Origin of the sequence: Streptomyces sp. NPDC005761, from assembly GCF_040630635.1 — a bacterium.
Taxonomy (GTDB): Bacteria; Actinomycetota; Actinomycetes; order Streptomycetales; family Streptomycetaceae; genus Streptomyces.
This window is the reverse complement of sequence record NZ_JBEXXX010000052.1, coordinates 1-56,417: the sequence shown is the minus strand read 5'-3', so window position 1 is coordinate 56,417 and position 56,417 is coordinate 1. Positions and strand designations below refer to the sequence as shown.

Sequence of the window (56,417 nt, the reverse complement as noted above, 5' to 3'; positions counted from 1 at the left end):
CGGAACCTCGGTGAAGGCCCACCGCGTCTTCACCGAGGTTCCGTTACCGCCCGGCGCAGGGCTGCGATGAGCTCCCGGTTGCTCACCCCTTTGAGTACGTACTCGCAGACGCCGGCGCTCATCATCTGCTCGACGGAACCCTTGTCGTCGTACGCGGAGAACGCCACGATTCGGCTGCCGGGTGAGCGCCGTGCGATGGCCCTGGCAACGGAGGGGCCTCCGCCGGGGAAGCGGACGTCCAGGATCACGAGGTCCGGTTGATGGCGGTGCGCGAGCCGAAGGGCCTGCTCGTCGCTGCGCGCGGTGCCGACGACATCAAGGTCGGGCTGCGCCTGAACGACCTCGCTCAGCGACTCCAGGAGCATGACGTTGTCATCGCAGAGGATCACGCTGAACGGTGAACCGGGGGAACCGTCCGGCGTCGCCGCGGTCACGGCGCATCGTCCTCCGACGTCGAGACCGGAACCGGCAGCGGATTCGGCACCCAGAACTCGACTGTCGTGCCCGTTCCGGGGCGGCTGTGCATGGACCACCACCCCCCTGCCGTCTCGGCTCTCTCCCTCATCTCGATGACCCCGAAGTGTTCGCGGGTGCCGTCCTGGGACATGGGCGCGCCTGTTCCGTCGTCCTTGACTCGCGTGAGGACTCCTCTGTCCGCCGATTCGATGGAGACGTCGACTCTGCTCGCATGCGCGTGTTTGCGCACGTTCAGCAGTGTCTCCTGAACGATTCGGAAGATGGTGATGGCCATCTCGGGCGGAGGTTCTCGGTCCAGCCGGTGTTCGAACGAGTAGGGCATACCCCAGGAGGAGCCCACGACGTCATCCAAGTGGCTGGAGAGTCCGTCGACCAGGCCATGCCGGTCGATCCCGGGTGGATGCAGCCGGAAGGTCAGGCTCCGGAGGCGGCCGATCGCCTCGCTGACCGATGTGTCGAGACGCCGCAGTTCCGCGGCGTACGCCTCCGGTACTCGGTCCGCCAGCAATTCCAGCCTCATCCCGACAGCGACCATCGCCTGGATGGAGTCGTCGTGGACGTCCCATGCGATCCGGCGGCGTTCGGTCTCCTGCGCCTGGACCAGGTGATCGAACAGCCGTCGACGCTCGGTGAGGGCATGCTGCGCCGCCCGCCGTTCGGACATGTCCCGGGTTACCTTTCCGAATCCCTGCAGCACGCCCTCTTCGTCCCACAGGGCGGTAATGACCACGTTGGCCCAGAACCGGGAGCCGTCCTTGCGTACGCGCCAGCCCTCGTCCTCCAGTCTGCCCTCGGCCACGGCGGTCTCCAGCTCCCACTGCGGCTTGCCCGATGACTGGTCCTCAGGCGGGTAGAAGACCGAGAAGTGCTGGCCGACGATGTCCTCCGCCCTGTACCCCTTGATACGCTCCGCCCCCGCGTTCCAGCTGATGATGTAGCCCTGCGGGTCGAGCATGAAGATGCCGTAGTCCAGCACCCCCTGGACCAGCAGCGTGAAGGCCGCATCCGACAGTGGAGCCGCTGCCTTGCGCGCCCGAGTCTGTTGCGGCTGCTGCGTCACGTGAGGAGTCCTTCCCGTCGCGCGATCGTCACGGCTTCCAGCTGGGAACGCGCACCCAGTTTCTCCAGCACCCGTTGGACGTGGTTGCGCCCTGTGTTGAGGGCAACCCCCAGTTGATCGCTGATCTCCGCGGTGGTGCGCCCCTCTCCCAGGAGATGAAGAGCTTCACGTTCCCGGGGAGTGAGGTTGGCACCGAGCCCCGGCGCCCTGCCGGTCAGCTGGTCCAGAACGTCGCCCAGCAGATCCTGGCTGAACACCACCTCGCCGGCCGCCACCCGATGTACCGCTTCTTCCAGTTCGCGCAGACCACGGGCCTTCAAAATGAGGCCTGCTCCGCCCGCCTCCGCGACGCGCGCGGCCACCGATGCGCTGCCTTCACCCGCCAGGACCAGGACGCGGGCGTCAGGCGCGAGCGCCAGCAGCTCGGCAATGGCGGTGACCCCGTCCCCGTCCGGCAGGCGCCGGTCCATCAGTACGACATCCGGCTGGTGTCGCTGTGCGTCGACCAGTGCCGATGCCACCGACCCCGCACGCGCCACGATCTTCAGCTCGGGCGAGCGCTCCAGCGCGAGACATATCGCCTCGGCCACCATGTCGTGGTCCTCTACCAGCAGGATCCTGACCGGTCGGGTGTACGGGGAAGGTGAAGGCATCAAGGCATCCTTGCAGGTGGCGGATCGCATGATCATGCCAGTCTCCGGGGTGGCAACCCGGCGGGGGCCGCCGATGGGGCGCCACGGTGTGTTCCTGCCGTGCCCGAAGCCCATTGAGCGGATCCCGGGTTCGTGTCCCTCTCCACGAACATGCCCTCGGCCCCGATGAGGCGGAGGAGCCGCGCCAACTGAACTCCGACTCCTTCCACCACGAAATCCACGCCGGTCCCAAGAACGGCTGCCCGCGCCCTGAGCAAAGCGGTCAGACCGGCACAGTCGCAGAAGGCGACATCGGTCAGATCGAGGCAGAGACTGGTCGCTTCCTTCGCCAGACAGGCTCTTACCGCCTCCCGGACGGCGGGGCCGGTCTGGAGGTCGAGTTCACCGGCGAGAATCACTCGCGCGACGCCCGCATGAACCACGACGCGCGAGGTGAAGGGGTAAGTGGTCACGGCGTCCCGCACCCCTCCCCGCTCAAACCCGGCACGCACCTGCGCACCTCGGTCCCACGAACCCTGCCTTCGGAGGGGTCCCTTGTCGTCAGCTGCCGCATCACTACCCCATAGCGTGAGGACATCAGGTCAGCTCTAGTGAATCTACACTAGTTGCCGAAGTCAACACTCTCCGGCAAGGCTGTCTGCGGTGCACGGCAGGGGTAACGCGGACAGTGGACGGGCCGCCCGTGGGCCTGTTGCCGGTGACCCCCATCCGGCCTGCCCCGAGGTTGCCGGCGTACGCCTGTGAAATGTCCCCACCGCCATCGGATCCACGCCCGCACCCCCAGCGTGAACTCGGGATACCTCGGTTCGGTCCGGGCGCGAGCAGGACCCCTCAACGGAGCGTCCACCAGCGGAAACTGCACCCTCGGAACCCTTCCGGGTCCGCGCGGTGTCGTAGTTCGCACGGCGAGCGACCTCGCGCCGCCCGGGAAGGGGTTGGCCGTACGTTACGGAAGCGGAGTTGCGGGCACAGAGGTGCGGAGGGCTTGCGACGCAGGTGCGTCGAGAGGGGGTGTTGTGCCGTGGTGTTCCCTTACGACGGCTGACCCGGCGGGCAGGTCACGGCCGTGGCCATGGGCGGGTCGGAGCAGCGGCCCCTGAACACGGTCTGCGTCGCGTCCTTTTCGTACAGGGGGCAGCCGCGGCAGTCCTCCGGCGCCCGCCGCGGCGCTGCTACTCCCCCGCGGGACGGAACGTAGGACAGGGCGCCGGACCCGGTCCCTACTCATCAGGCCCACCGGCTGCCGGCCAACGGGGCGGTCTCTTCGCCCTCTCCGCGGACGACGCCGCGCAGGAAGGCCTTCAGCGCGTCAGAGGCCGAGTGCCGCGGCCGCCAGCCGAGTTGCTCGCGCGCCCGCGCGCAGTCCATGACCGGCAGCCGCAGGACGGCGTCGAACAGATGCGGCGATGCCGGGACAGCCCGCGCGTGCCAGGCGGTGGCCAGCGCACCCCGAACCAGCGGTACGGGTGCGCGCACCACCCGCGCATCGAGGAGGGCGCCGAGCGCACGGGCATCGGTCACGGTGTCGGCGGCCAGGTTGAAGGGGCCGCGCACATCGGTGAGCACGGCGAGCCGGTACGCCTCGGCCGCGTCGTCCGTGTGCAGCACCTGAAACCTCATCCCCTCCAGGTCAGGCACGAAGGGCAGCAGGTCGGGGCGGAGCAGCACGCCGGGAAGGTACTTCCCGCCGAAGATGCGCTTCTGCTCGGGGGCCGCCGTCTCCTTGAACAGGAAGCCGGGCCTCATCCGTACCACCCGAATCTGGGGGTGCCGCAGCTCGAAGGTGTCGAGGACCCGCTCCAGATAGGCCTTCTCCCGGCAGTATGCGGCATCCGGCCACCCATGCGTCGGCCACCGCTCGTCGACCCCCGGCTCCCGCTTGGGGCCGGGCGAGTAGGCACCCACGGAGGAGGCGTGGACCAGAGCCGGAACGCCCGCCGTGCGTACCGCGTCGAAGACCCGCAAAGATCCCTCGACGTTGCTGCGCCAGGTGACGACGGGGTCGTGGGTGGGCTGGAAGCGCCAGGCGAGATGGACGACGGCGTCCGCACCCGCCAGCAGGGGAGCGAGCGCCCGCACGCTGTCCGGACGGGACAGGTCGACCTTGCCCCACTCCACGCCGGGCAGGGTGAGGTCGGGCAGCCGCCGTGCCAGACCCAGGACCGACCTCACGTCGGGGTCCTGCGACAGAGCCCGGACGAGGCTCGTTCCGACGTTCCCGGTCGCGCCCGTCACCACCACGCGCAGACCTTGTGATGCGTTCACCGTGACTCCTTCCGTACGACGCCCCCTGTGTCCCGGGGGCGCCGGCTGGGCTGCGTGCTCAGGGCCGCTGGAGCAGCTCGACGTTGCCAGCGGACTTCGCCCGCCCATGTCTCCTACGCCGTCGGCACGTCACCAGGGGCAGGTGGTGCGTGGCGTGACCCAGCAGGAGGAAGGCTCGGCAGCCAGGTCGGGAGCGGTCTCGGCGCTGACATCGCGCCTGCCACGCAAGATCGGTGCACGCATGAGTCACCCCGTCACTGTCCTCGACGGCCGCGCCCTGGGTTCCACGCCCCCTGCGCCGCGGCACCTCCGCCTCCGCCCGGCCGACCCGACCGACGGCTTCCCGCCGACGCCTTCTCCGCCTCAGACCCGCGTCCTCGACCGGCGCCGGCCGATGTGAGTCGGGCCACCGCGGCCCGCCCGCTCAGGGTGCCGAGGACGTCGGCATGCCTGCTATGTCTCCCATGTTCCTCCCCTCACTCGTGGTCGTCCTGCGCGGCGTCGCTTCGGCCGACATCCGGACCGACTCCGCCGCCGGCGGCTCCACCCGGACCCGGTACGGCGACCGGCACCGACCGCGGAGTGCGTCCACCCGCCCACACAGCTGAGCGGCCACCTGCGTCGGTGGGCGGTCCCGGGCTCAGGGTGTGCCGCGCGCCGGGCGTTCGGGGCGCGGCGTTGCCGACAGGGGCGGGGAGAGGAGGGGCTCGAGCAGCTGAGCGAGCTGCTGGCGCCGCTCCGGATCGAGGCGGTCGGTGGCCGGTGCGAGGGCTTCCATGCCTTCCTCGTACATCCGCTGGGTGAGTTCGCGTCCGGCATCCGTGATCAGGACGACAACGGCGCGCTTGTCCTCGGGGCTCGTCCCGCGCGTCAGCAGCCCGCGCCGCTCGGCGCGGGAGATGAGGCCGGACATCGTCGACTTGTCGAGTCCCAGGAAGGCCGCGAGGTCGCTCATCCGCAGGCGTCGGTCCCGCAGGATGCCGAGCACGCGCAGCTGGGTCAGGGACAGGTCGTGTTCGGCGCCGATGCGTGTGAGCACGCCCATGACCTGGAAGGCACTGCGGACCAGACCGTCGACCAGGGCGTCCGTGGAGTCGTCGGGAACCATGCGTGCCACCCTACTTGACATTGTTTGCATTACCAACAACTCTATTAGTGATTGGTAATACAAACCACTCTCGAGGAGCACCTCATGCATGCTGCGGTCATCACGGCGTACGACGCACCGCCCGTCTACGGCGAGCACCCCGAACCTGTGGCCCAGGGCGAGCACGAGATCGTCGTGGACGTCCTCGCGGCCGGCCTGCACCACCTGACCCGGGCCAAGGCGGACGGCACCCACTACTCCGCCACCGGCGTCTTCCCGCTGGTGCCCGGGGCCGACGGAGTCGTACGGGACTCTTCGGGCCGCCTGCGCTACGCAGCGCTGGACGACACGAACCTCGGCACCTTCGCCGAACGCACCGTGATCGACACCCGCCGAAGCGTCGCGCTTCCCGACGACGTGGATCCCGTCCGGATCGCGGCGGCGATCAACCCGGGCATGTCCTCCTGGGTCGCTCTGCGCCGCCGCATCACCTTCCGTGAGGGTCAGCGCGTTCTCATCCTCGGGGCCACCGGAAGCGCCGGACGCATGGCTGTTCAGATCGCCAAGCGGTTCGGCGCCGCCCAGGTCTTCGCCGTCGGCCGCGACGCCACACGACTCAAGGCGCTGTCCGACCTCGGCGCGGACCGGGCGCTCACCTTCGACGAAGTCGCCGCCGCAGCCGACGTCGACGTCGTCCTCGACTTCGTGTGGGGCACTCCCGCCGCCGACGCCATGCTTCCGATACTTACCGCCCGCGCCGACCGCTCCGCGCCGCTGACCTGGATTCAGATCGGTTCCATGGCAGGTGCATCCGCCCTCATCCCCTCCACGGCGCTGCGGTCGGCCCGGCTCGAGATCGTGGGCAGCGGCATCGGCTCGGTCTCTCCCCGTGACTTCATCTCCGAACTGCCGGAGCTGGTGAATGCGGTGGCCGAGGGCGCCGTCGACGTACAGGCGCGTGCCGTGCCGCTGTCGCAGATAGCGCGGACATGGTCCGAGAAGACCAGCGAGCGCCTGGTCTTCGTGCCCTGATCCCTCGGCCGCCCTCCAGCCCTACCTGTTCGGCTGCCTGCCGCCCATCGCGCGGCGGGCAGCCAGGCGAAACCCGGGAGGCGAAACTCGGCCACGTCCTGGCAGAGCACCCCGACGACCTCACCGCAGCGCTGACCGCAGGGGAAGCCCGTCTGCGCCCGTTCATCACCACTCATCAGCGCATGGCACAGTTGAAAAGCCAGTGGTTCGTGCCAACCCACCGTGCCGTTGCCGGAGTTCGTACGATGGTCCTGCATCTGGCAGTCAACGCCCGGCGCACCGTCGCCGAATCGCGCGTCCTCCGAGCCGCCGCCCAGGCAACGAACAGCGGGTGAGTTGTGGTCGGGCAGCCCACGCGAAACCCCACTCCACCGCTCCCCTCCCGCCTGCCGCCCGCCTCGCCGCCCGCGCCGGACTCGCGCCGGCGGTCCGCAGCTACCTACGCTGAGCCCTGTCCGTACCATCTGGGAGAAGCATGACAAGCAGGTTCACCGAGTTGACCGTTGACTGCCACGATCCGGAGAGGCTTGCGACCTTCTGGTGCGAGGTCCTGGACTTCAAGGTCATCGACCGGAGCTAGGACCAGGTGGAGATCGGTTCCTGGGTCCCGACCGTCGAAGATGTCCGGGCCCGCCAGATGCCGCCCACCCTGGTCTTCATCCGTGTGCCCGAGGGCAAGGCCGGCAAGAACCGGCTTCATCTCGATGTCAGCCCGATCGACGGCAGCACCGAGGACGAGGTGACCAGACTGCTCGGCCTCGGCGCCACCAGGACGGACGTGGGTCAAGGCCCAGGCCGGAACTGGGTGGTCATGGCCGACCCGGAGGGCAATGAATTCGACGTCCTGCGCTCCCTGGCACCGCAGCGCTAAGGGCTGTCCGGTCGATCTTGGGCTGTGGAACGATGTTGCCTATGACTGATGTCCGAAGGGGCCGTGCCGCGTAGAACACCAGCTTCACTTCGGCCGCGTCAACGCAGCTGGGGACGACCCTGGGTGCGCTATCGCGATGTCCCGAGACTGTCGGGAGCCGCGAACGCGGCCGTCCGCGCCCTCGAACGGGAACGTTTGACCCCGGGCATCGTGTCGGTGGCGCTGAGCGTCTGGTCTGTCCGCGTCCACGGCACCAAGCGCCGTTGGAGTCGTGGAGAGGCCGAGTTCACCTGTCCCTGCTGTGGTGAAGGCTGGGCTCGGGACAAGCTTCAAGAAGCTCTGCTGATGCTGCCAGCGAGTGCCGCTGCTCAGCTCCGGGTACAGGTCGAGAGCCTGGATGAGGTGTTGCTCAGGCGAACGCATCACGAGCCCATGACAGATCCGGAGTTGTCGTGGTGGCATCGCAGGTGCTGACCGTGTCCATGCCGTCCACTGGTTCGTTGGCTCTTGTAGGACCGGCCGGGGGGATCTGACAGAGGCTGAACGGCGACGTCCGGAGCCGCTGCTGCCTGCGGATAACAACCGCTGCGGACGGTGGCGTGATCACCGCCAGGTGGCCAACGGGATTCTGCACAGGGTGCGGACCGGAGTGCAGTGGCGTGACCTGACGGAACGATACGGGCCGTGGAAAACCGTCTACGAGGGCCATCGGCGCTGGTCCGCCGACGGGACCTGGGAGCGGCTGCTCCAGCAGGTGCAGGCGCAGGCGCAGGCCGATGCCGACGCGCCGACCTCCACCCAGGTCTGCCCTGAGCACCCGCGGCGCCCTGCGTCGCGGTCGCTACGCACCGTACGGAGAAACAAGCGGTCAGGTGAGGATGACGGGATTCGTCACCGCGGCGACGTGCCCGGTGGGATGGCGGACCTCGATGCGGACGAACGCCGAGTCCTCCGCCGTCGTGTTCCACCGCACCACACCTGACCCGTCGCCGGGGAGCGACGCCCGGTGAACCTTCCCTCGATCGGTGTGGAAGCTGACGGCCCCCTCTGGCACACCTCGTACTGCCGCCCGCGCTTCGACCTGCCCACCATGAGAGGCGAGCCGTGCTCCCACCCCGGCAGAGCGACCGTCGGTGTGGGCGGTGAACGACACGTCCACGTCGGCCGACTCGGCGATCCAGCTGTGGCCGGCACGGATTCCGGCCAGGACCGCCTCGGTGCTCAGCTCCTCGGCGAAGACCACCGTGTGGGGGGTGCCGATCTGCCCCTCCAACTCGGTGGACCTGCTCCAGGCACCCATCGATCAGCCCGTCCCTGACCTGGTGGTTCCAGTCGACAACCTCGCCCGGGTCGATACCGAGCGCGAGCCAGTGCCCGTTTTTCGTGGTCACTCCTCACCGAGAACGATCAAGAAGTCATCGGCAGCCAGATGCCCCCACACACCCGGTCCCGCAGGTGAGTTGTGCTCCGTCGTCGCCATGAAGTCGAGCCCGGCAGCGCGCGCCCGGCCGGCCAACTCCTCAGGCGTGAGTTCCCCGTCCGACGCGACCGAGTGCACGTGGCAGTCCCCGCGGTACCAGGCCGCACCGCGTCCGACCGCCCGCGCCGGCGGGAAACTCATACTCGACACGGCTCTCTCCCTCGAAGTCCTGTGGTGCCAACGCGCAGGCAGAGCTGCCGGTTCCGTCGCGTCCGAGCGGTGTGCACGTCGCGAGGTCAGGCCAGGGTCACATTCTGAACGGTCGGCGAGGCGTGTCCGGCGGGCGATCCGGGTGCCGGGGTGGGCGGCCGGGTTGACCTCAAGTCGAGTCGAGCTTCTAGGTTCGAAGGTGCAGATGTCGACACCTGGGAGGAACGGCCATGAGGACGCTGGTGCTGGGACGGACGCCCGCGAGGGTGACGGATGTGCTGGCCACGCTGCGCGCGGATGGTTTCGATGCGGAGGGAGTGAGCAGCGACGAGGAGGCCCGGAAGCTGTTGGAGGCCGAGGAGTTCGGGTTGCTGATCATCGGCGGGGGCGTAGGGCCGGACTCTCGCGCCACGCTCAAGGAGTTCGCGGCGCAGCACGGGGTTCGGCGCGTGATCGACGGCGCCCTGACGGCGCCGTTCGACACCTATGTGCGGCGCGAGTTCGAGCCCCTGATCCGGGCGACCGCTTCCCAGAGGTAACGGGTGCGGCCGCCTGGGCGTTGATCCGGGCGGCCCCCTCACTCCGAGCGGCACCCGCGCAAGACCGACGCATCTCCCGGCCTAACGGTGCGCTGCCACATCCGCCCGATGCCGGTGGAACCGGAGGTGGGTCGCTGCGAGGGTGACGGATCCCGTGGAAGATGCAGGTCTGGTGTCGAACCTGGTGGCACCGGCCGATGCTCCCGAGCCGATTGATCGTCGGTTCGACTTCGTCCGTGCGACGTCCTCCGTTCGGCTTCGGTCGTTCGGCTTCGCTCGTTCGGCTTCGGTCGTGCGCTCGCGTCTTGTCGAGCCGGTTGGTCGGCTCCCCCGCCGCCGAGCTCACCGAGTGGCACGCCGCACCTTCGGTTACGCGGGGCGGACCCGATCCCGCGTGGTCGCAGGTCGCGACCGTTGCCGCGCCCTCCTTCCCCTGCCGCCCCCCCGGGGCAGAAGCCTTGACGAGCACCGAGCCAGGGGAAAGGATGACCCGATCTGACAACGTTGTCACAGCGCGGAGGACCTCATGCCCGACACCCCGACCTCCTACGACCGACGCAGGTTCATTCAACTCGCAGGCTTGACCGGGTTGTTGTCCATGGGCTCACTGGCCCTCCTCGATGTGGCAGCAGCTGCCACCCCGCCGCCCGCCACCGGCAGCCCGCACAACGACGGTGAGGAGCGGGACAGCATCGCTGAGACCTACTACCAGGTGCTGCTGACGCACACGCGCTGGGCGGAAACCCAGTGGGACTCCGCGCTCGGGCACTACACGGCCAAGGACTTCGGCTTCGCGGTGGTCCTCGGCAACGCCGTGCTGCTGACCCAGGGGTCCTACGACGCCGCCATCGCCGGCGTCGGCAAGGAAGAGCTGCGTTCCCGCACGCTGGCCACGATCAAACACTTCGCGGCCTCCAACCGCCTCACGGGCGGCACGGAGTGGGGCCGTAAGCTGTTCTTCGACACGACCTTCCAGTTGTACTTCGTACTGGCCGCTCGACTGCTCTGGGATCAGCTGGATCCCGTCACACGGCAGAATGTCGACACGATCGCCAGCGAACAGGCGCAATACACCACAGCCCTCGGCAGCAGAACCGACCCGGCCTCCGGGAGCTGGACGCCGAACGGGCTGACCGGCGGCTTCGTCGGTGACACGAAGCTCGAGGAGATGGGCGTCTACGCCCAGTCGCTGGCACCGGGGCTCGCCTGGGCGCCCGCGGACCCCCGGCACGACGAGTGGGCGGCTGCCTTCGGCCGGTGGACCCGCAACGAAGCGGGGTTGCCCGCGGCGGATCTGGCCAATCCGGCCCTGGTCGACGGAGTCGCCGTGCTGACGAACACCGCGACGAACCTCTACGACACGTTCATCGTCGAGAACCACAACTCCTTCGGCCCGCACTACCAGGAGGAGCTGTGGCGTACTTCGGGTCGCAACGCAGCCCACTTCATCGCTGCGGGCCGGCCTCTGCCGCAGGTCCTGACCGCGCAGCCGAACGCGGGGCCGCTGTGGCGCACTCTGCTGATGGTGATGAGCGACGCGGGCGAACCGCTGATGCCCATGGTCGCCGACCGCGAACACCTCTACGGACGCGATGTGATCCCACTCGCCTTCCTCGCGCAGGTGACCGGGGACCGTGCTGCCGCTTGGGCGGAGGCGGCCATGGCAGAGCGGCTCGGGCCCTACCAGGCGTACGCGCCGGAGTACCGGCTCGCCAAGTTCTCGGGTGAGGCCAAGTACGAGCCCGAGGCCCGGGCCGAGATCGCCATCAGCTACTTGCTGCACCGGTGGCGAGCGGTGAACGGTGGTGCTGTGACGCCGCTGTCCGACGCGGAGTTCTACACGCAAGCCTCCGGGGTCCGGGACTTCGCCGAGGGACCCGGCCTGGTGGTCCAGCAGACCCCGGCCGCCTGGGCGGCCTCGGTGAGCAAGCCGGGCTTCGTCAAGTTCGCCTGGCAGCCCGCGCATGACGACTGGCTGTTCGCGCTGAGCGGCTCCACCCCGATGTTCCTGCCCTCGACCGGGGGCAAGGTGCTGCGCCGCTCGGTCACGACGTACCGCAAGGTCCGCGACGGTTTCGACGCGACCGCCTCCGTGCTCGTACTGGACACCGGCATCGCAGGCTTCACCACCCTCCCGTCGGGTGCGGTCGTCTACGCGACGAGCGGTACGGCCGCCGGCGAAGGCCGCCTGCAGATACACAACCTGACGATGCCGGGGCTGGCGGGTTTGGACGGCAGCCGCACGTACACCTCGGCCGAGGGATCGGCCCAGGTGAAGTCGGAGGACAGCGGCAACACCGCGGGCGGGGCCGGGCCCCGGGTGGATACCCTCACCCTCACCCGCGGCTCCCACCGCTTCGTCCGGATGCAAGGCGTCGCGGGACATCCTCAGTACGGGTACTCCCTCTACACCTTCTCCGTCCGGGACGGCGCGACCGGTGCCGATGTCGCCCGCGGGGCCGGCGCCACCGCTTCCTCGGCGGCGCCGGGCCGCGAGGCGGCGTGTGTTCTGGACGGCGACCCGACCACCCGCTGGGCCGTCGCCGTCGGCGAACGCAACCGCCAGGACAGCTGGCTGACGGTCGACCTCGGCAGCAGCGTCGCCTTCGACCAGGTCACCCTGGCCTGGGAGACCGCTGCTGCGAGCAGGTACCAGGTGCAGGGGTCCGACGACGGGGAGCACTGGACCGAGCTGACCCGCTTCCCGCAGGCCGACCTCACCAGTGGGGGTGGATGGCTCTCCGTGGACGGAAGGGCGGGCCTGGTGGTCCGTGACGCCGCCAATCCGCTCGCCGTCTACGGGGACGTGGTGGTGCTCTCCGACGGACCTGCCGAGGCCCTCACCGTCGAGGGACACCCGTCGGGAGACCCCACCGCGCTGAAGGCGGCGGCATCCCAGGACGCGCCGCGGGCCGGGAACCCCTCCGTGCACGCCAGCACCGCCGGCGGGCACCTGAGTCTGTTCAACCTCTCCACCGCCGCCGTGACGACCGTGGTGGCCCTGCCCCGGCAGGGAACCGGCATCACTCTCTACGCCGGATCTCAGACGGTGACCGCCTCAGGCACGGAATTCGCGGTCGACCTGAACGGGGCGAGCGCTGTGGTCGCCGCGGCCAGGTTCACCTTGCTTCCGGCCGCGGGATCGGCCGTGCCGCCAGGGCTCCGGGCTCAAGTGGTCGACGCCGCGACCCTGCGGCTGACCGGGCCGTCGTGCGACCTGCTCGTGACGGCGCCCGACGGGCGACGCACTAAGGTTCACCTGCGCCATGGCCGGACGGCGACGGTGTCGGTACGGGACGTCGTCCCCTATCCGCTCAATGACGCCGCTCTGGGATGCGACACGTTCCCGAACGCACCACGGCCCGTCGGCATGTCGGACCCGTCGGCCGCCGTGGACGGCAACGCGCGGACGTCGTGGACCCCGGGCTCCGAGCGAGCACGGATGGTCGTGGACCTCGGTTCCGTCGTCCCCGTCGAGCGCGTGCTCGCGGAGTGGACGACGGGAAGGGTGCCGCGGGCGACGATCGAGTTCAGCGACGACGGCGTCACCTACGCGCCCGGTGGAACGCTGCGGGGCCGCGCCGGCGAAACCGGTCTCACCGTCGCCGCCACCGCCCGGTACGTAGCGCTCGATGTCTCCGGCTGGAGCACCCGCCACGCCCGGCTCAGGACCCTTTCCGTACTCCCCCGGTGAGAGTCCCGGCACCCGTACGCGCGTGAGACAGGATCCGGACTGCTTTTCCGGCCGCAGGGCGGGTGAAACGGTCCGGACTTGAGTCGGCCCCACCAGCGAGGGCTGGTGGGGCCGCGGGGCTCGGACAGGCGGGGGAATGTGCCTGCTGGAGCTCGGGTCACTTTTCGTGTGCCCGGACGGGCCGGGACCATGCACGCGCGGCTGCCCCGGGGCCCGGGGCGGACTCGCAGCACGAGCGATGGCAGGTCCATGCGCCGTCTACGCGCGCGGGAGTGGTGGCCGCGCTCCTGACTCAGCAGTGCGTGGAAGCGAGCCGATCCGGCGGCGGGCGAGCTGCGTCCTCCCTGCGAACGGGACTCCCCGGGGCCCGTCGCTCCCCCGCCCCGCCTCTCTCCCAACTGCGGCCCGAGTGGTGGTGGTTGCGCAGCTGGACAGGCAGGCGTGCGGGCGGGGGCCGCCCACCGGTCCGCGCCCGGGCCCGCTCGGCCAGTAGAAGTTGCCGACAAGCTCTCGGGTGGGTCAGCTGTGCAGGGCCGGTCTTCGCTGGGGATTGCCGTGCCAGTCAAGAATCAGGACGGTCGCGTCGTCCTTGAGGCTGCCGTAGCAGGCGTCCAGCACCGTGCGGGTCAGGCTCCGAACGGCCTCCCGCGGATGCAGGGTTCCGGTGTCGCGGATGACCGAGGCCAGGTCGGCGGTGGCCGCATCGCGTTCCTGCATGCCGTCGGTGAGCAGGACCAATCGGTCTCCGGGGCGCAGCTCGAGTTGCTGCAGGCGATACCCCATGGGGGCGGCCACACCGAAGGGCAGGTTGACGGCGAGTTCGACTTCTTCGACGACACCCTCGCGCAGCCGAAGGGGGCGCGGATGACCGGCGTTGACCAGCTCGCACCGCCCCGTGTCGAGGTCGACGCAGAGCAACTGCCCGGTGGCCAGGCCGCGACCGTGCCTGAGCATGGCCTCGTGGGCGTGGCGTGCCTGCTTGAGGGCGTCACAACCGCTGCGGCGCGCTTGTCGCAGCGCCCCGACCAGCAGGGTGGCAAGCAATGCGGAATCCGTGTCGTGGCCCATCGCGTCGGTGATGGACAGGTGCAGAGTGCTGCGGTCGAGCGTGTAGTCGTAGGTGTCTCCACCGATGTCGTCGGCCGGAATCAGCCCGGCGGCAAGGGTGAACTCGGCCGCCTCGCAGCAGGGGGCCGAGGGGAGCAACTGGTGCTGGATCTCCGCGGCCAGGCTGGTCCTGGTGGTGCGCCGGCCCAGATGGTACAGATCGGTGAATCGGCGGTCCGTGACGATGATGTAGGCCAGCGCGTGGGCGGCTTCACGGAGCTGCCGGAGCGCGGTCTCGCCGCCGGCCTGCAGAGTCACCTCCAGGACGCCGATGCGGTCGCCCCGGTTGGTGACCGGCGTGATGACACGCCTGCCGCCGTCCGCGGCCGTTTCGACATGCTGGCGCTGACTCTGCAGTACGTGATCGTAGACGCTCCCCCGCAACTCGATGGGCTCAACAGGGCCCTCCGGGGCCCCGGCCGCGACCAGCCGTACCAGTCGCTCGCCTATGAGGTCGACGAAGAGAAACGACACGCGCTGCGCCCCGAGGCGCTTCTGCAGGTCATGCGCCACTACGTCGACGGACTCACCGGGCGGGGCGGCCTCAGCAGCGGCCAGCAGTTCGCCCAGTTCCAGATCCATACCCTCCACAGCAACCTCCTATCGGTTGCCGCAACTCCTTCCCCGCATCACCGAATCCTCACCTCGCCGGGGCATTCTGCCTGGTGAGGGCGGTACTTCGGGTGTCTGATCCGATACGTCCGACGCCGCAGCCGGCGACCCGGCGAGCAGCGCCGCGGTCGGCGGCGGCAGGAACGGCCAGCCGACGTCCGTCAACTCTGCCGCGGCAGCCGCGAACCGGCGGGGCGCCCGCCGGAAGCCGGTCTGCTGCCCTCGGCCGGGACGGCTCCGATGCCGTCGACGGGCAGGGCCTCGGTGCCGGCACCGTGACCGCGCCCGATCAAGTAAAAGCATGGGGGTGAAGGCCTTCATCTCGTGCTCGGAAGCCACCCCTGCCGGAAACGGGCGCAGCAGCTCCTCGACGCCCGGGGCCACAGCCCCGTGTCTGGTATCAAGCGACCAGGTGCGACCCTGAGTTACGCATGAGCCACAATGCGTCACGAATGGTGCGGGCGCCGGCGCGGCAAGGTGTCGGGCGGCAGGGTTCTCACCCGGGAGCAGATTCCCGGGTCCGGGGGACGCCGTCCCGTCGCGCGCTGCGGGCGTGACGGGATGGAGAGAAGGTGGAGCTATGGCTATGTCACTGAATCCTCCGGGCGAGACACCACCGGCCGAGGGCTCCACAGGCGAAGTCCATCAGCAACCGGCGGACGGAGGCATCTGGGAACACCCCAGGCTCTGGGCAGGACTGATCCTGCTGGGGTCGATCTTCTTCGCCGCGTACTTCATAGGGCGGATATTCGGCTACGGATGACTCCCGGCACTCGACAAGGGTGGGAAACGCCTCGCTCCGGCCACCGAACGCCACCCCCGCGCTCTCCGGTTCCGGCCGGCGCGCGGCCGAGACGTCGCCTTCGGCGCAGCCCTACCGGCACGTACAGCGACGTTCGTGCGACGGCGGGCTTCTGCGAGCGCGACCGGATCGGTGCGCGCGCGGGAGCAACGGCCGGCGCCGGAGCAGGCGCCTCCAGAGGGCCCGAAGGCCGCCAGTGCGTGGACCGTTTCCGCTCCACCACTCAGAAGGCGTACCTGACGTGCAGCCATGGCGCATGGGTGGACAGCAACTGTCGGAGCCGGGTCAGTGCCTCCTGTTTGATCGCCAGGGAGTAGCGCACGTTGACGGCTCCGTTCTGCGAGCGCTTGGTCTCCTGGGCCTCCGGCTGCCAGAGCACCTCCTCAGCGCGGGGATGCCAGCCCAGGTTGACCTCGTGGAGCGACTGGTTGTGCGTCAGCATGATGATCTCGGCGGCCGCCTGGCGCTTCACTCGGGCGGGGAGGACGTGGTCGAGCTGGGTGAGCAGTTCGGCCCAGTCCAGCTGCCATCCCGGTCGCAGGACCACGGGTGAGAGGTTGAAGTGCACCTCGTAGCCGGCGTCGAGGAAGTCGGCGGCTGCCGCGATCCGCTCGTGGATCGAACTGGTACGGATGTCGAGCAGACGGGCGTCATGGTGGGGCATGAGGGAGAAGCGCACCCTGGTCCGGCCCTGGGGGTCCAGCGCGAGCAGGTCGGGGTTGACGAACTTCGTCGCGAAGGATGCTTTCGCCGTCGGCAGGCCGCGAAAGGCAGCGATGAGATCTGCCGTGTTGTCGCAGACCAGAGCGTCGACGGAACAGTCCCCGTTCTCGCCGATGTCGTAGACCCATGCCTGAGGATCGCATTGGTTGGGTTCTGTCTTGCGGCCTTGCGCCCGCACGTGGCGGCGGACATGGGCCACGATCTCCTCGATGTTGGTGAACAGCGTGATGGGGTTGGCGAAGCCCTTGCGGCGAGGGACGTAGCAGTAGGCGCAGGCCATTGCACATCCGTTCGAAGGACCGGGGGCGATCCAGTCGGCCGACCTGCCGTTGGGGCGCGTACGCAGGGTGTGCTTCACACCGAGGACAAGCGTGTCGGTCTTGATACGGACCCAGCGGGCGATGTTCCCGTCGTTGCCGTGGAGAGCGGGAATACGCCAGTGACTCTCGACCTCGGTCACACGTACGCCTGGTAGCCGGGCCATGATCTGTCGGCCGCGCGGCGAGTCCAGAGCTGCCGGTTCCGCGTAGACCTCTCGCACGTCGAGCATCCGGCGGGCCTCGGGCCCGTCCCGGAACGCCGGCCGTGCGGCCTCGTCCGGTCCGGTGTCCGACCAACCGAAGAGTGGCAGCTGCCGGGGCGCTCCCGGCCCGTCTTCCGCCGGCTGCTGATTCACGCGTCCGTCCAATCCGGGCCCTGCGACGGAGGCGGGTGTTCGAGCCGCATTCCCGCTCGTCCGTTCTGTTTGTCGTGTCGTGTCGAGGCGGCACTCGCCGCGCTTGAGCCTGCTCCCGCGAGCGTCGGGATCACGGAGCATGTCCAGTCCCCACCGTCCAGCACGTGGTGTCCGCCCTCCATCCGGCCGATGAGCGTCGCGGTGGCGGTGCGGTTCCGCGACTATGCCGTCGGCGCAGCGTATGGGGCGCACGCCCGCCGCTACGTGCGACGTACCGGGCAGCGGGGCGGCAGCGTGACTACTTCTCGGGATCGTGGCCCCAGTTCATCAGTGAGTGCCTCCACGGAGTGGCGTGGACGTCTCCGTCGGGACGCTGCGCCACATGCCGCCGCACATAGCCGGTGACCTTGCGCATGTGGGCAAGGTCGGCGTCACTGAGCTGCCCTTCGCGGGTTCGCAGCAGTTCGACGATCCGTCGCCCCGACGCATGACCGGTGGACTCTCCGCCGTTGCCCTTTTGTCCGACCTCGTGTGACTGCTCGGTGCCGAGCCACTTGTCCAGCTCTCCTGCGCTCATGTTCACGGCGTCGTTGAAGCGTTCGAGCGTATCCCGGCGCTCCTCGTCTCCCCCGTCGCTCATGCGCTGTCCCCGCCCTTCCTCCTGCGCAGGGACTCCGGGCGGTGGACGGCCTTCTTGCCCGTCTTGGCGCTGCGCACCTCGTATTGAGGGTCCTCCTTGGAGGCGTCCACCGTCCTGCCGGCCGCCTTGCCACGCCTCTGCACCTTCCGGGTCACGGAGCCTTCCACGTCGTGGCCGTGGCTTCGCCAGGTGACGTCGTCGCCCTTGGACAACCCCTTCTCGTTCTTCGCCATGGCGGGTCTCCCTTTCGGCCGTCGGCGGGTGCGGTCGGCCGATGGCGGCCGTGTCCTTGCCCGACCCGTCCAGAATGGTGGCTGCGTGTCCTTCGCGCACGATGACCGTTCGGAGGCCGATCCGTGGCCGATCCGTACAGGCCGGGCGCATCATGGGTGCCGGACGAGCCGCCGACAACGGACGCGGGGAGACACACACCACTCAGGTGCACGCGCCAAAAGAGTTTTTCACCGTGCCAGTGGGTAAGGGGTCTGTGGTCGCCACAGGCGACAAACCGGTAGAAATGCTAGAACGATGCAGATCAGGAGATCTGATGTCCTCGAAGCGACGTCGCAAGAAGAAGGCCCGCCGCAAGAACGGTGCAAACCACGGCAGCCGTCCGCAGACCTGAGGGACGCCCCACGCATCCGGGGCGGCACTGCACCCCTGTGCCCCGGATGCGTGCCTGGCCGACGGGGCAGCGGCCCTCAGGTCGCCGTCCCGCCCGTGCGGCATGACTCGAGCGAACCCTTCGCCGCCCCCGCTCAGGGCAGGATCGAATCCACGTAGCCGCCATCCACCCGCAGAGCGCCGCCCGTGGTCGCCGATGCGTACGAGGAGGCCAGGTAGACCACCATGTGCGCGATCTCCTCCGGTTCGATGAGTCGCTGCAGCAGGGACTGCGGACGATGGGTGCGCATGAACTCGCGTTGCGCCTCTTCCCACGGAAGGTCCTTGTCGACCAGTTCGTAGACGAACTCCTCGACCCCGCCGGTATGGGTGGGGCCGGCGATGACGGAATTGACCGTCACGCCCGTGCCCGCGGCATCCTTCGCGAAACCGCGGGCCACGGCCAGCAGCGCCGTCTTGGACACGCCGTAGTGGATCATCTCGGCCGGAATCACCACCGCCGAGTCGCTTGCGATGTACTGCACACGGCCCCAGCCGTTCTCCTTCATGCCCGGCAGATAGGCACGGGTCATGCGAACCGAGGCCAGGACGTTGACCTCGAAGTAGCGACGCCACTCGTCGTCGCCGATCTCCAGCGCAGGCTTGGCTCCGAAGATGCCGAGGTTGTTGACGAGGATGTCGGCTTGCGGCACCGCGTCCTGCACCTGCTGGGCCCCGTCGGCTGTGGCGATGTCGCCCGGCGCGGCGAGGTACTCCGCCTCCGGCCACTGTTCGCGCAACCGCTCGATGGCAGCTGCTACGGAGCCGCTGCTGCGGCCGTTGACCGCGACGCGGGCACCCGCGCCGGCGAGTCCGGCGGCGATGCTCGCGCCGATCCCCTGCGTGGAGCCAGTGACAAGAGCTGTTTTTCCGGAGAGATTCACGTGCATGGGAGTCGCCTTCCCTGGATGCACCAGGATCAATCAGCCAAGAAAGAGCATTCAGTGCGATACCGGCAGTGTTCGCCGGATCCGGGGTGATCCGCGCGCAGGCTCGGCCCTCGTCATGGCCATTCCGGGCGTGGCGTCCGTGAAGCAGTTCCCGCCGCACTGAACCGACCGTGGCCCCTCCGTCCGAGGGCGTGTCCGCCGAAGGCAACTGAGGCCAGATCACGCCTCCCCTCGATCCGAGGCAAGTCCCCGTGTCTGAACGGGACTTCAGGGTACCCGTGCATCAGGCCGGTTCGATTCGCGATCCGGCGCCAGGGTGATCAAGAAGGAGTGGCACACATGACGACCCAGTACGGCAATCATCCGACCGGACAGCAGCCCTACGACGCATCCTCGCGCGCGACGACCGGCAATGTACTGAGCATCATCGCGATGGTGCTGGGCGTGATCTCACTCATCTTCCTGCCCATCGTCTTCGGGGTCGTCGGCCTCGTGCTGGCCATCGTCGCCAAGACAGTCCGGCACGAGCGCCTCGCCGTCGCAGCCATCGTGGTCAGCGCCGTGGGCCTGGTCGGCGGGATGATCCTCGGAGCCATTGTCGCCGGCTCCTGACTGGCGCCCGCCGGGTGCCGCGCCGGCCGGGCAGCCTGATGCAAAGCCGCACCGGCCGTTCTGCCTCCTCACCATGAGCGCCCGCTAGCGCCTCCGGGCCATGGAGACGCTGCAGAGCGGCCGGACCGGCCCTGTTACCGTGCCTGCCGAGTCCAAGGAACCACCGGCGGCGACGATGCGCCAACGAGCCACAACCTTGCTGTGGGACGGCGACCGTTCACTCGACAACCACCGGGCGGGCTCGACCTACGAAGAGCTCTACGCGCGCTTCCTGGAGTCGGACGATGTCGTCGTGCCTCCGGCGCCGCGCATCACGGCGTACGTGGAAGCCGTCATCGCGCGATATCCGGACGATGTCCACCGCAGTGCCGTATGGGCATCGCCACCGGTCAATGATGAGGCATCGGGCCCGATCGTGTACCTGCTCATCTCCTTCGGCGAGGCTGAGGACGTGTCGGAGTATGCAGCTTCGCCGGCTCGCGAGCATGGGCTCATCTGCTTCGATCCGCAGCGAGAGTGCCTTTGGCCGTGAGCGGCTGTTTCAGCGGGCGGAGGCAGAAGATGACCGCGACGGAGGAGACCGAAGCGGCCTCCTCGTCGCAGGTGGCCAGTGCGCGCCAGTGCTTAAGGCGACTGATGAGGTTCGACGGCGTTGCGTTGCTTGATGCTTGTACGCCTAGGGACTGTCCGATGGGTCGTGTGAGCTGGTCAGAGCCGTGGTGTAGGCACAGATGAGCTTCTCCGGAAGCGCCGTCGTTGGGCTCACTGGAACTGAGAGCTCGTCGCTGATCCGCTCACCCTTGCCTGCGTCGACCGGTTGAGCAATTTGATTTCGGTGGATCAGGCGGATGCGGTCATACTCCGGCGTGAGTAGAGACGCTGAGGTCATTGTGCTTGCCCGCTGGTCGGACGAGGTGATGGAACCGCTGACCCGGGACGACCCGGAGCGCACGTGGCGAGGTCGCTTTGTCCCGATAGCAGGGCACTGGGGCTACGAGTTCGGGTGGGCACTGGAGTTCGAAAAAGTTCGTGCCCGCAAGGGCCTGCTCAAGCACCTGGAGTCGCTGCCGTGGCCGCATCCGCACACGGTGCAGATTCTGCTTCGCGACCAGGACGACGACTGCTTCGGGCTCTGGATGTTCCACGAGGACCGGCTGGTGGAAGTCGGCATTCCGCGCACCGAGCGCTTCCACCAGCCGGCACCGCCCAATGAGGACTTCGAACCCGACCCGGGCATGCTGCTGCGCACCGACCAAAACACGGCTCTGCCCGAGCAGACTCCAGAAGTACGCCGCGACCCCCGCTCACCCTGGTAGACCGAATTCGACAGCTCCTCGTGTGGCTTTGTGCATGAGAACGGACAGCAGATGTTCACCACTTCGGGAGGCACCGCTGTCTGGCACCGTTCGATTGCGGCAGCACTCGCGCTTCAACCTCCGTGGGCGCCGCGCCGGCCATTGACGCCCTTCCGTGCCATCGAACACGGTTGCGGGAGCAGGGTGCGATCCTGCATGTATGAACCATCTGGGCGACGCGCACCTTCGCATCTGGACGCTGCGATTTATGGCCCTCCTCGCAGCCGACACCCAGGATCAGCATGTTTGGCTGGGCGAGCGTGAGCTGGAGACGAAGGACGTCGTTGAAGAGGTGGAGCTCCTCTGCCGCGTTTCCGAAGGACTCGCGGAGCGCGGAGCCTTCGAGCCCAAGGATCTGCGCGATCTTCGGGCCATCGGCCGTCGCCTCGGCGAGATCGATGCCGCCTGCCGCGTCGGCCTCTGGGCCAACGCCCTGGCCACAGATCCGGCGTGGGACGACATCCGTCCTCTCGCCCGCCGATTTCTCCTCACGACGCTGGGCGACTGGCGTCAGCCACTGCCACGCCCCGTACGCCCGTACACGGGCGACCATTGAGCACATCCAGGCCGCCTGCGCGACTCTGACGCAGCCAGCGCCGCACACACGCAAACGCTCAAGCAGCGTTCGAATCCCTGGTGTGCTCTGATGCCTCCCGAAGTGGTGAACATCTGCTGTCCGTTCTCATGAACAAAGCCACTCGAGGGACGTCAGGGCTGTCGACGAGCGCGTACTCAGCGAACTTCGCCACCACTACCCGGGTGCCAAGGACCTCTGAACGACGCGTCTCACTGCGGACGGAGCCCTAGGCGGATTGCGGCCACGGTGACCGTTCCGTGGAAGACGTACGCCCGTTTGTCGAAGCGTGTGGCGACGGCGCGGAAGTTCTTGAGCCGGTTGATGGCCCGCTCGACCTCGTTGCGGCGGCGGTAGATCGCCTTGTCGAACCCCGTGGGCCGGCCGCCGAGGCTGCCGCGGCGCCGGCGGTTGGCCCGCTGGTCTCTCGGCTCGGGGATCGTGTGCTTGATCTGGCGTCTGCGCAGGTGACGCCGAATACGGCGGGACGAGTACGCCTTGTCGCCTCCGACATGCTCCGGCCGGGTGCGCGGTCGCCCACCAGCCTGCCGGGGAACGCGGATCTCTTCCAGGACGGGAATCATCTGCGGTGCGTCCCCCCACTGACCGGGCGTGATGACGAACCCGAGCGGGCGGCACCCGCCTTCCCCGGCAAGGTGGATCTTGCTTGTGAGCCCGCCTCGCGAGCGTCCCAGGGCCTCATCGGGACGGTGACGCGTCGGGCTCCTGCGCCGACCAGGGATCTTCGGGGCGCGAGTGGGGGCGCCGGCTGCGTGCTGATGAGCGCGGCAGGTCGTGGAATCGACGCTGACCATGCTCCAGTCGATCCGGCCCTCGGCATCGGCATCGGCCTGGACGGCCCGCAGGATCCTCTCCCACGTGCCGTCCGCCGACCACCTTCGATGACGGTCGTGGACCGTCTTCCAACTACCGAAGCAGGGAGGCAGGTCCCACCAGGGGAGACCGGTCCGCTGCCGGAACAGAATCCCGTTGATTACACGACGGTGGCATTGCCAGCGTCCGCCCCGCCCGCGATTCACCGGCAAGTGCGGCTCCAGCCGAGCCCACTCCTCATCCGAAAGATCTCCCCGCCCCATATCCCACGGAACGAGTGCCCAGCAGGTGCGTCACACGACCCATCGGACACGACCTAGCGGTCGAATCCGGCTGAGCGACCTGCCGCTGGGGCATCTGCGCTTGCGCGCGAGGGCGCAGCCGCGGTTCGCCACAGGCTCGCTCACCGAGCCGTGCAGCCGCGCTTCGCCGACGGTCGCCCAGACCGGTGCATCGACATCTTCGTTCGACAGAAGTGGGCTGTGATGTTTGGACAGGCTCATGCGGGTCAGGCGGTGGTTGTTCCTGAAGTCGACCACAGCAAGGTGTGAGTGACATGGCTGCCAATGAAAAGACCCAGGCCAAGACCGAGCAGGCCAAGGGCAAGGTCAAGGAAGCCGCCGGGCGCGCCGTGGGCAACGAGCGCCTCACCGCCGAAGGCCGAACTGACCAGGCCAAGGGCGACGCCCGCGAGGCCAAGGAGAAGGCGAAGGACGCTCTCGGTCACTGAGACCACGCGTGAGCCCGCGCGCTCCCTCCCCTGGGCTGCGACAACGGCAAAGAAGGGCCCGGCACCGAGTGCCGGGCCCTTTGTGCGTCCTCCGGTGGCCGAACGGACGGCGACGCGAGCATGGGATGGGCGGGGAGCCGGTCGCGCCTGAGAAACGGCTCCTGTTCCGCCCACGGGCCCATGTTGCGCATTGACCGGGTCAGATCCACCGGTCGCACTCGCTCGCCATGGACGCATCGATCGCGATGGCCAGGGAAGCGCAACCGACAACTGGAGCGCCCACGGACCGTCGGGCTCGTGGTGGATCCGTCGTCGGCTGCCGGGTTCGCCGCGTCCCATCTCCGCCGGGCCGGATCACCGCGCCCCCGCTCGGCGGACGGTCAACGTCCGGCCAAGACGATCACATCGTCGTCCGCGCCCCAGCGCCGGATCTCGGTCTTGGCAGGGTTGATCCGCACACCGTCGTCGGTCCCCGATCGGTCCGGGCGGCGGCTGCGGTATCCGATGGCGCATTCCCCACGGCGGGAGGCCGACTCGACGACGGTGGCGAAGGACGTCCGCTGTCCCGTCCTGACGTAGTCGCCGGCCGGCTTGAGATGGATCGCGTTGCCGTGCGGGGCGAGGAGTTCTTCGAACAGGGCCGCAAGATGCCAGTTCTGGGAGATCTGCACCATCAGAAGACCGATCAGTTTTCCACTCACGATGAAGTCGGCTCCGACGCCGGCGGGCGCGAGCGCCCTGTTGCGGTCGTCGGTCATCTCGGTGACCACACGGACCGCTGCCCCGGTCGTGCGCTCGAGTTCGCGCAGGAGCAGCAGCGTGACCAGCGTGCGGTCGTCGGGCTCATCGGTTCCGGTCCCGCGGTCGGGGCCGAGCACGATGACGCCGTCGTAGTCCGCGAGGTCCATGGCGTTCACCGTTTCGGGGAGGGTGGGGTCGCCCTGGGCGAAAGTGAGGGTCAGCGTGGGGGCGGCCTTCGCGGCGGCCGCTCGTACCTCCTCGGCCAGACGCTCGCCGCCCTCGGCCACGACGTGGAGGACGGAACCGGCCGCAACATGGCCCGTGAGATGGCGGACGATATGCCGGGCCCGGCGGTTCCATCCCAGAAGGAGCACACGTTCTCGGTGGCGTTTCGACGGTGCCCGGTTCACGATCACCGACTCGTCGAAGGCTGCGGGTTCAGCCGTGGGAACCGTGCTGTCGTCGTCCTGCGCGATCACGATCAGCCGGTCGCGTGCGTGGACCACGCGGTCGGCCGGCGGGTTCAGGTGAAGGGTCCCGTCCGCACCTACGAGCCCGACCACGCTGGACTTCGGGCAGGCTCTCAGGACCTCGGAGAAGGCACGGTTCTCCTGGGCCGGTGCGTCGACCACGTAGAACTCGTCTCCGGCGAAGTCGAGCAGTTCCTGGTAGACGAGCGACAGCCCGGGCTGCCGGGCGCACTGCGCCACCAGCCGGGCGGTGACGTCGTCGGCCTCGAGCACCACCGCGTCAGGGCCGGCCGCCAGTGCGGCTGCGAGGCGGTAGCGGGCGTCCCGGACCGCAGCCACGACCCGAACCCGCTTGCCCTCGTCCGCCGTGGCCCGTAAGGCCAACAGATTCTTGACGACCTCCGCGTCCTCGTCCGGCTGGTCACGGGGCATGACCAGGACGACGTGCGCCATGGCCGGGCTGACCCGGGCAAGCGCCACGGGGTCGCTGGGGCGTCCGTTGCGGCAGACGATTCTCGTTCGGCCCGTGTCCCCCACCTCGCTACGCAATTCCTCCTCCATCTCCGTCACGTCCCGGTCGGCGAGAACCGCGACGGCGGTTCGACGCTGATTCGCGTTGGCCGCGGCGAGTTCGGCCATCACCGTGAACGTCTGGGCCGACCAGCCGAGCACGACGGTGTGGCCCTGTTCCAGGACCGTGGAGTGGCCACGCCGGAGGGCGATGAGCTCGTCGGTGATCGCCGTGGTCATGAGACCGACGACGGTGGAGACATAGAAGAGCGCGACCAACGCCAGCAGGACCGACAGGGCCACGCGCAGCGGAGAGCCGACCTCTCCGCCCAGCCTCAGGGTCTGGCCCACACTCCGCCACACTGCTGCGGTCTTCGCCCAATAAGTATCCGGCGCATGATCATCCGTCCACACCAGAAGTGCGCTCGCCGGCACCACGACAGCCAGGCAGGCGACAGCCAGCCATCCGACGAGAACGGCCACACCTTTCGCCAGCGTGTTGTCGAACCAGTACCGGGCCCGCTCGCGCAGCGAAGCCCGCCCTGGCGTTTCCTCCGCCGGAAGGGACATCGGAGCCGGCGCGTTCTGCGGCCGTCTCTGCTTCCCCACGCGGGTGCTGCGCACGCTCCGGTGCCGACCCTGATCCTTGATCATCCTGTGCACAGCAGCAGCGTGCGGAATCACCCCCTCCGCCACACGGGTATCCGGCAGCGTTTCACCCTATTGGGATCAAGAGCGAGAGCGCGCTACGAAAGGACGCAGCAGGGCCGGCCCGCTCAGCCCGCCCGCCCGCCCGCCTCCCCAACGAGCGGAGACCGGAGCAGAGACGAACCCCGTGCCGCGACAGGCCACCGCCTCCGCTTCGGCGCCCCCGCCTGCCGGTCCCGGCCACGTCGGTCACGGGCGCCACCTCTGCGGTCGACGAGCCGAACTCCCCTTCGACCCGGGCCCGTACAGACCGCCCGACTTCAAGTGATGAACAACGCTCAAGGCATTGACATGCCCATGCCTCTATCGCTTGTATGGCGCCGGGCCGCAAGCCGTCATCCCACCCGAAGCAGGGAACTCCCCCGGAGCGGGGCCGGCGAACGCCCCACCTCCGACACCCATGCCACCCACGGCAGGATACGCAATCGAATGGGAGCGCTCCCATTCAAGATTGCCGAACTCCGCCTCGAAGAGAGGAACCAGCACCGTGCTTCCCCCTCTCCGCCTACTCCGACGAGCGGTCAGAACGGCCACCGTCACCGCGGCCGCCCTGCTCCTCCCCCTTGTGGGTGCTCACGTGGCAGCCGCTGCCGATGTCGCGCCGGGTTCCGGCTACTGGCACACCAGCGGCCGTCAACTCCTGGACGCCGCCGACCGGCCGGTCCGCATCGCCGGAATCAACTGGTTCGGCTTCGAGACGTCCAACTACGTGCCCCACGGCCTGTGGTCCCGCGACTACAAGAGCATGATCGATCAGATGCAGTCGCTGGGCTACAACACGATCAGGCTGCCGTACAGCGACGACATCTTCGCCGGTACGGCACCCACGAGCATCAACTACTCCGCGGGCATGAACAGCGACTTGCAGGGCCTCGACTCGCTCGGGGTGATGGACCGGATCGTGGAGCACGCGGGCAGCATCGGCATGAAGGTCATCCTGGACCGGCACCGCCCCGATTCCGTCGGCCAGTCCGCGCTCTGGTACACCGCGTCGGTCCCGGAGTCCACCTGGCTGGCCAATCTCAAGGCGCTGGCCGGCCGCTACACGGGCAACGACGCCGTGATCGGCATCGACCTGCACAACGAACCGCACGACCCCGCCTGCTGGGGCTGCGGCGACACCACGAAGGACTGGCGGCTGGCAGCACAGCGCGGCGGCAACGCCGTACTGTCCGTCAACCCCGCTCTGCTGGTCTTCGTGGAGGGCGTCCAGACCTTCAACGGGGTGTCCGGCTGGTGGGGCGGAAACCTCATGGGCGTCGGCCAGTATCCGGTCGAGCTCAGCGTCGCGCACCGGGTCGTCTACTCGGCACACGACTACGCGACGAGTGTCGCCCAGCAGCCCTGGTTCAGCGACGCGGCCTTCCCCGGCAACATGCCCGGTGTCTGGGACAAGTACTGGGGCTACATCTTCAAGCAGAACATCGCACCGGTGTGGGTGGGCGAGTTCGGCACCACGCTCCAGTCCGCCACCGACCAGAAGTGGCTGAAGGCGTTGGCCGACTACCTGCGGCCTACGGGCCAGTACGGCGGCGACAGCTTCTCGTGGACCTTCTGGTCCTGGAATCCCAACACCTGACGTCCATCAAGGCACCGGGTTTCGGCGGCGGAGGTGACGGAGGTGGCGGCGACGACACACAGGCCCCCTCGGTTCCGGGCAGCCTGACCGTCACCGGAACCACCAGCGGTTCGGTCTCGCTCTCGTGGGCCGCGGCTTCCGACGACGCCGGGGTCGCGGGCTACGACGTCTACCGCGGTTCCGTCAAGGTCGGCACGGCCACCGCAACCAGTTACACGGACTCGGGTCTCACAGCCGGGACGGCGTACGTGTATTCCGTCCGGGCACGTGACGCGGCGGGCAACACGTCCGCGGCTTCCCCTTCCCTGACGGCCACCACCACCAGCGCCTCCGGCGGCAACGGCGGATGCACAGCCGCCTACACCGTCAGCGGAGACTGGGGCAACGGCTTCGGCGTGGACGTGACCGTGACCAACACGGGCACCACGAGCGCCGCCGCATGGAAGGTGAGCTGGACCTGGGCGGGAAGCCAGAAGGTCACCAACATGTGGAACGCGGCGTACACCCAGACCGGGTCCACGGTCAGCGTCACCAACACCCCCTACAACGGCAGCCTCGCGCCAGGTGGGCACACGAGCTTCGGCTTCCAGGGAACGCCGGGCTCGGGCGGCGCTCCGACGGTCAGCTGCACCCTCTCCTGACACGGCAGGCCACCTCCGCCCCGGCCGACGACGGTCCGGCGGGGCGGGGGCGCCGGTTCTGCGGGGCACACCCCCCGTCCGGAGCCCGTTCGGCCTCGGCAGCCCGGGCCGCTGTGAGCCTGGCCCGACCTCGGCGTCCGAATTCGGCTGGCACACGGCCTCCGGCACCCCACACGCTGGGGTCATGTCATACCGTTTCGCAGACGTCATCGACCGCCATCTACGCGCCGGCTCCGAATTCACCCGCAGGTTGCTCGCGGTCGGCCCCGAACAGTGGACGGCACCCACGCCCTGCGCAGAATGGGACGTCCGCCGCCTCGTCAACCACGTGACCCGGGGAAACCTCAACTACATCGTGCTGCTCGACGGCGGATCCGCCGCCGACTTCCTTCGGCTCCGCGACGAGGACGCCCTGGGCGGGGATCCGATCGGCGCCTACAACCGCTCGGTGCAGGAGTGCGCCGCGGCGTTCCGGAGACCGGGCGCTCTCCAGCAGATACTGGACTACCCTCTCGGCCCGGTGACGGGAGGACAGGCCCTCGCTGTCCGGACCACGGACACGGTCATTCACACCTGGGATCTGGCCCGGGCCCTCGGCGTCCCGGAGAAACTCGATCCGGGGCTGACCGCCTGGGTCGACGACAACCTCGTCCACATCTACGCCGGCCTGGCGGAGTCGCCCATAGCCGTCGACACCACCCACCGCTTCTTCGCCGCCCCGGGGGCGCCCCCGGCCGAGGAAACCCGACAGAGCCGGCTGCTGCGGCTGATGGGCCGCTGAGGTCGATGGGGTGCTGACACGGACGGGCAGCAGACGCCTGCGGTCCACGCGGGAACATCGCCTGGCCGAAGTCCTATGGAGCACTCCCCCGATACGCGCCGGCCCCGCGCTCTCATGTCCACGCCCCACGACGACCGTCGGCGGGCGAGGGCTTCCCGTGGCGGAGACACCCCCGTCCGGCATTTCCGCCCCCCTCCGAGCGCAGCCGCTGCTCCACAGCGGCACCGGAGCCCCGGCCAGCGGTGGCTGTGAGCGCATACTGGCCGTATGGACTCGTCCACGCGTGCCGCCTTCGGTCTACGGGAGCGGCTGGGCCGCGCGATCTTCTCCCAGGTCGCCGGTCCCGCAGGGCCGAAGAACCGCGCCCGTATCCACGGAGAGCCCGGCCCGCGCTGGTTCGGCCCGGACCGGCCGATTCGTACGGTCCACGGCGATGCCTCGATGTTCATCGGCGGCCTGCGGGCGCTCCTGCTCCAGTCCTTGCACCCGTTGGCCATGGCTGCCGTGGAGGCTCATTCCGGTTACCGCGGCGACCCCTGGGGGCGGCTCCAGCGCACCAGTACCTTCCTCGCCGTCACCACATACGGAACGGCGGACGACGCACAGCAGGCGGTCGACCTCGTGCGTGCCGTACACAGCCGGGTGCGCGGAAGGACTTCGCGCGGCGAGTCCTACTGTGCCGCTGATCCGCACCTCCTCGGCTGGGTGCATGTGGCCGAGGTCGAGAGCTTTCTGCTCGCCCACCAGCGGTTCGGCGTCGAGCCGCTCGACGCGGCCGGTTACGACGGATACATCGCCGACACGGCGCGGGTGGCCGAAGCACTCGGTGTCACCGATCCTCCGCGGAATCGCAAGGAACTCGTGGCACGCCTCGGGGCATACCGCGGCGAGCTCCGCCCGACGCGGGAAGCGCGCGAGGCCGCGCGCTTCATTCTGCTGCACCCTCCTCTGCCGTGGGTCACCCGTGCCCCCTATGCCGTCCTCGCCGCGAACTCCGTCGCCGCCCTCCCCCGGTGGGCCCGTACGTCCCTGGAACTGCCCCAGCTGTCCGGCATGGCCGAAGCGTGCGTGACTCCGACCGGGCGGGCACTGACCGCCGCGATTCGCTGGGCCATGGTGCCACCGCACCCGCAGGGGTAATCACCCATACGCTCCGGGTTTCGGCGGCGAGGACGGTGTGCGTCCTCCCTGCCGAAAATGCGGCAGCGATGACAGAGCCGTACACGTGGCGGGATGGAAAGGGGTGCAGCCTTCGCATTTCCGGTCGTCCATGCGGGACTGTCTCGGCCCCGGTCATGTGCGCGGGGAACGACGGATCACGTCTATTCACATCCCTTCCCAGGCATCTGGAGCTGGTTCTCAGCTCGGCGCTCGACCCCCGGCTATGGTTGATCGTGACGTAACTCTTCGGGCCGTAAGGAAGGTGTCGTGGATGAGCGGCACGGAATTGGCGCGTGCCCGAGTGCTGGGAGAGCTGATTGCCGCGAGCCATCTGATGACCCTGGAGCAGCTGCCCGGTACGGTCGCGTCGCACGCGGACCGGGCGGGCTGGCCACACGTACTCATCTACCTGGCAGACCTGCGGCAGGAACGGTTGTGCCTGCTCGTCGGCAACCTCGACACCGGCCCGGGTGGGATCGACGCGCCGGCCGAGCTGGCCGTTGAGGGAACGGTGGCCGGGCGGACCTTCCAGCTGGGAAAGATCTCGCCGGCCTCTGCTTCCACGACGGGGCAGTGGTGGGTACCCCTGCTGGACGGAACCGAGCGTCTGGGCGTGCTTCGGGTCGGCACGCCGGGCGCGCAGGTCGAGCCGGACGACGATCTGAACAGACTCGCCGGCCTCGTCGCCCTGCTCCTGGAGAGCAAGCGTGGAACAAGCGACGTGTACTCCAGGCTGGTGCGCCGTCGGAAGATGAAAGTAGCAGCGGAAATGGAATGGCGGCTGATGCCGCCACGGACTTTTGCGACCGACCGGCTTTTGATCAGTGCGGTCATGGAACCGGCTTACGAGGTCAGCGGAGACGCATTCGAGTACGCCCTGGCAGGGGAGACCATGCATCTGTCCGTCTTCGACGCCATGGGGCATGACACTGCCGCCGGACTGACTGCGAATCTCGCGCTGGCCGCTGCGCGCGTCCAGCGTTGTCAAGGTGCCGACCTTCTGCAGACCGCCGAGGGTGTGGGGGCGGCACTGACCGAGCAGTTCGCGGGCAGCCGCTACGCCACAAGCATCATGGCCGACTTCAACCTGGTCACGGGTGTGCTCACCTGGACGAACTACGGTCATCATCCCCCGGTGGTCATCCGCGGTAACCGCACCGTCGTCCATCTGTCCTGCCCGCCCGCGCCCCCGCTGGGAACCGGGCTGGGCGTGCACGGCGCCCTGCGCAGCGACCAGCTCGAACCCGGGGACCGCCTGTTGTTCTACACCGACGGCATCACCGAAGCACGCAACGAAGAGGGGCAGGAGTTCGGCCTTGACGGCCTGACCGACTTCCTCATCCGCCACCACTCCGACGGCCTCCCGGTGCCGGAAACCCTGCGGCGGCTGATCGGGCACCACTTGGACTACCACCGCGGCCGTCTCAACGACGACGCCACCGTGATGATCCTGGAGTGGCACGGCCCGACTCCCTACGAGCCGGCTCAGCTGAAGGCGCTGACGGGCCTGCCCCCGACCATCGCCGCAGACACGATCGTCTCTGCTTGGAGCCAACAGCCTGCCGGTGAGCACAACACCTGACGGCAGTGCTTTGCTTCGGTTGCCCCCGGCATCCCTGTCGCGGGGCACCCGGCCCGCATGGCTCACCTCGCCGTTGGTGGCACCGGAACGGGGTGGTTCAGCGGGGGTCGCTGTGCGACCGGCGGGGGTGGTCGGCAGTGTTCATGACGATGTCGGGGCTGACTGCGTGTCGATTTGGCCGGTTGCCTGACCGAATCCCGGCACCGTCGATGGGACCGCGGTAGCAGCTGAGGGCGCATGTGACTGGTCAAGGGCTCCGGTGGTCACAGCACCGGAGCCCCTCCCCTGCCCGTGCGTCAGCCGGTCGGGCCATCGGCGCACCTCTTCCCATGCGGTCCGCAGACGCAAGGGGCGTACGTGCCGACTTGCCGGCGGGTCACCGATCAGGCGTTCGCCGTGCCGGTCGTCCGGACGCGCTCGCGGTATTCGGCGTTGATGCGCTGGGCCTCTTCGAGCTGGTCCTCGAGGATGACGATGCGGCAGGCGGCCTCGATGGGGGTGCCCTGGTCGACGAGTTCCCGGGCGCGCGCGGCGATACGCAGTTGGTAACGGGAGTAGCGGCGGTGGCCGCCCGCGGAGCGGAGCGGGGTGATCAGGCGGGCCTCACCGATGGCGCGGAGGAAGCCCTGCGTGGTCCCGAGCATTTCTGCGGCCCGGCCCATGGTGTACGCCGGATAGTCGTCGTCATCGAGACGGCCGAACGAGTCATCTGCTGTCATTTGCACCTCTCTGTGGAACGCGTGGAGGGGCCCTGGTGCCATATGGCACCAGGGCCCCGAAGGAACTGCTACACCATCTGCCGGCAGGTGATGCTGTGCCGGCCTTCTGTTTCCGCATGCCCGACCGTGATGCTGTCGGGGCGCGGGGATCGCGGTTGCTTGACCGGAGACCACCTCACTATCGATGTCCTGCGGTACCCGGGCTCTGTCATTCCGCCCGGGCGATCCTGATGGCGCCTGGCTCCTCCGTTTCTTCCCTCTGGGACCGATCACTTACTTGACGCTGTACTGCTTCCGTGGCCTGAAACAGCGCCACTCTTCGCCAGCCAGCCCCGTCGCCCGTCCTGCATCTGCTCCGGCTTGGAACCCCGCTGACGAACCTCCCGGTGCGCGCGTCCGCAGCCGACGCCTTCACCGAGGTTGCTGCTCACTGACTTCACTGCTGGGTACTGCGCACCGCACTTGCGGGTACTGCTGCACGGCGGCCCCTGATCTGCGGGCCACCCGGTCCGGTCGCCAGCCCCGTCGCCGTCCTGCAACAACCCTGGCTTCGGAACTCCACCACCGAACCGTCCTGCGAACTGCAGCCACCTGTACCGCACGTGCTGCCTGGCAGTTCATCTCTGCCCGGCCTTGCTGTCTCTCTGGCTACGAGAGAAACAATAACCACGACGCCATCCAATGTCTACTCTGGCCGTCATAGATTTTCACGTGTTCGATCAAGAGGTAATCGGCCTCGAACAATCCGGCCCGTGCGTCCGCGGAGCTCGGCCGGTCAGAGGCGCAGCAGCACCGCGCGGGTTCCCAGCGTCGGCACGTCGATGGTCGTCGTACCCCCGGCATCCGGCTCCAGGACATCACCGGCTGCGCCGAGGTAGTCGGCCGCCACGGTCTCCGTGACGGGAAAGCCCGGGGTGATCGGGCAGGCGACGGGCTCCTGCGCAAAGGACTGGAGCCTGGCCAGCACCTGGCCCGGGGCGGGAACGGTGAGCCCCACGACCCTCACTCGCGGATCACCGACCCTCAGCAGTTCGTAGGAGGCGTGCGGCTCCTCGCTCCGCTCGCCGAGCGCGCGCACCGCCAGCAACGGGCGACTGCCGACGGCGGCCGTGCGCATACCCAGTTCAGGGCCGGTGGTGTGCCGGGCGTGTCCCACGGCCACGCTGTAGCGGAAGGTGTGGTCGAAGGCCTGTTCGGACGGGAAGTTGGTGTCCCAGATGTTGTTGTGCACCCAGGAGAAGAGGGTGCCCGGCTCGTCCTGGGCCAGCGACTGCGGATAGGGCGCGTACGGAATCGCGATCCCGCCCACCTGGACCAGCGGGGCGTCCTGGGTGGCCACGGCGGCGGCCACCGTCTCCTCCTCGAAGCTCACCCAGCGCCGCACCGCACGCATGTGCTGCGCCGATCCCGGCACCGTCGGAAGGCCGGTGCCCGTCATGCCGCCGGTGGCCTCCATGCGGACGACCGGCTGTGACATGGCGAAGGGGAAGGCGAAGAACGCGCTCTCCTTGGTCAGGGTCGCCCGCTTCACGATCCGGTTCTCCAGATCGATCCGGGCCTGACCGTGCGGGAGGTGTACCCGCACCCGCAGCAGCTCCGTGCCCGCCGGAGCGCACTCGTAGACCAGCGTCTCGCCGGTGGCGTCCCGGAAGCGGTCCACCAGCGCGGCCGGAGGGGCTGCGGTCCGGGTGGCGAGGAGGTGCATCGACCCGTTCGCCGTGGTCTTGCTGGACTGGTGGTTGAAGCCGCCGGCCGTGGCGTACTCGTCGTACATGTAACCGTTGAGCCCGAGCGTCGCGTCCTGACGCACGAGTTCCCGGCCGGTCCGCTTGTCGGTGACGGAGCTGATCCACGCCGCACGCAGATCCACCTGCACCCGCAGGAACTCGTTCTCCAGCACCGTGGGCTCCGCGACATCGGGCGTCGCGGGCGGCGAACCCCCCTCACCTGCGACGATGTCCACGCGTACCGCCCCGTGGGCGGGCACGTCCGCCGTCCGGAACAGCAGGAAACGGCCGGCGGCCCGGTGCAGCTCGTTGGTCTGGGCCTCCTCGGTGTGCTCCAGCGGTGAGCCGTCGCGCGCGTCGAGCACCAGGACGGCATCCTCCAGCGCGACCGTGCTCTCCGGGAGGAACAGCCGGACCGTCTCCGAACGCGGCCAGCTGCACGTGTTGGTGACGTAGTAGCCGGCCAGGGTGCCCTCGCGCGGTGAGAGCCGGCCGCCGAGCGCCGCGCCGGCGCCGTCGAGGAGCGTCTTCGCGTCGTCGTGGGCGCGCAGGGCCTGCGCGTACTTCCAGTGCCACTGCCGTTCGCCGGACGCATGGCCGTGGTCGCCGTGCGTCCAGGGGTCACCGCCGCCCCACGTGTGCTCGTTGAACAGGGAAGCCGCCCGGTAGACCTCGGGAGCCGATGCGGTGATTCCGGAGGCCGCCGCCCCGAGGATCTCCGCGTGCCCGGCCACCGTCTGGGCGTCGGCCAGTGCCGCCTGACCGTCACGGGTGGCCGCCAAGGGGACGGCACCGGCGCCGACGCCGTCCACCCACCAGTCACTCCAGTCGCCCTCGAAGGTCTCCAGCCTGTCGCCGAGGCGGGCCTCCGCGTCGGCGAAGAAGTCCTCGTTGCGTGAGGTGCGCAGGGCGGGGAAGGCCCACTCCTCGTTCCACCGGCGCACGGTGTCCGCGATGACCCGCCGCGGCGGACCGTTGTCCGCGAACTTGCCCAGCACCCGCAGGTGCAGGATGTCCCACGGGTACGGATCGCCCTTGAACTCCTCGTCCAGGACCGGGAACCCGGGAATTCCGCGCCCCTCGTGCGGGTACTGATGACTGGCCAGCGCCGACAGGTAGTGCGGGAGGAGGTCGTCCACCCGGTCGAACGACTCGTCGAACCCGAGGATCGAGCCTTCCATGTACGCGAGCCCGTGCGGGGTGTCCGTACGCCACACCAGCACGCTGCGGCCGCTCGGCGCCTGCCACCTGAACAGCCTGGGCAGCGCGCCGCCGCCGGTGTGGTGCGGCACCGCCCGCCCGGCCCAGTTGTGGGCCACCGAGAGATAGCGGATGCCGCTGTCCGCGAGTACGTCGGGCAGCCCGACGACCTGTCCGGGGACGTCCGTCTGCATCGCCGTGGTGATGTCGATCCCGTGCCGTTCGCGCAACTCCCGAACCGGTCGCAGGAGTTCGTGCAGTTCGTCGGTGGAGCACGTCTCGGTGTGCAGGTTGAACGGCATCGCGGTCAGCTCGATGCGCCCCTCGCGCACCCGCTCCAGGAACCGGGCGACCTGCTCCGGCGGACGGTTCGCCGACCAGTTCTCGAAGCTGAAGAAGCCCTCGACCGCCCATCGGAACTTGGACGCGTCGGGCCGGTCGTCCGTCGCCCGGCACAGTTCGAGAAGGGAGTCGAGGTACTTGCGGCCCTCGGCGAGCACTGTTCCCTGCGGGTCCGTGTAGCCGATGTCGAGATGGGCGTGCTGCACCAGGTGCAGCGTCCAGTGCCGCTGCGGGGTCAGCTGCACCTCGATGTTCTCCCCCGAAGCCAGCTCGGGCAGCTCCACCAGGACCTGAAGGGGCGAGTCCACCTCCGGGACCAGGAGCCGGGTCTCGCCCGCCGGCCCGGGTATCAGCTCGCAGCGCACGGACGTACCGTTCAAGGTGGTGACGTGGGCCCTCGTGAGGGGACGGCCGGCCCGTACCCGTACGGACTGCAGGAGTCCGCCGTCGCCGTCATGACGCAGCAGTGGCTCGCAGGACAGCCGGACGGCGTGTCCGCCGAGGACGCCGGTGGCGCTCACCCCGCGGTCGCGCAGGATGTCACGGGCGATGTCGGAGTCCCACCAGGAGGGGCGGGACAGGTCGGGGCGGGGCATGGAGAGGGTTCTCCGCTCTGGCGTGGTGCCGGTTCGGTACGTTCGGAGGGCGGTGGCGGGACGTGAAGTGAAGCCGGCCTCGGGGGTCAGGAGCCCTCGGTGGCGAGGCCTGCGAAGATCTGGACCATCGCGGACTGCTCGAGGGTCTCCGCGGGGGCGGACGCGTCGTAGTCGCCGCCGCCCGAGGGCTGGAAGCGGAAGAGACCGTTCGACGGGTCCCGGTTCTCCTTCCATGTGCGCTCCGCGTAGGCCTTCTCCACCTGCCGGTAGGCCTGCCCTGGGCGCACCCCGGCAAGGATCCGGAGGTTGTCGAAGTAGATCGCGTTGAAGATCGCCGGCTGGTCGTGCAGACGGTCGCCCTGCTTCCAGTACGTGAGCGAGCCGTCCGCGTCCTGTACGGCGCGCTCGAGGTACGAGCGGTCACCGGTCACCTGGTAGAGCGCCGTCGCGGCCCCGATCATGGCCCCGGAGTTGTAGGTCCACAGGGTGGGATCGATGGTGCCGTCGTCGCCCCGGCTGTTGCGGTAGAGCCCCGGTGACTCGCGCAGGCAGGACCAGTTCCACGCGTACCACTTCTGTGCGCTCGTCAGATAGCGGCCCTTGTGCGTCTCCTGGTGGAGCCGCGCGGCCAGCTCGGCGGCGAGGCCTGTCACATTGGCGGCGCGCGTGGTGTTGGCCGGGGAGTCGACCCAGTCCATTCCGCCGGGGCACTCCTTGGCCGGGTCGTCGTCCCAGCCCCGGCCGACGATGTCGAAGGTCAGTTCGGCCCGGTGGAGGTAGGTGGTGTCGCCGGTGGCGCGGTACTGGTCCAGCAGTGACAGTCCGACCACGGAGTTGTCATCGTAGAAGACGTCGCCGCCCTGGCCGAGCGGTGCGGGGAGGTACGAGTCGTAGCCCGGCCGGCCGTCGCGGGGCTCGAAGTAGAGCTCCAGGGTGGTGAAGCGCTCGGCCGCGTCCGCCGTGTAGTTCTTGCCGGTGCCGGGGAGGCCGGCCATGTCGACCGTCGCGGCTGCCGCCTCGCGCATCGGCCAGAGGTAGGAGTGGGCGTTGTCGGTGCTCGGGCGCGGGGCCTTCTCCTGATAGAGGCCGTGGTTCTCCACCCCTTGGTAGAGGTGCTTCTGGAGTGCCTCGTACGTGTGGACCGCGCGGTCCTTCCACGGGGCCGCCGCCGGTTGGGCGGCGGCAGCGGGCCGGGGACACAGGGCGGCGCACAGCAGCGGGGCGGCGGCCAGCGCGAGAGCGGTGCGGGCGGGGGTCTTCACCGGGGTGCCTGCCTTTCGGGGGTCGGCTCGGGGCGTCGGTGCGGGGACTCGGGCGTACGGCCTCGGCCGGTATCAGCCGAGCTTGAGACTGCTGACGAAGAACCGCTGGGCGGAGAAGAACAGGACGACGGTCGGCAGCGAGACGAGCAGGGCCCCGCCCAGGACGACCGGGGGCCCGACGCTCGAGTAGTTGCCCTGGAGCTCGGCGAGCGCGGCCATCACCGGTCGGATGTTGCGGCTGGTGGAGAGGGTGATCCCGAAGAGCAGGTCGTTCCAGACGGCGACGAACTGGAAGACGAACGCGGCGACCATCGCGGACCTGGACAGCGGCACGTGGATCTGCCAGAAGACCCGCCACCAGGACGCGCCGTCCAGCCTCGCCGCCTCGATCACCTCACCGGGCAGCGTCTGGGCGAAGTTGCGCATGATGAAGTACGCGAACGGGATGGCCACCGCGACATAGACCAGGAACAGGCCGATCTGCGCGTCGTAGAGGCCGGTGCTCGCGTACGCGAGGAACAGCGGCCGCAGGAAGACCTGGAGGGGCAGCAGCGTGCCCGAATAGATCAGCCAGAACCACAGGGTCTTGCGCTTCACGGGCATGATCACGGTGGCGAACGCCGCGGTCGTGGCCACCACGATGGCCGCGGCCGAGCTCGTCACCGCGTACAGCAGGCTGTTGCCCATCGCCGGGCCCAGCCTGGCCCGGGTCCACGCCTGCGACATGTTGTCGAAGAGGCCGAAGCCCCCGTGCGGCAGCCAGTGCGGGCTGCCGCCGTACTCGGCGGCCGGTACCAGTGCGTTGACCACCAGCAGCCAGGTCGGCACGGCCCAGAGGAGGGAGACGAGGACCAGGACCGTGTTGCGGACGGCCGTTCCTGCGGAGATGCGGCGGGTGGACATGCTCATGCGCCTTTCGGGGTCAGCTGGCGCCGCAGGTACAGCCAGGAGGCCAGCAGCACGATGACGGTGAGGACGACGGCGACCGCCGCCCCGGCGCCGGGACGCAGCGCGAGGAATGTCTCCTGGTACATCGAGACCGCGAGGGTCTCGGAGTTGCGGCCGGGGCCGCCCTGGGTCAGCACCCAGATCAGGTCGAACGACTTGAGCCCGTTGACCAGGCTGCTGCCGACGACGATCACGGACACGGTCCGCAGCTGCGGCATGACGACGTACCAGAACTTCCGCAGGCCGTCGGCGCCGTCGAGCGACGCTGCCTCCAGGGTCTCCGGAGGAATGGTCTGCAGACCGACCAGGAAGAGGATCACCGCCACCCCGGTGGACTGCCAGGTGTTGGCGACGATCATGACCAGGGTGTTGCCCGGCCATTCGAGGAGCCAGCCCTGGGCGAACGAGCCGAGCCCGAGCGCCTGCAGGGCCTGGTTCGCCGCGCCGTCCGTGGTGAGGATGAAGTTCCACACGACGGCCACGGCGGATCCGGAGATCGCGTACGGCAGGACCACGAGAAGGCGCGCCACCCGGGACCACCCGGACCGGCTGGTCATCACGGCGATGCCCAGGCCCAGGACCAGCGGCAGGGCGACCGTGCCGACCACCCACATCAGCGTGTTCTCTATGGACTTCGCGAGGACCGGATCGCTGAGGAACAGCCCGTAGTTGGTGAGCCAGGTGAAGGAGGAGACCCGGCCGTCGCTGAAGAAGCCGCGGTACAGGGTCACCGCGAACGGGGTGAGGAGCAGGGCCGCGACGAGGAGCACGGCGGGCGCCAGGAAGCCGGCACCGGCCAGCCTGTCCTTCAGCCTTCGCGGGGGTGTGCGGACGGGGGATACGGATGGCGGCACGGATGAAGGAGCCGCCGCGGGCCGGCTGTCGACTGCCGATGTCATGATTCGTCCTTGTTCCAGGCGGCCCACTCCTTGGAGGCCCGGCTCGCCATGCTGCGCAGAGTCGCCTCGGGGGACATGGCCTGCGTCATGAAGGCGCCCAGGTCGTCGGTGTTTCCCTGAATGAGGTTGGGAGGCCCGGACTGGCCGTACCGGGGGAGCTCGGTCCAGCGCTCGCGCCTGGCCCGCTCCTTGATGCGGGCCAGCACCGGATTGGCGGTGACCGCCTCGGGGTTGGCCGAGCCGTCCTGCAGGAAGTCCGTCCAGACGCGCTGGACGGAGGGGTGCAGCCAGTGGGCCGCGTTGGCCATGGCGGCGTCGTGCGACACCGCCTTCTCCGGTACGGCGAGGACGCCGGCCTCGGTGATCACGGACCGCTCGGTGGAGGCATCGACCGGAGGCAGGACGAAGGCGTCGAAGTCCTCACCCGGCTTCATCCCCGCGGCGGCCAGACCCTGCGACTGCCAGGAACCGTGCAGGAACATCCCGACCTTGCCGGTCTTCAGCGCTGCCGGGCCGTTGTTCTGGTCGAAGTCGGCGGGGGTCGTCCAGCCCTTCTTCATGAAGTCCTGCCAGATCTGCATGGCCTTGTGCGCCTGCGGATCGGTGTACCGGGCACGGCCGGCGATCAGGTCGGCGTAGAAGACCGGGTCGACCTTGCTGATGAGCTCCTCGAACCATTCGTAGGCGGGCCAGTTGCCGCTCTGCGTGGCGACGAAGGGGGTGATGCCGGCCTTCTTGAGGACCTCGGCGGTATGGAGCAGCTCGTCCCACGTCTCCGGCGCCCGAAGCCCGTGCCGGTCGAAGACCTCCGTGTTGTAGAACAGCACGTAGTACGACTGGTAGAGGGGCATCCCGTACACCGCGCCCCGGTAGGACATGGCGTCACGGAGTGTCCTGGTCACCCAGCCCTTGCGCTCGTACGCGTCCCACATCTGTGTCAGGTCGCTGAGGCTGCCGGTGCGGGCGAGCTGCTTGAGGTTGTAACCCGACTGCCACTTGATCAGGTCCGTCGCCTTGGTCGTCTGCAGGGAGATCTGCGTGACCTGGGTGTAGGCGGTGGGGTTCGGGTTGGACAGCGGGCGGAGCGCGTACCCGGTGAGCTTCTTGAGCTCACGTCCGGCCGACACGTATCCCGCGTCCCAGGTGGCGTTGTCGTTGGCCAGTGACGTCGTACCCGGAATGGAGGCCGTGCTGTCGCCCCGTGCGCAGCCGCCGGCCAGCGCGGCCGCCGCGCCGGCTCCGAGGCCCGCCAGCAGGGTGCGCCGGCGAAGCGGGTGAGACGACTGCTCTGTCGTCCCGCCGGTTGATCTCATGGGTTCACTTCCCTCTGGATCCCGGCGGGGATCCGTGGCTCTGGGGTGCGGTGCGGAGATCCTCCGGATGCGCGTCGTCATTCCTCTGTGCGCTCCGGGTTGCCAGGATGTTAACGACACCATGAGACGGAAACAAGGGTTTCTCCCAGACTTCGACAGATCCCCAGTTCAGAGCGGAGTCATTGGAACCACTGCCATACACATCTTGTTCGTGGGGAATGTTATCGATACCATTCTCACGCCTGCCCGGTCCCCTTCCTCAGGAGCATCTGTGCATCAGCCCCGTCCCTACGAACGCAACCCGCGCTACCCCGCCACCGGCGGCACCGTCGTCACCGGCTGGGCGGCCGCCGTGGCGGACCTGCCGACGACTCCCACCGTCCTCGCCCTCGACGGGCCCGCCGCCCTGGACTGGGAGGAAGCCGCGGGTTCTCTCGCCGCCGCACTGCGCGCCCGGGGCACCGACGTCAGCCTGCGCGACGTGCGAGAGCTCTGGTCCGCGGACGCCGTCGAACGGCTCTGTGTCCCGGACGCGGACGCGGACCCGTTCTTCCTGCCCCTCGCCGAGTTCTCCCCGAGCGACCTCTTCGCGACGCCCCCCGTTCAGCGGCGCCCACACACCGGCGTGCTTCTGGTCTTCGGTCCTGGAGCCGCTCTCGCCGAGCCCGACCTGCTGTGGTGGGCCGACCTGCCCAAGCGGTACGCCGAGGAGGCCGTCACCCGAGGGGTGCTGCCGCTCGGTGCCAACCTCGGCCGCCCCCGCACCCCCGGTGAGCTGCGCAGCCTCTTCTACACCGACTGGCCCGTCGGGGACCGGCACCGCGACGCCTTCGCCCCCCGGATCGACCGATGGGTCGACATGCAGGGCGGACAGGGCCCCGCCTCGTTGGACGGGGCCGCGCTGCGGGCCACCCTCGCCGCACTGGCGACGGCACCCGTCCGCACCCGTCCCTTCTTCAACTCCACCCCATGGGGAGGGCAGTGGGGCGCACGGGAGCTGGGCTTCGAGCCACGGAACGGCAACACTGCCCTCGGCTACGAGCTCATCGCCCCCGAGGCCGGGATCCTGGTCGGCCAGGACGAGACGGCCCAGGTGGAGATCCCCTTCCAGTTGCTCTGCGAACTCCACCCCGAGGAGTTCCTCGGCCCGGACGTCCACCGCCGCTACGGCACGTCCTTCCCCATCCGGTTCGACTACCTCGACACGGTCGGCGGTGGCAATCTGTCCCTGCACCTGCATCCGCAGGAGCAGTACATGCGCGAAACGTTCGGCTGGCCGTACACCCAGCACGAGACGTACTACGTGACCGCGAGCGAACCCGGTGCCCAGGTCTATCTGGGACTGCGGGACAGTACTGACGTGGACGTCATGCGCAAGGAGGTCGAGGCAGCCGCGGCGGACGGGCTCCCGCTGCGCGTCGAGGACCATGTCATGAAGCACCCGGCGGAGGCCGGACAGCTCTTCATGATCCCGGCCGGCACCCCGCACGCCTCCGGCGAGGGCAATCTGGTCCTGGAGATCAGCGCCACGCCCTACCTCTACTCCCTGCGCTTCTACGACTGGCTTCGCAAGGGCACCTCCGGTGCACCTCGACCGCTCTCGTACGCGCACGGGTTCGCGAACCTGGACACCGCCCGGCGCGGCGACGACGTCCTGAAGGACCTCGTCCAGCAGCCCCGGACCCTGCGCGAGGGCCAGGGCTGGCGCGAGGAAGTCGTCGGCGCGCTGCCCGGCATGTTCTACGCGGTGCACCGCTTCGTGATCGAGGGACCGGCAGCCGCCGAGGACGACACCGCGGGCCGCTTCCACATCCTCAACGTCTCGGCCGGCGAGGGCATCGTGGTGGAGACCGCCGGCGGTCTCCGCCATGAGCTCGCGTTCGCCGAGACCCTCACCGTGCCCGCGTCCGTCGGGCCCTACCGGCTGCACCCCGTGGGCAGTCGGCCGGTGCACGTGGTGAAGTCCCTGGTGACGCAGGTATGAGCCACGTTCCCGTGCTGGAGATCGGCGGCACCCATGTGACGGCCGCGGTCATCGACACCCAGGGCGGACTGCCCGTCCCCTTCTCGGCCGTACGGCAACCGGTCCCCGCCGACGCGCCGGCCGGTGACCTCCTCGACGCGATCGCCGCCGTCGCCGACCGCGTGGACGTCCCGGCGGCTGCCCACTGGGGCGTGGCGATACCGGGTCCCTTCGACTACGCCGCCGGTGTCGGGCGCTTCCGGGGGATCGGCAAGTTCGAGTCGCTGCACGGTGTGGACGTGGGCGCGGAACTGCTGAGCCGGCTCCCCGGAGCCCCGAGCGGCATCAGTTTCGTCAACGACGCCGACGCGTTCGCCATCGGCGAGTACCGGGCGGGCGCGGCCGCCGGGCGGCGCCGGGCCGTGTGCATCACGCTGGGGACCGGCGTCGGCTCCTCCTTCCTGGACGGCGGGCACCCTGTCGTGGAGGGCCCCGACGTGCCGCCCGGCGGCAGGGCGCACCGGCTCGACGTCGACGGGCTCCCCCTGGAGGAGGTGGTCTCGCGACGGGCGATCCGCAGGTTCTACGCCCGGACCGCCGCGGTAGCCGACGCCCACCGCCTCCCGGACGTGCACGACATCGCCGGCTCGGCCCGCGCAGGGGACGCACACGCCCTGCGTACCGTCCGGCACTGTTTCGGTGCGCTCGGGCGGGCGCTCGCCCCTTGGTGCGAACGGTTCCGGCCCGACCTCATGGTCGTCGGAGGATCGATGGCCGGCTCGTGGGACCTCGTGGGACCAGCCGTCCGCGAGGGTTTCGAGTCGTGGGCTCCGGGGACCGCGCCCCTGACCGTCACGGCGCTGCGCCCTGCCGACGCACCGCTCATCGGCGCCGCCCACTGGGCTCTGCACAGGTCCGCCGGCACTCCCCCGGTGCGGACCTAGAATGACGGCGTTCGCCACTCACCGGCCGCACGACGATCCCGCAGGAGAACCGCCCATGGCACAGCACCGACCGGGCGACGGCGGCGCCCCGACGATGCGCGACGTGGCCGCCGGCGCGGGTGTCAGCGCCATGACCGTGTCCCGGGTACTCAAGAACGACTCCCGGGTCAGCGAGGCCGCACGGGAGCGCGTGCTCGCCGCCGTCGAGGCACTCGGTTACCGGCGCAACGAGACGGCGCGCAGCCTCCGTCTGGGCGGCAGCGGGATGATCGGACTGGTCGTCACCAACCTTGCCAACCCGTTCTACTCGCGTTTGGCTCTCGGTGTGCAGGAGGTGGCGTCCGAGCACGGCCTGCGCGTGCTGCTCAGCAACACCGCGGAGCAGGTCGACAAGGAGCGCGGGCTCGTCGAGGACCTGGCGTCCCGTCAGGTCGACGGCATGATCGTCGTGCCGGCGGGCAGCAGTCATCGTCACCTCGCGCCGGCGGCGCTGCGCGGCATGCCGATCGTCCTGGCGTCCCGGCCACCCGCCGGAATGGACGCGGACTGCGTCCTGGTCGACGACTTCGGCGGCGCCGAACAGGCCACCGGACAGCTCATCGCCGACGGTCACCGCCGCATCGGCTTCCTCGGCAACCCGCCGGCCCTGTACACCGGCGCGGAACGGTTCCGCGGCTACTGGGCCGCCCACGAGAGCGCCGGGATCGAGCCCGCCGAGAGCCAGGTGCGACGCGGCCTCACCGACGTGCCCACCGCCGAGGCCGCCGCACGCGCGCTCCTTGACGCACCCGACGCGCCGACGGCCCTCTTCTGCACCAACAACCGTCTGACGCAGGGAGCCATCCGGGCCGTACGGGCGCTCGACAGACAGGTCGCGCTCGCCGGCTTCGACGACTTCGATCTGGCGGACGTCCTCGGTCTGCCGCTGACCATCGTCTCGTACGACGCCGACGAGATCGGCCGGCGGGCGGGCCAGATGCTCATCGACCGGATCAACGGCTCGTCCGCCGAGGCGATCCCGGCCCGCAGAACCGTCGTGCCCACCCACGTCATCCGCTACGGGACGCGCTGACCCAGCCCCTGCCGCCCCTTCCACGGCACCGGCTTGCCCTTCTGCCTCCTCGCACTCCCCACGGAGATCCCATGCACCACGACCGAACGGTCACCGAACGCCGGCTCGCCCGTGTACTCGACCAGCGCCTGCGGCCCGCGGTGTACCGCGAGAGCCTTCCGCTGGACGTCGCGATATGGAACGTCGCCGGCGAGCCTGTGCCCGTGCCTGAAGGAATAGCAGCGCCGTACGAACCGGTCCGCACCGGTGCGATGTGGGGGCCGGCCTGGTCCACCAGCTGGTTCCGGATCAGCGGCACTGTTCCTGCCGCCTGGGCCGGACAGCGGGTCGAGGCGGTCGTGGACCTCGGCTTCGGCACCACCCAGCCGGGCTTCTCCGCCGAGGGCCTCGTGTACCGCGCCGACGGCACGCCGGTCAAGGCGCTCAATCCCCGCAATGCGTGGATCCCGGTCGCCGAACACGCCTGCGGGGGCGAGGAGTTCGTCCACTACATCGAGGCCGCGGCCAATCCGGTGATCTTCGACTCCGGTGCAGGGGGCGACCCCTTCGTCCCGACCCGGTCCGGCGGTGTCGCACCCTGGCTGCGCGGCGATCCGGCACCGGACGAGCCGCTCTACCGGCTGGGCCGGACGGACTTCGCCCTCTTCGACTCCGTCGTCTGGGAACTCGTACAGGATCTGGACGTGCTCGGCGGTCTCATGCACCAACTGCCCGAGGACTCCACCCGGCGCCGGCAACTGGCCCACGCCGTGGACCGTGCCCTGGACGTCATCGACCTCCGCGCGATCGGCGCGAGCGCCGCGCACGCACGCGAGCTCCTCGCCCCCGCCCTCTCCTCCCCCGCACACGCGAGCGCCCACCGCGTCTCCGCGGTGGGCCACGCCCACATCGACACGGCCTGGCTCTGGCCCGTACGCGAGACGGTCCGCAAGGCGGCCAGGACCGTTTCGAACGTCACCGCCCTGATGGACGACCACCCCGGCTTCCGCTTCGTCATGTCGCAGGCACAGCAGCTCGCCTGGCTCAAGGAGCAGCGGCCCGAGGTGTTCGCCCGCGTGGTCGAGAAGGTGCGCAGCGGCCAGTTCCTGCCCACCGGCAGCCTCTGGGTGGAGCCCGACACCAATCTCTCCGGCGGGGAGTCGCTGGTCCGGCAGTTCGTGCACGGCAAGCGTTTCTACCTGGAGGAGTTCGGGGTCGAGACGAAGGACATGTGGCTGCCCGACACGTTCGGATACAACGCGGCCCTGCCCCAGCTGATGAAGCTGGCCGGCATCGACTGGTTCCTCACCCAGAAGATCTCCTGGAACACCACCAACGCCTTCCCCCATCACACCTTCTGGTGGGAGGGCATCGACGGGAGCCGTGTCTTCAGCCACTTCCCTCCCGTCGACTCCTACAACGGTGACCTCTCAGGTGCCGACATCGGACACACCGAGCGCAACTTCCGGGACAAGGGCGCAGCCAACCGTTCCCTCGTTCCCTTCGGCTACGGCGACGGCGGCGGGGGCCCCACCCGCGAGATGCTGGCACGTGCGCGGAGGCTGGAGGATCTGGAGGGCTCGGCCCGGCTGGAGATGGAAGGTCCCGAGGAGTTCTTCGCCAAGGCCCGGGAGGAGTACGTGGACGCCCCCGTCTGGGTCGGCGAGCTCTACCTGGAGCTGCACCGCGGCACACTCACCAGCCAGCTCGCCACCAAGCAGGGCAACCGGCGCAGTGAGCACCTGCTTCGGGAGGCCGAACTGTGGGCCTCGACCGCGACCCTGCGCACCGGCCGGCCGTACCCGTACGAACTGCTCGACCGGGTGTGGAAGACCGTGCTGCTCCACCAGTTCCACGACATCCTGCCCGGCACGTCGATCGCCTGGGTGCACCGTGAGGCCGAGGAGGCGTACGCGGAGGTGGCCCGGGAGCTCGGCGAGGTCATCGAGGCCGCCCAGCGCAGCCTCGCGGCGAGCGGGAACGGGACCGCCGGCGGGGGCGAGGCAGTCGGCGAGACCGTGTTCAACGCCGCACCGCACGCACGCGACGGCATCCCCGCGCTCGGCGGCTCACCGCGTCCACGGGCAGCCCGCCCGGTCGCCGCCCTGCCGGCCGGGGACGGCGGGTTCGTCCTGGACAACGGCCTCGTACGCATCACGGTGGACGCCCGGGGCCTGGTCACGTCTGCCCTTGACCTGACGGCCGGACGCGAGGCGCTGGCGCCCGGTGCGGTCGGTAACCTCCTCCAACTGCACCAGGACTTCCCGAACCAGTGGGACGCCTGGGACGTCGACCCGTTCTACCGCAACACCGCGAGGGACCTGACCGGGGCGGACGAGGTCAGCGCGGTCCCCGGCGGCGTCCGGGTCGTACGCAGGGTCGACGCCTCCCGCATCACCCAGGTGCTGCGCCTCGACGAGGGCAGCCGGCGCCTCGACATCGAGACGGACATCGACTGGCAGGAGTGCGAGAAGATCCTCAAGGCGGCCTTCCCGCTCGACGTGCGCGCGGCGGAGTCCAGCGCCGAGATCCCCTTCGGTCATGTCCGGCGCCCCACGCACACCAACACCTCGTGGGACAGTGCCCGGTTCGAGATCTGTGCCCACCGCTACCTGCACCTCGCGGAGCCCGGCTGGGGGGCCGCCCTGGTCAATGACTCCAGCTACGGTCACGACGTGACCAGGGACGTGCGCCCCGACGGCGGAACGACCACGACGGCGCGGATCTCGCTCCTGCGCGCCCCGCTCTTCCCGGATCCGGACTGTGACCGGGGTGCACACCGTCTGCGATACGCACTGGTCCTCGGCGCGGGCCTCCACGACGCGATCCGCGAGGGGTATCACTTCAACCTGCCCGAAAGGACCGTCCCGGGCGGCGCGGCCGTGGAACCGCTGGTGCGGGTCGATGAGGAGGGCGTCGTCATCGAGGCGGTCAAGCTGGCGGACGACCGTTCGGGCGACGTGGTCGTCCGCCTCTACGAGTCCGGAGGCGGACGTGTGCGGACCACTCTCATGGCCGGTTTCCCCGTGGTCTCCGCACGGATCACGGATCTGCTGGAACGGGATCTGGAGGGTGAGCCCGCTCCGGCCGTCCACGGATCGGGAGTGACGCTGTCCCTGCGCCCCTTCCAGATCGTGACCCTTCGCCTGGTGCCCGCCGGAGGGACCGCGCCTGCCGAAGCGGGCTGAAGGGCGGCAGCTACGGAAGTGCCGCGACGAGGGGCCCGGACACCCCTTGCCGGCTGAGCAGGCCGTCACGTGCGGGGAGTGTCAGGATGTTCCTATGGACGTCCGGACAAGAAACCGCATTTCGGTGACGGGCCGGGACGGCGGACCGGTGGTGATGCTGGCCCATGGTTTCGGATGCGATCAGAACCTGTGGCGTCTCGTCGCGCCCAGGCTGGAGGAGCGTTTCCGGGTGGTCCTCTTCGATCACGTGGGGGCGGGGCGCTCCGACCCGTCCGCCTGGGACCCCGAGCGGTACTCCACGCTGGATGGCTATGCGGACGACGTCATCGAGATGTGCCGGGAGCTCGACCTCGGGCCGGTGGTCTTCGTCGGGCATTCGGTCAGCGCCATGATCGGTGTCCTTGCCGCCGTGCGGGAGCCCCGGCTTTTCGAGAAGCTGGTCCTTCTCACCCCGTCCCCGTCGTATATCGACGACGGGGACTACATCGGCGGATTCAGCGAGCAGGACATCGACGAACTGCTCGATTCGCTGGAAAGCAATTACCTCGGCTGGTCCGCGACGATGGCACCGGTGATCATGGGAAACCCGGAGCGACCCGAGTTGGGTGAGGAGCTGACCAACAGCTTCTGCCGAACGAATCCTGAGATGGCCCGGGTATTCGCGCGGGCCACCTTCCTTTCCGACAACCGCTCGGATCTCGCCAAGGTGAATGTCGCGACGCTCATCGCCGAGAGCGCCCGCGACACGATCGCCCCGCGTGAGGTGGGTGCCTTCGTCCACGCGCAGATTCCCGGCAGTCGACTGGTCACCCTGGACTCGACGGGACACTGCCCCCAGCTCAGCGCTCCCGAGGAGACGGCCGAGGCGATCATCGCCTTCGTGCAGGGGCCGTGACGGTGCGCCCGGGCGGCGAGGGGACCGACGGATGGTGGGCGGCGGGTGACCGCGAGCAGGAACAGCTGTCGTTCTCCGCCCTGCTGGAAGACAGTGCGGAGGACCTGTACGAGAACGCGCCGTGCGGCTACCTCTCCACACTGATGGACGGACGGATCGCCAAGGTCAACGGAACGCTGTTGAAGTGGCTCGGCTACCGCCGGGAGGAGCTGGTGGGCCACAAGAAGTTCTCCGACCTGCTGACCGTCGGCGGCAGGCTCTATCACGAGACGCACTTCGCGCCCCTGCTGCACATGCAGGGCGAGGTCAGCGGCATCGCCCTTGAGCTCAAGGCCACCGACGGCAGCCGGCTGCCCGTCCTGGCCACCTCCGTCGTCAAGCAGGACCACGACGGCGAACCGCTGCTGATCCGCACCACCCTCCTGGATGCACGGGACAGGCGTACGTACGAGCAGGAGCTCCTGCGGGCCCGCCAGGAAGCGGACCGCGACCGCGCACGCCTGCAACGCCTCGCCACGACACTGCAACGCACCCTGATCCCACCGGCGCTCGAACCGGTTCCGGGCCTGGACGTCGCCGCGCACTACCACTTCGCCTCCTCCGACGAAGTGGGCGGGGACTTCTACGATCTCTTCCCGCTGGCCGAGGGCCGCTGGGGCTTCTTCATGGGGGACGTACGCGGCAAGGGTGCCGACGCGGCCGTGGTGACGTCGTTGGCGCGGTACACCCTGCGAGCCGCAGCGGTCTCCGATCCCGTGCCGGCGACGGTGCTCGCCAATCTCAACACCGCTCTCAACCACCAGGCGCAGGACGACGAACCGCGGTTCTGCACGGTGATCTTCGGCCTGCTGACACCCGGGGAGAACCACACGGGCTTCCATGTCGTCATGGCCGGCGGCGGGCACCCCCCTGCCGTGCTGCTGCGTGCCGACGGCAGCGCCGACTACCGGCCCACACCGGGCGGCCAGCTGGTCGGAGTGGTTGTGGACGCCCAGTTCACCACGGTCAGCGTGGATCTGGGACCGGGCGACACCCTGCTGCTCTACACCGACGGTCTCACCGAGGCGCGTACCCCGGACACGGGCGAACGCTATGGCGACGAAGCCCTCCTCGACTTCGCCCGAGCCCTCGCACCCGCCTCGGCCACCGGTGCCGTCGAGGCACTCACCGCACTCCTGGAATCGTTCGGCGAAGGACTCGACGACGACACCGCGCTCCTGGCGATGAGCGTGCCGCCGACCGGACGGTGAGCCTGCCGGAGCCGCGGCCGGCGGAGGGCGAAGTCCGAGCAGCCGGGGCGGACCTTGCCGACCGGGAGAAGAAACGTCGGTGGCCGCGCTTCGATCCGGACCGGGCGACAGGCAGCAGGCCGACAGCATGGTGCGGCATGCCTGACGGGCGGTTTTCGGGGCAGACGGCGGAGCACCTGGCGGGCTGAGCCCGCGCCCGACCCTCACTGCCGTAGCGCAGTGCCGAACACGGGGAGCGTCATGCCCACCGCACTGCCGGAAAGACCGGTCCATCGCACCGCCGAGAACGGTGCCGTCTCCCGCCCCGGCCGCTCGCCCGCCCTGACCAGTGGCCGCGGCGCTGCCGCCGTCCGGATCGGCGCGCTGACCATCTGCCAGGCCGCGCTGATGGTGGGTCTCGGCCTTCTGATCACCGGACCGGCCGGTGGGATATACCCACTGACCATCGAGGACCGCGTGAACGAGGGCTTCGAGCAAATGCGCAGCGCGGCTCTCAGCGACGTGTCGCTCTTCGCGTCGGAGGCCGGCAACACCGCCACCGTGGTCATCATCACCGCCCTGACCTGTCTGGGACTGATTCTGATACCGCGGCTGCCGCGGTGGCGTGAGGCGGTGTTCCTCGCCGTCTCCGTCTCGCTCCAGGCGCTCGTGTTCCTGGTCATCACCGTGTCCGTGGACCGCGACAGGCCGGATGTGGAGCGCCTCGACCCGTCACCGCCGACGGCCAGTTACACCTCAGGCCACACCGGCGCCGCCACGGCGCTCTACGGCGGCCTCGCGGTGCTGGTCCTTTCGCGGATCCGGGGTCCCTGGCGGAAGGCGGTCGGCGTACTGCTGCTCCTCGTACCGCTGTTGGTGGCGGTCGCACGCCTCTACCGGGGGATGCACCACCCCACCGACGTCCTGGGCGGGCTGTTGAACGGCAGCCTGTCGCTCCTGATCGTCGGTCGCAACCTCATGACCGGCGGCGCCAGCCCCGCCCCCGTTCCCGCGAACGCGATGGAGGTCGCGCTGAAGGCCGCGGAGGACCGCTCCGAACGCGTGCCGGGCCACACCGTCGTCATCGTCAACCCGACCGTGACGGACGATGCGGAACGCGACCGTCTGCGGCTGGTTCTGGAGCAGCACGGCCATCACGCAGCGGAGTTCGTCTCCACCACCGCTGATGACCCGGGCGGTGGCCAGGCCACCGCAGCGGTCGGCGCGGGCGCCTCGCTGGTGGTGGTCTGCGGCGGCGACGGCACCGTCCGGGCGACGGCCGACGCGTTGGCCGGCACAGGAGTTCCCCTGGCTGTGGTCCCCTGCGGCACCGGCAATCTGCTGGCGCGGAACCTGGGCCTCCCCCTCAAACCTGCGGATGCCCTGGCCGCCGCGCTGTCGGGCGATGCTCGCCGGATCGACCTCGGGCGGATCGAGGGCGATTCCCTCCCGGCCACGCGCTTCACCGCCATGTCCGGCGCCGGCCTGGACGCCGCGATGCTGGCGAACACCGGAGACCGCGCGAAATCAGCCTTGGGCTGGCCCGCCTACGTGGTAGCCGGTATCAGCAGTCTGCGCGCGCCCCGGATGTCCGTATCGATCCGGCTGGACGGCGGGCCGGTCCTGCACCGCACGGCCCGTATGGTGCTCCTCGCCAACATCGGCAGGGTGCAGGGCGGCGCGGCCCTCGTCCCGGCCGCCGAGGCCGACGACGGCCTGCTCGATCTGGCCGTCTTCGACCCCCACGGGCCCACCGGCTGGCTGCGTGCCGTCGGCATACTGCTGCGCGGCCGCTCGAAACCGTCTCGCCCCTCCGCACAGGGCAGCTTCCCTCCCGCCGACGGGGACTCCACCGGCACACCGGTGGAGTACTTCGCCTTCCGCCGCGTCGAACTCCGCTTCGCCTCGGAGCAGCCGCGCGAGATCGACGGAGATCCGGTCCGGCCGGGCCGGCTGCTCGTGGCCGAGGTCGAGCCCGGGGCCCTCACCGTGCTCCTGCCGTCGGGGGGTGAGTGACATGGGTACGGCGACCCGGGTCCCGCAGACCCGCGACATGTCAGGCGACGAGCTCTCCGCCGACGAGGCGCTGGCCTCGCTGCGCCGTTACGGCCGCTGGCCCCTGGTGCGTGACTCGTTCGTCCGCTTCCGCTACGCCGACGGCTTCAGCCACTCCCGTGCGCTCGCCCTGCAGACCGTTCTCGCGGTGATCCCCCTCGCCATCGCCTTCGTCGGACTGTCCGGCTCACTGCATACGGAAAACGTGGGGAAGCTGGCGGAACTGACCATCCACCGCATCGCCGCGGGTCCGAGTGCCGAGGTGGTGGACGACGCGCTCGAGCGGAGCCGTCGGAACGCCGGGGAGGGTTCCCAGCTCACGCTCTGGTTCGGGCTGGCCTTCTCGCTGGTGAACGTCACCACCGCGATGTGCCAGATCGAGCGCGGGGCCAACCGGATCTACGGGGTGGAGCGTGACCGCCCCTTCCACCAGAAGTACTTCCGGGGCCTGGTGATGGCGCTGGCAGCCGGGATCCCGCTGGGTATCGGGTTCATCCTGATGGTGGTGGGCGGTGACCTGGCCGCAGCCGCTGTGACGGTCTACGATCTCGGCGACGGCGCCGGAAAATCCTGGGATCTGCTGCGCTGGCCGTGCGGGCTGCTGCTCGCGCTCATCTCCGCGAGCGCGATCTTCCGCCGTTCCCCCCGGCGCAACCAACCGGGCTACACCTGGCTGGCGTTCGGGGCGGCCGTCTACCTGGTGCTGTGGACAGCCCTGACATGGCTGCTCAGTCTCTATCTCTCAATCAGCGGCTCCTTCGACACCATCTACGGCCCGCTCAGTGCCTTCATGTCGCTGCTCCTCTGGGCCTATCTGACGTCCATCGCCCTCTTTCTCGGTCTGTCGTTCGCCGCTCAGCTCGAAGCCGTCCGGGCCCTGCGGCCCGGCCCCATCCAGCCCGATCCGGGAGCGTGAGAGGTGGTACGAATGCTCCGTCGTCGGCGCGATGCCGGGGAGGCCGACCGCAGATTCGGTGTGCGGCTGCTCGGTGCCGTCGCCGTCGCCGCGCTCTCCGCGGTGCCCTTCGCCCTTCTGCTCGTCCTCGTCGAGGGCCGTTGGCGCCCACTGCGCGTCGTGGACGCGGGTGCGGCACGCCGGCTGCACGAGACCGCGCTCGCACACCCTGCGTGGACGAGCACGCTCCGTTTCCTGTCCGACTGGGTCTGGGACCCGGCGACGCTCCGCTGCGCGGTCGCCCTGCTGACGGCGTGGCTGCTCTGGCGCCGCGCCTGGCGGCTGGCGGCATGGTCCGGCGTGACAGCGGTGGCCGGTGCGCTGACCGGACTCCTCGTCAAGGTCGTGGTCGAGCGGGCCAGGCCCTCCCTGACGGACCCGGTGGCGCAGGCACCGGGCTTCTCGTTCCCCTCCGGTCACGCGATGACCGCCACCACGTCGTTCGCCGTCCTGATGCTCGCGCTGTTGCCGCTGGTGCCCCGCGGCTGGCGCAGAAAGCTCTGCTGGAGCGTGTCGGTGCTCTCGGTGCTGGGCGTGGGATTCACACGGGTCGCGCTCGGCGTGCACTGGTTCAGCGATGTGGTCGGCGGCTGGCTCCTCGGCCTCGCCGTGGTGGCGTCGACCGCCTGGGCCTTCGAAGCGTGGCGCGTCGACACCGGCCGTCGCCGGACCGCGATGGCCGAGGGCCTGGAACCCGAGTTGAACGAGGCAGCTCCGGAGCGGTGAGTGACGTACGGCCGCCCGAAAAGAGCCAACGACCTCGTGTCATGCACGAGGGCGTTAGGTGCGCCTTCCTCCGGGGCCGCGCCGAGCGCCAGCTCGCACGATCCGCCGCCTCGTACGTGAACGCGCGAGCGGCGGTACCGCTCGGCCGGGGCCGGGCAGGACAGACTGTCGGCCATGGCACAGGAGCGTTGGCACTTCGACGGATGGATCGGAGCCGTCGGGACGGCCTCGGGGACGCGGATCGTATGGGGGCACTGGTCGCGGTCCCCGTTCGGGGCGTTCAGCGACGTCATGATCGAGCAGCCGGACGGCGAGCGCCGGCTGCTCGCCCCCTCCCGCCAGGTCGCCGAATTCGTCGCGGACACCTACAGGTTCGAACGGGTGGAGGTGGTGCCGGTGGAGGTCAGGCGTGACGCCGCCCGTTGGTACGTCACGGCGGGGCCGCTCGTGCTGGACCTCGTCACCGGTTCCCGGACCGTCCTGGGCCGACTGCTGTGCGCAGTTCCCGCCCCCTTGGCCCGCAGCCGCACCTGGGCCGCCGTCTGCGACGTACCCGCCCGTCTGCTGCCGGGCGTCCGCACGCTGGGCAGCGCGGGCCCGGACCGTCGCGAGTGGTACGGGGCCCGGGACCTGCACCGTGTCCGGGCAGCGACCGCGACCTTGGGAGGGAGGCATCTCGGCGAGCTCGCCCCCGTAGACCCGCCGGTCACCTTCGGGTTCGGTTCGGCCCCCCGCGACCCGTCCGTCGTCCGGGTCATCTCCACCGTGGAAATGCAGGTGCCACCGGGTGGTCCGACCACGCCCACGGGCTGACCGGCCCGGACGGGGCGCCGCGTCGCCGGCGCCCCGGACCGGGCCGCGTGCCCGGCCCGGACGGGCGCTCGTCACCGGGCCAACTCGCGAACGCACACACCTTGCTGACCGAGCCGCACGAGCCCGGAAGCGGGTCTGCCGACGCCCGGTCGGAGCCCTGTCGGCCGGGCCCGAACGCGTGGGTTAGCCTTGCCGACGCAATCCGACACGGGGTGCCCCGACCAGCGGGGCTGAGATCACACCCGTCGAACCTGAACCAGTTAGCACTGGCGGAGGGATGTCATACATGTCATTTCCACCTGCGCCGAACGGACCGGCGGGCGCCGCGCCCCCGTCCGTATTCGACGGGCGGACACCCACCGCCGGCGATCTGCGCATCGAGACCCGCGGGATCGCCCCGGTCCCCGCAGCGCAGCGTTACGGCGGACCCGGACGGCTGTTCACCGTGTGGTTCGCCCCCAACCTCACGATGACGGGCGTCTTCACCGGCACGATCGGCATCGTCCTCGGGCTGGACTTCACCACCGCACTGGTGGCCGTGGTGCTCGGCACCCTCCTGGGCGCCGTACCCACCGCGTACCTCGGGACCTGGGGCAGCCTCACGGGAACGGGACAACTGGCGCTGGCCCGGCTCGCTTTCGGCCGGGCAGTCGCGGTGCCGGGTGTGCTCCAGTGGCTGTCGTCGGTCGCGTGGGACGCGCTCATCGGCCTCTTCGGCGGGGACGCGCTGGCTCGATTGTGCGGCTGGCCGTTCTGGCTGGGCGTACTCGTCATGATGGTGGGGCAAGGCGTTCTCGGTGTGCTCGGCTACGAGGCGATACACCGACTGCAGAAGATCATGACCTTCGTGCTGGCCGCGGCCTTCGTCGTGCTGACCCTCAAGCTCCTCGACGGCGTCCACCCCACCGCCACCGGGTCGGTCCACGGCGCCGACCGCGCCGGCGCGTTCGTGCTCACCAGCACCATCGCTCTCAGCCTGTCCCTTTCCTGGGCCCCGTACGCCAGCGACTTCAGCCGGTACCTGCCGCGGTCCGCCTCCCGCCCTCGCATGTTCTGGTACACGCTTCTCGGCATTTCGGTCTCCTTCGTGGCAGTGCAGGCGCTCGGGCTGTGGGGGGCCTCGGCCTTCACCGACCAGACCGCGAGGGGTGTCGACGAACTGCTGGGGGGCGGCGCGCTCGGCGCGTTCGGACTGCTGGCCGTCGCGCTGGCCGCGCTGTGCAGCAATGCGATGAACGACTACAGCGGCTCACTGGCCCTCCAGACGGTCGGGGTGCCCATCCCACGCCCGTCGGCGGCGGCTCTGTCTGCCGTACTCGGCTTCCCCCTGGTGCTGTGGATGCACGCCGCGGACACCACGGCCCGTTTTCAGAACGTCCTGCTGTTCGTCGGCTACTGGATCCCGGGCTTCGTGGCGGTGGTGGCCGTCGACTGGTTCGCACGCGCCGCGGACAGGGGAGGCGCTCCGTTCGATCCGGCTGTCGAGAGCGCCCGCCCGCAGCCGTGGTGGCCCGCCCTCACGGCATTCGTCGTGGCCTTCGGTGCGGCGGTGCCGTTCATGGACACGAGCCTGTACGTGGGGCCGGTGGCCGCAGCGCTGCACGGCGCGGACCTCGCCTACTACGTCGCGTTCCTCGTGGCGCTCGTGGTGTACGCGCCCCTGCGACTGCTCCGCAGGACGCGCGAGCAGGTGGCGGAAGCCACGGCTCCGGACGCGGCCGTCCACTGAGGCCCGGCCTCTCTCGTTGCCGAAGCGTCCGGCTTGTCGACACCGTTGCAGAGCCGAGAGCCGGCGCCTCCGAACGCCGACATGCGGCGTGGGCCCCCGCGCCTGCCCGGGGGGCCCCCCCCAGGGGGGTCCGGTGGGGGCGGCAAACAACGGCGGGCCCCGCC

General features: G+C 69.6%; 45 protein-coding genes, 4 pseudogenes and 1 riboswitch. Of the genes and pseudogenes, 27 read left to right on the top strand and 22 right to left on the bottom strand.

The features are described 5' to 3' along the window. Nucleotides 1–29 precede the first annotated feature (29 nt). From ABZ434_RS32065 to ABZ434_RS32040, 6 genes and pseudogenes are all read right to left on the bottom strand, one after another. Nucleotides 30–434, bottom strand: a complete 405-nt coding sequence (locus ABZ434_RS32065) for a response regulator transcription factor (RefSeq protein ID WP_359144156.1) — start codon at nucleotides 432–434, stop codon at nucleotides 30–32. Further along, nucleotides 431–1,537, bottom strand: a complete 1,107-nt coding sequence (locus ABZ434_RS32060) for a PAS domain S-box protein (protein ID WP_359144153.1) — start codon at nucleotides 1,535–1,537, stop codon at nucleotides 431–433. Before ABZ434_RS32060 ends, ABZ434_RS32065 begins: the two co-directional genes overlap by 4 nt. Further along, a complete protein-coding gene (locus tag ABZ434_RS32055; RefSeq protein ID WP_359144150.1) occupies nucleotides 1,534–2,226 on the bottom strand; it encodes a response regulator transcription factor in 693 nt (230 codons plus the stop codon). Before ABZ434_RS32055 ends, ABZ434_RS32060 begins: the two co-directional genes overlap by 4 nt. Next, nucleotides 2,223–2,612, bottom strand: a complete 390-nt coding sequence (locus tag ABZ434_RS32050; RefSeq protein ID WP_359144165.1) for an STAS domain-containing protein — start codon at nucleotides 2,610–2,612, stop codon at nucleotides 2,223–2,225. The genes ABZ434_RS32055 and ABZ434_RS32050 overlap by 4 nt, the downstream gene beginning before the upstream one ends. A 676-nt stretch (nucleotides 2,613–3,288) precedes the next feature. Continuing rightward, nucleotides 3,289–3,393, bottom strand: a pseudogene (locus ABZ434_RS32045) (uracil-DNA glycosylase); the annotation flags it as partial. Nucleotides 3,394–3,417: 24 nt separating this feature from the next. After that, on the bottom strand, nucleotides 3,418–4,455 hold the full coding sequence (locus tag ABZ434_RS32040) for an NAD-dependent epimerase/dehydratase family protein (protein WP_359144146.1): 1,038 nt from the start codon (nucleotides 4,453–4,455) through the stop codon (nucleotides 3,418–3,420). A gap of 446 nt (nucleotides 4,456–4,901) precedes the next feature. Between ABZ434_RS32040 and ABZ434_RS32035 the strand changes: the two genes are divergently transcribed. After that, entirely contained in the window at nucleotides 4,902–5,063 is a 162-nt protein-coding gene (locus ABZ434_RS32035) for a hypothetical protein (protein WP_359144143.1), read from the top strand. 32 nt (nucleotides 5,064–5,095) lie between these two features. On the opposite strand, the gene ABZ434_RS32030 is transcribed toward ABZ434_RS32035, so the two are convergent. Continuing rightward, complete coding sequence (locus tag ABZ434_RS32030; protein ID WP_359144141.1) at nucleotides 5,096–5,563, bottom strand: MarR family transcriptional regulator; 468 nt, start codon at nucleotides 5,561–5,563, stop codon at nucleotides 5,096–5,098. An 84-nt stretch (nucleotides 5,564–5,647) separates the two neighbouring features. Here ABZ434_RS32030 and ABZ434_RS32025 point away from each other — a divergent pair, with 84 nt between their 5' ends. From ABZ434_RS32025 to ABZ434_RS32015, 3 genes and pseudogenes are all read left to right on the top strand, one after another. Next, the gene (locus ABZ434_RS32025) at nucleotides 5,648–6,574 is read left to right on the top strand and encodes a zinc-binding alcohol dehydrogenase family protein (RefSeq protein ID WP_359144138.1); all 927 of its coding nucleotides are present in this window, start codon (nucleotides 5,648–5,650) and stop codon (nucleotides 6,572–6,574) included. A 475-nt stretch (nucleotides 6,575–7,049) separates the two neighbouring features. Further along, nucleotides 7,050–7,445: pseudogene (locus tag ABZ434_RS32020) on the top strand (VOC family protein). Between the two features lie 529 nt (nucleotides 7,446–7,974). Next, nucleotides 7,975–8,214, top strand: a pseudogene (locus tag ABZ434_RS32015) (transposase); the annotation flags it as partial. A 99-nt stretch (nucleotides 8,215–8,313) separates the two neighbouring features. On the opposite strand, the gene ABZ434_RS32010 reads toward ABZ434_RS32015, so the two are convergent. After that, nucleotides 8,314–8,745, bottom strand: coding sequence for a hypothetical protein (locus ABZ434_RS32010; protein WP_359144135.1), 432 nt, complete (start codon nucleotides 8,743–8,745; stop codon nucleotides 8,314–8,316). A gap of 87 nt (nucleotides 8,746–8,832) precedes the next feature. Beyond that, complete coding sequence (locus tag ABZ434_RS32005) at nucleotides 8,833–9,075, bottom strand: PHP domain-containing protein (RefSeq protein WP_359144132.1); 243 nt, start codon at nucleotides 9,073–9,075, stop codon at nucleotides 8,833–8,835. A 230-nt stretch (nucleotides 9,076–9,305) separates the two neighbouring features. Between ABZ434_RS32005 and ABZ434_RS32000 the strand changes: the two genes are divergently transcribed. Beyond that, nucleotides 9,306–9,614 (top strand): hypothetical protein, encoded by a 309-nt coding sequence (locus tag ABZ434_RS32000; protein WP_359144129.1) that lies wholly within the window; start codon nucleotides 9,306–9,308, stop codon nucleotides 9,612–9,614. 526 nt (nucleotides 9,615–10,140) lie between these two features. Further along, complete coding sequence (locus ABZ434_RS31995) at nucleotides 10,141–13,308, top strand: discoidin domain-containing protein (RefSeq protein WP_359144126.1); 3,168 nt, start codon at nucleotides 10,141–10,143, stop codon at nucleotides 13,306–13,308. A 519-nt stretch (nucleotides 13,309–13,827) separates the two neighbouring features. Here ABZ434_RS31995 and ABZ434_RS31990 read toward each other — a convergent pair. Then, nucleotides 13,828–15,006: a PP2C family protein-serine/threonine phosphatase gene (locus ABZ434_RS31990; RefSeq protein WP_359144123.1), complete on the bottom strand. Its 1,179-nt coding sequence runs from the start codon at nucleotides 15,004–15,006 to the stop codon at nucleotides 13,828–13,830. Between the two features lie 574 nt (nucleotides 15,007–15,580). Between ABZ434_RS31990 and ABZ434_RS31985 the strand changes: the two genes are divergently transcribed. Then, nucleotides 15,581–15,790: a DUF6480 family protein gene (locus ABZ434_RS31985; RefSeq protein ID WP_359144120.1), complete on the top strand. Its 210-nt coding sequence runs from the start codon at nucleotides 15,581–15,583 to the stop codon at nucleotides 15,788–15,790. 262 nt (nucleotides 15,791–16,052) lie between these two features. Here the strand turns inward: ABZ434_RS31985 and ABZ434_RS31980 are convergent, their stop codons facing one another. From ABZ434_RS31980 to ABZ434_RS31965, 4 genes are all read right to left on the bottom strand, one after another. Next, nucleotides 16,053–17,183, bottom strand: a complete 1,131-nt coding sequence (locus ABZ434_RS31980) for a spore photoproduct lyase family protein (protein ID WP_359144162.1) — start codon at nucleotides 17,181–17,183, stop codon at nucleotides 16,053–16,055. Between the two features lie 343 nt (nucleotides 17,184–17,526). After that, nucleotides 17,527–17,868, bottom strand: a complete 342-nt coding sequence (locus tag ABZ434_RS31975) for a DUF3140 domain-containing protein (RefSeq protein ID WP_359144117.1) — start codon at nucleotides 17,866–17,868, stop codon at nucleotides 17,527–17,529. Then, nucleotides 17,865–18,101: a DUF2945 domain-containing protein gene (locus ABZ434_RS31970; RefSeq protein ID WP_359144114.1), complete on the bottom strand. Its 237-nt coding sequence runs from the start codon at nucleotides 18,099–18,101 to the stop codon at nucleotides 17,865–17,867. The genes ABZ434_RS31975 and ABZ434_RS31970 overlap by 4 nt, the downstream gene beginning before the upstream one ends. A 525-nt stretch (nucleotides 18,102–18,626) precedes the next feature. Then, nucleotides 18,627–19,421, bottom strand: a complete 795-nt coding sequence (locus ABZ434_RS31965; RefSeq protein ID WP_359144111.1) for an SDR family oxidoreductase — start codon at nucleotides 19,419–19,421, stop codon at nucleotides 18,627–18,629. 339 nt (nucleotides 19,422–19,760) lie between these two features. On the opposite strand from ABZ434_RS31965, the gene ABZ434_RS31960 reads away from it, so the two are divergent. The 4 genes from ABZ434_RS31960 to ABZ434_RS31945 all read left to right on the top strand — a co-directional run bounded on the left by ABZ434_RS31960 (nucleotide 19,761) and on the right by ABZ434_RS31945 (nucleotide 21,944). After that, nucleotides 19,761–20,033 (top strand): hypothetical protein, encoded by a 273-nt coding sequence (locus ABZ434_RS31960; protein ID WP_359144108.1) that lies wholly within the window; start codon nucleotides 19,761–19,763, stop codon nucleotides 20,031–20,033. Between the two features lie 100 nt (nucleotides 20,034–20,133). After that, nucleotides 20,134–20,565: a hypothetical protein gene (locus tag ABZ434_RS31955; protein WP_359144105.1), complete on the top strand. Its 432-nt coding sequence runs from the start codon at nucleotides 20,134–20,136 to the stop codon at nucleotides 20,563–20,565. Between the two features lie 334 nt (nucleotides 20,566–20,899). Then, the gene (locus tag ABZ434_RS31950) at nucleotides 20,900–21,349 is read left to right on the top strand and encodes a hypothetical protein (RefSeq protein ID WP_359144102.1); all 450 of its coding nucleotides are present in this window, start codon (nucleotides 20,900–20,902) and stop codon (nucleotides 21,347–21,349) included. A gap of 199 nt (nucleotides 21,350–21,548) precedes the next feature. Then, complete coding sequence (locus tag ABZ434_RS31945; RefSeq protein ID WP_359144099.1) at nucleotides 21,549–21,944, top strand: hypothetical protein; 396 nt, start codon at nucleotides 21,549–21,551, stop codon at nucleotides 21,942–21,944. A gap of 230 nt (nucleotides 21,945–22,174) precedes the next feature. Here the strand turns inward: ABZ434_RS31945 and ABZ434_RS31940 are convergent, their stop codons facing one another. Further along, entirely contained in the window at nucleotides 22,175–23,059 is an 885-nt protein-coding gene (locus tag ABZ434_RS31940) for an IS5 family transposase (RefSeq protein WP_359144096.1), read from the bottom strand. Nucleotides 23,060–23,352: 293 nt separating this feature from the next. Here ABZ434_RS31940 and ABZ434_RS31935 point away from each other — a divergent pair, with 293 nt between their 5' ends. Beyond that, nucleotides 23,353–23,526 carry a CsbD family protein gene (locus ABZ434_RS31935; protein ID WP_359144092.1) on the top strand — a complete coding sequence of 58 codons (174 nt, stop codon included), beginning with the start codon at nucleotides 23,353–23,355 and terminating at the stop codon, nucleotides 23,524–23,526. A 380-nt stretch (nucleotides 23,527–23,906) separates the two neighbouring features. Here the strand turns inward: ABZ434_RS31935 and ABZ434_RS31930 are convergent, their stop codons facing one another. After that, entirely contained in the window at nucleotides 23,907–25,817 is a 1,911-nt protein-coding gene (locus ABZ434_RS31930) for an NAD-binding lipoprotein (RefSeq protein ID WP_359144089.1), read from the bottom strand. A 625-nt stretch (nucleotides 25,818–26,442) separates the two neighbouring features. Between ABZ434_RS31930 and ABZ434_RS31925 the strand changes: the two are divergent. The 4 genes and pseudogenes from ABZ434_RS31925 to ABZ434_RS31910 all read left to right on the top strand — a co-directional run bounded on the left by ABZ434_RS31925 (nucleotide 26,443) and on the right by ABZ434_RS31910 (nucleotide 31,699). Continuing rightward, a pseudogene (locus ABZ434_RS31925) lies at nucleotides 26,443–28,175 on the top strand (cellulase family glycosylhydrolase). Between the two features lie 184 nt (nucleotides 28,176–28,359). Then, entirely contained in the window at nucleotides 28,360–28,956 is a 597-nt protein-coding gene (locus tag ABZ434_RS31920) for a TIGR03086 family metal-binding protein (protein ID WP_359144086.1), read from the top strand. Nucleotides 28,957–29,223: 267 nt separating this feature from the next. Beyond that, nucleotides 29,224–30,096 carry an oxygenase MpaB family protein gene (locus tag ABZ434_RS31915; RefSeq protein WP_359144083.1) on the top strand — a complete coding sequence of 291 codons (873 nt, stop codon included), beginning with the start codon at nucleotides 29,224–29,226 and terminating at the stop codon, nucleotides 30,094–30,096. A gap of 292 nt (nucleotides 30,097–30,388) precedes the next feature. Continuing rightward, on the top strand, nucleotides 30,389–31,699 hold the full coding sequence (locus ABZ434_RS31910) for a PP2C family protein-serine/threonine phosphatase (protein ID WP_359144080.1): 1,311 nt from the start codon (nucleotides 30,389–30,391) through the stop codon (nucleotides 31,697–31,699). A gap of 383 nt (nucleotides 31,700–32,082) precedes the next feature. Here the strand turns inward: ABZ434_RS31910 and ABZ434_RS31905 are convergent, their stop codons facing one another. The 6 genes from ABZ434_RS31905 to ABZ434_RS31880 all read right to left on the bottom strand — a co-directional run bounded on the left by ABZ434_RS31905 (nucleotide 32,083) and on the right by ABZ434_RS31880 (nucleotide 40,705). Continuing rightward, entirely contained in the window at nucleotides 32,083–32,418 is a 336-nt protein-coding gene (locus ABZ434_RS31905; RefSeq protein ID WP_359144077.1) for a MerR family transcriptional regulator, read from the bottom strand. Nucleotides 32,419–33,193: 775 nt separating this feature from the next. Then, nucleotides 33,194–36,283: an alpha-mannosidase gene (locus ABZ434_RS31900; protein ID WP_359144074.1), complete on the bottom strand. Its 3,090-nt coding sequence runs from the start codon at nucleotides 36,281–36,283 to the stop codon at nucleotides 33,194–33,196. 86 nt (nucleotides 36,284–36,369) lie between these two features. Further along, a complete protein-coding gene (locus tag ABZ434_RS31895) occupies nucleotides 36,370–37,545 on the bottom strand; it encodes a glycoside hydrolase family 76 protein (RefSeq protein ID WP_359144071.1) in 1,176 nt (391 codons plus the stop codon). 72 nt (nucleotides 37,546–37,617) lie between these two features. Continuing rightward, the gene (locus tag ABZ434_RS31890; RefSeq protein ID WP_359144068.1) at nucleotides 37,618–38,448 is read right to left on the bottom strand and encodes a carbohydrate ABC transporter permease; all 831 of its coding nucleotides are present in this window, start codon (nucleotides 38,446–38,448) and stop codon (nucleotides 37,618–37,620) included. Nucleotides 38,449–38,450: 2 nt separating this feature from the next. Further along, entirely contained in the window at nucleotides 38,451–39,392 is a 942-nt protein-coding gene (locus ABZ434_RS31885) for a sugar ABC transporter permease (RefSeq protein WP_359144065.1), read from the bottom strand. Beyond that, nucleotides 39,389–40,705, bottom strand: a complete 1,317-nt coding sequence (locus tag ABZ434_RS31880; RefSeq protein WP_359144062.1) for an extracellular solute-binding protein — start codon at nucleotides 40,703–40,705, stop codon at nucleotides 39,389–39,391. The genes ABZ434_RS31885 and ABZ434_RS31880 overlap by 4 nt, the downstream gene beginning before the upstream one ends. A gap of 352 nt (nucleotides 40,706–41,057) precedes the next feature. Between ABZ434_RS31880 and ABZ434_RS31875 the strand changes: the two genes are divergently transcribed. The 11 genes from ABZ434_RS31875 (at nucleotide 41,058) to ABZ434_RS31825 (ending at nucleotide 56,253) form a co-directional block, all read left to right on the top strand. Continuing rightward, on the top strand, nucleotides 41,058–42,689 hold the full coding sequence (locus ABZ434_RS31875) for a class I mannose-6-phosphate isomerase (RefSeq protein WP_359144159.1): 1,632 nt from the start codon (nucleotides 41,058–41,060) through the stop codon (nucleotides 42,687–42,689). After that, a complete protein-coding gene (locus ABZ434_RS31870; RefSeq protein WP_359144059.1) occupies nucleotides 42,686–43,612 on the top strand; it encodes an ROK family protein in 927 nt (308 codons plus the stop codon). The genes ABZ434_RS31875 and ABZ434_RS31870 overlap by 4 nt, the downstream gene beginning before the upstream one ends. Before the next feature lie 55 nt (nucleotides 43,613–43,667). Then, nucleotides 43,668–44,684 (top strand): LacI family DNA-binding transcriptional regulator, encoded by a 1,017-nt coding sequence (locus tag ABZ434_RS31865; protein ID WP_359144056.1) that lies wholly within the window; start codon nucleotides 43,668–43,670, stop codon nucleotides 44,682–44,684. Between the two features lie 71 nt (nucleotides 44,685–44,755). Beyond that, entirely contained in the window at nucleotides 44,756–47,851 is a 3,096-nt protein-coding gene (locus tag ABZ434_RS31860; protein WP_359144053.1) for a glycoside hydrolase family 38 C-terminal domain-containing protein, read from the top strand. A gap of 94 nt (nucleotides 47,852–47,945) precedes the next feature. Next, nucleotides 47,946–48,746, top strand: coding sequence for an alpha/beta hydrolase (locus ABZ434_RS31855; protein ID WP_359144050.1), 801 nt, complete (start codon nucleotides 47,946–47,948; stop codon nucleotides 48,744–48,746). Then, nucleotides 48,743–49,996: a SpoIIE family protein phosphatase gene (locus ABZ434_RS31850; RefSeq protein WP_359144047.1), complete on the top strand. Its 1,254-nt coding sequence runs from the start codon at nucleotides 48,743–48,745 to the stop codon at nucleotides 49,994–49,996. The genes ABZ434_RS31855 and ABZ434_RS31850 overlap by 4 nt, the downstream gene beginning before the upstream one ends. A 240-nt stretch (nucleotides 49,997–50,236) precedes the next feature. Beyond that, nucleotides 50,237–51,991, top strand: a complete 1,755-nt coding sequence (locus tag ABZ434_RS31845) for a diacylglycerol kinase family protein (RefSeq protein ID WP_359144044.1) — start codon at nucleotides 50,237–50,239, stop codon at nucleotides 51,989–51,991. Between the two features lies 1 nt (nucleotide 51,992). Then, on the top strand, nucleotides 51,993–52,946 hold the full coding sequence (locus tag ABZ434_RS31840; protein WP_359144041.1) for a YihY/virulence factor BrkB family protein: 954 nt from the start codon (nucleotides 51,993–51,995) through the stop codon (nucleotides 52,944–52,946). 12 nt (nucleotides 52,947–52,958) lie between these two features. Then, complete coding sequence (locus ABZ434_RS31835) at nucleotides 52,959–53,711, top strand: phosphatase PAP2 family protein (protein ID WP_359144038.1); 753 nt, start codon at nucleotides 52,959–52,961, stop codon at nucleotides 53,709–53,711. A gap of 174 nt (nucleotides 53,712–53,885) precedes the next feature. Further along, nucleotides 53,886–54,524 carry a hypothetical protein gene (locus tag ABZ434_RS31830; protein ID WP_359144035.1) on the top strand — a complete coding sequence of 213 codons (639 nt, stop codon included), beginning with the start codon at nucleotides 53,886–53,888 and terminating at the stop codon, nucleotides 54,522–54,524. Nucleotides 54,525–54,722: 198 nt separating this feature from the next. After that, nucleotides 54,723–54,819, top strand: a riboswitch (TPP riboswitch). Then, a complete protein-coding gene (locus tag ABZ434_RS31825) occupies nucleotides 54,811–56,253 on the top strand; it encodes a cytosine permease (protein ID WP_359144032.1) in 1,443 nt (480 codons plus the stop codon). (Overlaps the previous riboswitch by 9 nt.) Nucleotides 56,254–56,417: the final 164 nt, after the last annotated feature.

Excerpts from the sequence above, each read along its gene's own strand:
- ABZ434_RS32025 (WP_359144138.1), top strand. The coding sequence starts at position 5,648 with ATGCATGCTGCGGTCATCACGGCGTACGACGCACCGCCCGTCTACGGC.
- ABZ434_RS32035 (WP_359144143.1), top strand. The coding sequence starts at position 4,902 with ATGCCTGCTATGTCTCCCATGTTCCTCCCCTCACTCGTGGTCGTCCTG.
- ABZ434_RS31995 (WP_359144126.1), top strand. The coding sequence starts at position 10,141 with ATGCCCGACACCCCGACCTCCTACGACCGACGCAGGTTCATTCAACTC.
- ABZ434_RS31830 (WP_359144035.1), top strand. The coding sequence starts at position 53,886 with ATGGCACAGGAGCGTTGGCACTTCGACGGATGGATCGGAGCCGTCGGG.
- ABZ434_RS31975 (WP_359144117.1), bottom strand. The coding sequence starts at position 17,868 with ATGAGCGACGGGGGAGACGAGGAGCGCCGGGATACGCTCGAACGCTTC.
- ABZ434_RS31960 (WP_359144108.1), top strand. The coding sequence starts at position 19,761 with ATGACGACCCAGTACGGCAATCATCCGACCGGACAGCAGCCCTACGAC.
- ABZ434_RS31945 (WP_359144099.1), top strand. The coding sequence starts at position 21,549 with ATGAACCATCTGGGCGACGCGCACCTTCGCATCTGGACGCTGCGATTT.
- ABZ434_RS32055 (WP_359144150.1), bottom strand. The coding sequence starts at position 2,226 with ATGATCATGCGATCCGCCACCTGCAAGGATGCCTTGATGCCTTCACCT.
- ABZ434_RS31860 (WP_359144053.1), top strand. The coding sequence starts at position 44,756 with ATGCACCACGACCGAACGGTCACCGAACGCCGGCTCGCCCGTGTACTC.
- ABZ434_RS31845 (WP_359144044.1), top strand. The coding sequence starts at position 50,237 with ATGCCCACCGCACTGCCGGAAAGACCGGTCCATCGCACCGCCGAGAAC.
- ABZ434_RS31835 (WP_359144038.1), top strand. The coding sequence starts at position 52,959 with ATGCTCCGTCGTCGGCGCGATGCCGGGGAGGCCGACCGCAGATTCGGT.
- ABZ434_RS31890 (WP_359144068.1), bottom strand. The coding sequence starts at position 38,448 with ATGTCCACCCGCCGCATCTCCGCAGGAACGGCCGTCCGCAACACGGTC.
- ABZ434_RS32010 (WP_359144135.1), bottom strand. The coding sequence starts at position 8,745 with ATGGGTGCCTGGAGCAGGTCCACCGAGTTGGAGGGGCAGATCGGCACC.
- ABZ434_RS31855 (WP_359144050.1), top strand. The coding sequence starts at position 47,946 with ATGGACGTCCGGACAAGAAACCGCATTTCGGTGACGGGCCGGGACGGC.
- ABZ434_RS31870 (WP_359144059.1), top strand. The coding sequence starts at position 42,686 with ATGAGCCACGTTCCCGTGCTGGAGATCGGCGGCACCCATGTGACGGCC.
- ABZ434_RS31970 (WP_359144114.1), bottom strand. The coding sequence starts at position 18,101 with ATGGCGAAGAACGAGAAGGGGTTGTCCAAGGGCGACGACGTCACCTGG.
- ABZ434_RS32030 (WP_359144141.1), bottom strand. The coding sequence starts at position 5,563 with ATGGTTCCCGACGACTCCACGGACGCCCTGGTCGACGGTCTGGTCCGC.
- ABZ434_RS31885 (WP_359144065.1), bottom strand. The coding sequence starts at position 39,392 with ATGACATCGGCAGTCGACAGCCGGCCCGCGGCGGCTCCTTCATCCGTG.
- ABZ434_RS31905 (WP_359144077.1), bottom strand. The coding sequence starts at position 32,418 with ATGACAGCAGATGACTCGTTCGGCCGTCTCGATGACGACGACTATCCG.
- ABZ434_RS31825 (WP_359144032.1), top strand. The coding sequence starts at position 54,811 with ATGTCATTTCCACCTGCGCCGAACGGACCGGCGGGCGCCGCGCCCCCG.
- ABZ434_RS31965 (WP_359144111.1), bottom strand. The coding sequence starts at position 19,421 with ATGCACGTGAATCTCTCCGGAAAAACAGCTCTTGTCACTGGCTCCACG.
- ABZ434_RS31955 (WP_359144105.1), top strand. The coding sequence starts at position 20,134 with ATGGAGACGCTGCAGAGCGGCCGGACCGGCCCTGTTACCGTGCCTGCC.
- ABZ434_RS31915 (WP_359144083.1), top strand. The coding sequence starts at position 29,224 with ATGGACTCGTCCACGCGTGCCGCCTTCGGTCTACGGGAGCGGCTGGGC.
- ABZ434_RS32000 (WP_359144129.1), top strand. The coding sequence starts at position 9,306 with ATGAGGACGCTGGTGCTGGGACGGACGCCCGCGAGGGTGACGGATGTG.
- ABZ434_RS31900 (WP_359144074.1), bottom strand. The coding sequence starts at position 36,283 with ATGCCCCGCCCCGACCTGTCCCGCCCCTCCTGGTGGGACTCCGACATC.
- ABZ434_RS31910 (WP_359144080.1), top strand. The coding sequence starts at position 30,389 with ATGAGCGGCACGGAATTGGCGCGTGCCCGAGTGCTGGGAGAGCTGATT.
- ABZ434_RS31840 (WP_359144041.1), top strand. The coding sequence starts at position 51,993 with ATGGGTACGGCGACCCGGGTCCCGCAGACCCGCGACATGTCAGGCGAC.
- ABZ434_RS31920 (WP_359144086.1), top strand. The coding sequence starts at position 28,360 with ATGTCATACCGTTTCGCAGACGTCATCGACCGCCATCTACGCGCCGGC.
- ABZ434_RS31940 (WP_359144096.1), bottom strand. The coding sequence starts at position 23,059 with ATGGGGCGGGGAGATCTTTCGGATGAGGAGTGGGCTCGGCTGGAGCCG.
- ABZ434_RS31865 (WP_359144056.1), top strand. The coding sequence starts at position 43,668 with ATGGCACAGCACCGACCGGGCGACGGCGGCGCCCCGACGATGCGCGAC.
- ABZ434_RS31930 (WP_359144089.1), bottom strand. The coding sequence starts at position 25,817 with ATGTCCCTTCCGGCGGAGGAAACGCCAGGGCGGGCTTCGCTGCGCGAG.
- ABZ434_RS31935 (WP_359144092.1), top strand. The coding sequence starts at position 23,353 with ATGGCTGCCAATGAAAAGACCCAGGCCAAGACCGAGCAGGCCAAGGGC.
- ABZ434_RS31880 (WP_359144062.1), bottom strand. The coding sequence starts at position 40,705 with ATGAGATCAACCGGCGGGACGACAGAGCAGTCGTCTCACCCGCTTCGC.